Raw genomic sequence first — 45,130 nt, forward strand, 5'->3', positions numbered from 1 at the left:
CTCGACGATCAGCCCGAGCGCGGAGGCCATCGCGACCGCCTGCGTGAGGTCGATCTTCGCGCCTTCGAGCTTCGCCGTCGTCCACAGCGCCGGTCCGGTCTGTGCGCCGCGCAGGTCCGCACCGTCGAGTCGCACACCCGTCGTGCGCGCACCCGTCAGGTCGACGCCGCGCAGCGTGGCGGTGCGCAGGTCCGCTTCGACGAGATTGGTCTCCCGCAGCCGGCAGCCGGTGAAGTCGACGCCGCGCAGATCGGCCCGGCCGAGCGAGGCCAGGGTCAGGTCCACCTCGTCGAGGAGCACCGGGCGTATCCGGCACTGCTCGAAGGTCGAGCCCAGCAGGCTCGAGTATTGGAATTCACTGTGCCACAGGGTTGTTCGATCGAAGGTGCACGATCGGAAGGCGGTGGCGGCGTGCCGGGATCCGGACAGGTCCGCGCCGGTGAAGTCGCAGTCGGTGAACACCACGTGATCGGTGATCAGTCCACTGAGGTCGGCGTCGCGGAACGTGCAACCGGTGTAGGTGTGGTTCGTCCACTCCCGGCCGTCCAGCCGCGCATCCGAGAAGTCCTCGCCGACGATCTCCACCGTGCCTTCTGTGCCCATGCACCCGATCCTGCCCGACGGCCGGGGCGGCACGGGCCCCGGCTCGCCGCGCAGTCGATCCCGTCAGTTGGCGGGCGTGTGGTGCTCGTGGGTGAACGGTTTCGTTCCGTGCACCTCGGGCCCGCCCTGCGGGTTGTTGTCCACGCCGTGGTTCTCCCGGATGTCGGTTCCGAGCCACTGCTCGGTCGGCGCTTCGACGTACTTCCATTCCATGCCCTGCGGCCACGGACCCTGACCTTCGTTCCAGGGGCCTCGCACCGACTCCGCACCGTTGGACATGTTGAACGCGAGGTTCTGGAATCGGTCGTCACCTGCGAGCGCACCGGGCGGGAAGTTCACCGGCAGTTCGTTCAGGGCCGCGGTGAACTGCTGGTAGTGCGCGACCTCGCGTGTCATCAGGAAGGTGAGCGTCTCCTGCACGCCGGGGTCGTCGGTGAACTGCTTGAGGTACTCGTAGACGATCTTCGCCCGCGTTTCCGCGCCGAGATTGCTGCGCAGGTCGACGGTCGGATCGCCGTTGGCGTTGACGTATGCACCCGTCCAGGGGACTCCGGCCGAGTTGCTCACGTCGGGACCGCCGCCGGTCAGCGCCAGGTACAGCGGATTCACGGCAACCTGATGGATCGCCTGTTCCTTGCCGTCGGCGGTGGACACCAGCGGCATCCAGTCGCACCGTTCGTTCGCCATCTTCAGGTCGTCGTTGAGACCGTCCAACAGCATCGTGATCATCGATCCCACCATCTCGAGGTGACTCAGCTCCTCGGTGGCGATGTCCATGAACAAGTCGTACATCTTCGGGTTCTTGCGGCGCAGAATGAACGCCTGCGTGAAGTACTGCATCGCGGCTTTCAATTCGCCGTTGGCGCCACCGAACTGCTCCTGCAGAAGAGTGGCGAATCGCGGGTCGGGTCGGTCGACCCGCACCTCGAACTGTAGGTCCTTGTTGTGGATGAACATGTCACTCCCTCATCTGTGTGTGCACAGGGTCTGGAGGCGGGTACCCGGGACGCACGGAGGGAAACTGCCTCCGCCCGGACACCGTGCGTCGTTTACCGCAGGACCGCGCCGGGTATCACGTCGCGACCACCACCGAACCGGAGGCGATGACAATGGTGGATGCGTTCACTGTCCTGAGGAACGACCACGAGAGCGTGCTGGGCATGTTCGAGGTTCTCGACGGAGCCCCGCAGGGCAGCGGTGCCCAGCTCAGCGGATTGGGCACCATGGTGACCGATCTGGTCGTCGCGGAGTCGAGACACGAAGCGATCGAACAACAATACTTCTGGCCCCTGGTACGGGAACGACTCGAGGACGGCGACAAACTCGCCGACGACGCGATGTCACAGGAGAACTCGGGCAAGCATCTCCTTCAGAAGCTCGAGAACGGCAAACCCGGCGAAGACGAATACCACGGTGCACTGGCCGCTTTCATCACTGCGGGCCGCAAACACATCGCGTACGAGCAGAACGTGGTCTGGCCGCGTCTGGCCGCCGAACTGAGCGAAAGCGAACTTCAGGAACTGGGGGCAACTCTCCTCAACGCCAAGAAGAAGGCGCCCACGCGCCCGCATCCGGACACACCGTCCGGACCGGGCGCGCAGAAGATGATGGGCACGGCCGCCGCCACGCTCGACAAGATGCGCGATGCGGTCACCGGGCGCAGCCACCCACCGGACCCACCGACTCCGTAATCGATCCGGGCGAGGCGATCAGCGCGGAGCCAGCGCGCGGATCGCTTCCGCGGGATCGCCCGGGGTCGCCAGCGCGATCGCCGGCGTCGTCACGCCGGCCTCGGTGTAGCGCTCGATGTGTTCCCTGCAGGCGTCCGGATGGCCGTGGATCACGAGGTCGTCGACGACGCTGTCCGGGATCGCGTCGAGCGCGCCCTTGCGGTCGCCTTCCTCCCACAGCCGCCACATACCGGCGAACTCGTCCGATCGTCCGAGGAACTCGTGGAATGCGCGGTAGACGGGGACGTTCATGTAGGCGGCGATCATGCGCCGGCCGAGCGCGCGGGCGGTGTCGGTGTCGAAGCCCTGGAGCACGAAGATGCGCGCGACGATCTCCTTGCCGTCGCCGCCTTCGTGCACGTAGGGGGCCACGGTGCGCACGTCGTCCGCGGACAACCAGTTGACGATCGCCCCGTCCGCTTCCCGGCCGGCGAGCCGCAGCATGCCGGGTCGCAGGGCGGCGAGCAGCACCGGCGGTGCGGGATCGGCGACGAGTCCCGGACGGAACCCGTCGACCGTGAACGTGTCGTACTCCTGGCTCACCTTCTCCCCCGCGAGCGCGGACTTCAGGAAGCGCAGGGTGTCGCGGGCACGTTTGAACGGCTCCTCGAACGGTATGCCGTTCCACTTCTCGACGATCACGTTGGACGAGGTGCCCACGCCGAGCACGAACCGTCCCGGCGCCGCGCTCGCCAGGGTCGCCGCGGACATGGCGAGGGTTGCGGGGCCGCGCGTGTAGACGGGGACGATCGCGGTACCGAGACGGAGGGTCGGCGCCCACACGCTCGCGAGGGCGAGCGGCGTGAAGGCATCGGCGACGCCCGCCTCTGCCGACCACACGTCCGTGTAGCCGAGATCCGGGAGCTCTTCGATCAGTTTGCGCTGGTCCGGGAGCGGAATCCCGTCGAGGGGAACGGTCAGTCCCCAACGTCGTGTGGTGTGCGTCATGTTCGCCACCCTAACTGCACGGCGTCACCGGCAACATCGCCGACAGCACAGCGCCAGGCATGCTCGCCGCGCGCGACCCGTGACCAAACCGTTATAGTCGGCGTCATGACGTCAGTTCTCGGTATGTCGGTCGGTGCCAGCGCTGTGCGGTTCGCGCGCCGCGACACCGAGCGCCTCGACGGCCCCATCTTCCGATCGCACTCGGTGACCGCACTACTCGAACGGCCGGAGGAACCGGCCCCAGAATCCCTCGAGACGGTCCTCACCCGAACCGGCGAGATCGACCAGATACAGGCCATCGGCGTCGCGTACCGGAACGAGGCACAGGCCGATGCCGTTCAAACCGCGATGGCCCGACTGGACATCGACAACTTCCAACTGGTCCCCGAAGTGACCGCAGCGCTCGAAATGCTGGAAGCGTCAGGCGATCTCGGCGACCACGAGACGCTCGTGCTCTACGATCTCGGCAGCTCCGGCCTCACCATCACGGTCGTCGACCGCACCATGAGATTCGTGCTGAGCACCGTACGCTCGAACGAGATCAGCGGCGACCTCGTCGACCGGCTGATCTACGACCACCACCTCGAACAGCACCGCCTCACCCGCCCCATCGACACAGCAGCACACCTCGCCCTCACCGCCAGATGCCGCGATGCGAAGGAACAGCTGTCCACCAGCGACGCAGTGTGCATGCCGGGTGAAGGCGGTCTGCTGCTGCTCTCCCAGGACAGCTTCGGCTCGCTCATCGACGACCCCGTCAAGACGTCGGCCCGTCTCACCCGCGAAGTCATCCGCCGCTCGGGGCGCACCCCCGACGCCGCGGTACTCATCGGCGGCGGTGCCAACATCCCGCTGGTCACCTCCGTAATGGAGTCGTGGCTCAACATTCCGGTGATCGTGCCCGCACAGCCCGAACTCGTCGCGGCGGACGGTGCGGCCCTGCTCGCGCAGCCGGCGACCGACACCCTCACCAGCGCGGTGGTAGCCCCGACGGAAACACCCGCGCTCGGCCCGTCGAGCCACGACCTCGACACCGTCGAACTCCGGACCGTCGAAATCCGGCACACCACCGACGCGACCGACACCACCGACCCGACCGCACTGCCGTCGAAACGTCTGGGCTTCCTCATCGCCGGCGGTGTCGTCGCCGCCGTCGCTGTCGTCGGCCTCGCCATCGGCCTGCTTCCGGGTTCCGACGACGACGCGCAACCGGCCGCCACGCCACAGAACACCCAGGCACCCTCGGCTACGCAGGCAGTGGCGCCACAGCCCACCACGATCGCGGATGCGACGACGTCTCCGGAAGACGCTCCGCCGGTGATCGACAACCAGCCGGTGATCGAAGACCAGCCGAGGGTCCCCGCACAGACCCGGGCTCCGGCCACCTATCAGTCTCGGACGCAGTCTCCGACGCAGACCTTCACCACGCCGCATACGCAGGAAAGTGCGCCGGACGACGCGTCGGCTCCGCCGGCCCCACCGCAACCAGCGGGGCTCCTTCCCAACGTGCCGCAGTTCCAGATGCCCGCACTTCCCGCGCCCCCACAGATCCCCCTGCCCGAACTGCCCCGCAGACCAGGGTTCTGAATCCGGGTGCGACGACGAGATCGATGTTGTTTGCGGAATCTGCAGGGGAAGTCGCGAACAACACCGGTCTCGACCGACAAGTGATGCCCGGGACCTCGTGGGTCCCGGGCATCACTCTTGTGGTCCGACGTTCGCTCCAGAGGCGCTCCGGTTACTGCGCGGACCTGGTCTCGATGAAGACCGGGTTCAGTTGCCGGCGCCGCTGGCGGGCAGGATCCGGGTGCGGACCTCGCCGAAGCCGATCCGGGAGCCGTTCGGGCCGGGTGCGGTCGCCGAGATCGCGATCTCGTCGCCGTCCTCGATGAACGTGCGGGTCTCGTCGCCGACCTGAACGGGTTCGGCTCCACCCCACGTGAGTTCGATGAACGCGCCGCGCTGGTTCTTCTCCGGGCCGGAGATGGTGCCGGAGCCGAACAGGTCACCGGTGCGGGTGGCGGCGCCGTTGACGGACGTGTGCGCGAGCATCTGCGCCGGCGACCAGTACATCTGCGCGTAGGGCGGGCGGCTGACGACGACCCCGTTCCATTCGACCTCGAGGTCGATGTCCAGGCCCCACTTCTCGTTGCCCTGCAGGTACGGCAGCGGTTCCGGATCCTGCACCGGGGTGTCGATGCGGGCGGCTTCGAGTGCGGCGAGCGGCACGACCCACGGGGAGATCGACGTCGCGAACGACTTGCCGAGGTTCGGGCCGAGCGGCACGTACTCCCAGGCCTGGATGTCGCGGGCGGACCAGTCGTTGAGGATGACCGCGCCGAAGCAGTGCTCGGCGAACTCGTCCGGCTTGATCTGCGAGCCCATCGGGCTGCCGACACCGACGATGAACCCCATCTCGGCTTCGATGTCGAGGCGGATGGACGGACCGAAGACCGGCGCCGGATCGTTCGGGCCCTTGCGCTGGCCGCACGGGCGCACGATGTCGACACCCGAGGTGACCACCGTCGACGACCGGCCGTGGTAGCCGACGGGAAGGTGCTTCCAGTTCGGCATCAGCGGATCGGGGTTCTGCGGGCGGAACAACCGTCCGAGGTTCGACGCGTGGTTCTCCGACGCGTAGAAGTCGACGTAGTCCGCGACCTCGATCGGAAGGTGCAGCGTCACGTCCGCGATCGGGAACACCGCGTCGTCCGCGACCTCCCCGGACACGAGTTCCTTGATGGCGGAACGCACTTCGTCCCAGCGCCGGCGGCCCTGTGCCATGAAGGCATTGAGCGACGGCTCGGCGAAGACCACGTCGTCCTCGAAGACCCGGCTCAGGTCGAGCACCGTGTCGCCGACGCGGACGCCGACGCGCGGTTCGGAGTCCTCGGTGGAGAAGATGCCGTAGGGAAGGTTGTCGATGCCGAAGAGCGAACCCTCGGGAATGTCGATGACGGTCATGCGGGTGATCCTTCGGTAATCGGGAGAACGGTTGCGGGCACCAGGCCGAGGTCGATCAGATCGACGAGCGGTTCGACGATGCTGCAGGTACCGAGCGACCGGAACCGGCTGCGCACCTCGGTGATACGTGCCGGCGACAGCGCGGAGAGGCGGGTGGCGACGGCGGCACCGTCGCGGTCGGCGAGCACCGTCGCGAGGCCGGCCACGTCCGCGCCGTCCAGTGCGGCATCCACCGCGGCGAGCACGTTGAGGAAGCCGTGCTGCTCGAAGCCGGTGTGCGGGTCCGTGTTCCGGATCGCGTGGTGCAGACCCGCGGTCGCCTTGAACGGCACGCCGGCGTTGACTGCGGTCCGGATGGCTTCGGCCAGTTCGGTCTCGTCCGGGTAGGCCTCGGCGACGACACCGCCGGTGCGGAACTTGGCCGCGTGCGGCGTCCCGGCGAGCCCGGCCAGGAGGGCGGGCCGACGGTCGTCGCGGGGCACCTCGACGAACAGTGCGACGCCTGGGAGTTCGGCGGCGACAACGTCGAGCGCAGCGAGGAATTCGTCGGCGCTGCTGTCGGCGGGAACCGCGATCTCCGCTGCCTCGACGGTCACGCCGTCGAGTTCACGCAGCCGAGCCACCGCGGCGGACACGGTCGCGGGACCACCCGGAGCCGTGATGCTCAGAGCGAGTTCGCCGCCGAGCGGACGGGATTCGAGCGACTCGACCAGTTCTTCGATGCGCGGAACGGGAAAGACGAACAGCCCCACCAGATCCGAGTAGTCGGAGATACGGTGTCCGGCGTGCGCAGGCAGTGCCTGCTCCAGCGGGGCATTGCCCGGCGGGAACAGTGCGGCGTCGTCACACAGTCCAGTGAACAGAGTTCCGAGAGTTGTCACTTGCCTGCACCTCGATTGCGGTTCCAGCTTCCGGCGTAGGTGGTGTCCTCGCACGCGAACGCACCCTCGCCGAGTTCGAGCGGGCGGAACGTGTCGACCATCACGGCGAGTTCGTCGAAGAACTCGACGCCGATGCTGCGCTCGTATGCGCCGGGCTGCGGGCCGTGCGCGTGCCCACCCGGGTGGACCGAGATGGAGCCCTGCCCGATGCCGGATCCCTTGCGGGCCTCGTAGTCGCCGCCGCAGTAGAACATGATCTCGTCGGAGTCGACGTTGGAGTGGTAGTACGGCACCGGGACGGCGAGCGGGTGGTAGTCCACCTTGCGGGGCACGAAGTTGCAGATGACGAAGTTGTTGCCCTCGAACGCCTGGTGTGCCGGCGGCGGCTGGTGCACGCGACCGGTGATGGGCTCGTAGTCGTGGATGGAGAAGGTGTACGGGTAGAGGCAGCCGTCCCAGCCGACCACGTCGAACGGGTGCGTGGGCACGACGTAGCGGGTGCCGACGATGCCGTGCGACGTGCGGTGCTTGACGAGCACCTCGACCTCGCCCTCGAGGTTCTCGACCTCGACGAGGGCGGTCGGGCCGTGCAGGTCGCGCTCGCAGAACGGGGAGTTCTCGAGGAACTGGCCGAACCGCGACAGGTAACGCTTCGGCGGCACGATGTGGCTGTTGGCCTCGATGACGTAGGCGCGCAGCGGCTCGTCGCCGGTGGGGATCCAGCGGTGCGTCGTCGCCATCGGCAGCAGCACGTAGTCGCCGGACTTCGCCTCGAGCGTGCCGAAGACGGTTTCGACTGTGGCCGTGCCGGATTCGACGTAGACCATCTCGTCGCCGACGACGTTGCGGTACAGCGGCGATTCCTTCTTCGACACCACGTACGAGATGCGCACGTCGGCGTTGCCGAGGATCAGGCGGCGGCCGGTGACGACGTCGGTGTCCGCCCACAGGTTCTCGGGGAACAGGTCGTGGAGCTTGAGGTGCCGCGGCGTGAGCGGATGATTCGGCGTGGTGGTCTGGTCGGGCAGCTCCCACACGGTCGCATCGACGATCGCCGACGGGATGTGCCGGTGGTACAGCAGCGACGAGTCGGACGAGAAGCCCTCCTCGCCCATCAGCTCCTCGTAGTAGAGGTTGCCGTTCTCGTCGCGGTGCTGGGTGTGACGCTTCGGCGGGATGACGCCGAGCTGTCGGTAGAACGCCATGGGGTTCAGCTCCTCGCAGGTTCCTCAGGCCGATCGAGGCGGTTGCGCCCCGGTGTTAATAAACACATTAACTAGTTTTCCGGGACGAAAGCAACCACGGAACGGTCACGAGGTCGTGACGATCGGAGTATCCACACCCTTGACCGAGCACGGAGCTCCCGCGATCAGTTACGTCCGCGCACGTCGAACTGGCTGCGGTTCGTGATCAGCTTGTTCAGGAGCATGACGAGGATCTGCTGTTCGGCCTCGGTCAGCACCTCGACCCACGCCGCCTCGCGCTCGTTCTGCGCGCGGAACGCCTCGGAGATCTCGCGCTCCCCCGCCTCGGTGAGCGACAACTGCACCGATCGGCCGTCGTGACTCGCCGGCGTCCGCTCCAGGAGACCTGCCTCGACCAGCGGTTTTGCCAGATTCGACACGGCCGCGCGGCTCATGCCGGTCAGCCGTGCGGCGCCCTTCGGTTCGATCGGCCCGGCCAGCCACACGACGAACAGCAGGCGGTACGCGGACCACGACCGTCCGTTGGGCCGGTGCACGGTGGATTCGAGGTCGTAGGTGACGACGTCCGACGCCCGGTTCAGGGTGAGCAGCACCTCGGTGGCATTGCGGTGGTAGTCGCCGTATCTGCTGCCCAGCCGGCTTTTCGCGAGTTCGACGAACGACCAGTAGTCGAGCGAGTCCGGCGCTGCCGATCCCCCAACCTCGCTCTGCCCACCATCCATGGGGCCCACACTATCGCGGCTACTTGTGGAGATATTCGAGGCCGACGATTTCCGGGAATTCACCAAGATAGTATATCCATTAACTACCTCGCCCCGCCGATACGTCTGCCAGGAGACTGCACCCGCGCGCCGCGATGAGCATTGCACTGCGACAGTTACCGCTCCACTCGGAAAATTCTGTAGAAAGGACTCGGACAGACAGCCCCGGCCGGCCCGAGAAGGACCCACATGAGCACCTTGCAGACGCTCGATCGTGGGCTGCGCGCACTCGACATCGTGTCCCAGTCGCCATCCGGAATCTCTGTAGCGGACCTGTCCCGCGAACTCGATGTGCACCGAGCTATCTGCTATCGAATCGTCGCCACTCTCGAAGAGCATTCGCTGGTCGCCCGGGCCTCGGACGGCCGGATACGCCTGGGCGCCGCCGCGGTGGTGCTCGCGTCGAGATTCGAACCGCAGTTCGCGGTCGAGGTGAATCCGATACTGCACACGCTCGCCGACGAGACCCGCGCGACGGCATTCGTGTCCGTCGCCCAAGGGCAGAACTGCGTCGTAATCATGGTCGCCGAGCCGGAAGGCACGCTGCTGCGGGTGGGCTATCGCGTCGGTAGTAGCCATCCGATCGACCGCGGCGCCGCAGGCATCGCGATCCTCGCCCTGCGACCCGAATCGCCGGGTGACTCCGAGGCGGTACGCCGAGCTCGGGCCGACGGCTACAGCCTCACCCGCGGCCAGCTCGAGCACGGCGCAGTCGGTATCGCGTCCGGTATCGCACTCCCACAGGGAGTCGGGCCGGGCGCCGGCCTCGAACGGAGCGTCGGCGTCGTTGCAATAGACGGCCTTGACACCGAACGCGCGGCGCAGGCGGTCATGCGCACCGCCCGCGAAATCGAGCGCCTCATCAACGTCTGACGCTCCCCACAACAGCTTTCCCTCGCGAAGCTGCGCACTCACACCGCAGCAACGTCCACATCGTGGTACCCGTCTCCCCGCGACAGTCCCGTTCACCGTTCCCTGGGCCGCACTTGACCGCGAATGTGACCACGCTTACCCTGATCGAAGTTCGCTCACAGTTACATGTTGTGCGTTATTAGTAACTTCGCAGCTCAATGCGAGTCCAACACAGACGGAGATGCAAGCCATGAGCGCATGCCCGATCGATCACACGGCCCTTCAGACCGCGGGCTGCCCGATTTCCGCGAATGCCGCCGCCTTCGATCCCTTCACCGGCCCGTACCAGGTGGACCCTGCGGCGTCGCTGCGCTGGTCGCGCGATGAGGAGCCGGTGTTCTACAGCCCGGAACTCGGATACTGGGTCGTGACCAGGTATGAAGACGTCAAGGCCGTCTTTCGCGACAACATCCTGTTCTCGCCGTCGATCGCACTCGAGAAGATCACTCCGGTCTCGGACGAGGCGACCGCGACGCTCGCGAAGTACGACTACGCGATGGCGCGCACTCTCGTGAACGAGGACGAACCCGCGCACATGCCGCGACGACGGGCGCTGATGGACCCGTTCACCCCCAAGGAACTCGTCCACCACGAGCCGATGGTTCGCCGGCTCACCCGCGAGTACGTCGATCGCTTCATCGAGTCCGGAAAAGCCGACCTCGTCGACGAAATGCTGTGGGAGGTCCCGCTCACCGTGGCGCTGCACTTCCTCGGCGTGCCGGAAGAAGACATGGATACGATGCGCAAGTACTCGATCGCGCACACCGTGAACACCTGGGGCCGGCCGGCACCCGAGCAGCAGGTTGCGGTCGCCGAGGCCGTCGGCAAATTCTGGCAGTACGCAGGCCAGGTCCTCGAGAAGATGCGCAAGGACCCATCCGGCCACGGCTGGATGCCGTTCGGAATCCGGGTCCAGCAGGAGCAGCCCGACGTCGTCACCGACTCCTACCTGCATTCGATGATGATGGCGGGAATCGTTGCAGCACACGAGACTACAGCCAATGCATCCGCGAACGCCTTCCGCCTGCTGCTCGAGAACCGCAGCGTGTGGGAGGAGATCTGCGCCGACCCGAGCCTGATCCCCAATGCCGTCGAGGAGTGCCTGCGCCACTCGGGTTCGGTCGCCGCGTGGCGCCGCCTGGTCACCGCCGACACCACGATCGGTGGCATCGCGATTCCCGAAGGCTCGAAGTTGCTGATCGTGACGTCATCCGCGAACCACGACGAGCGTCATTTCGACAACGCCGACGACTTCGACATCCGCCGGGAGAACTCGAGCGATCACCTGACCTTCGGGTACGGCAGTCACCAGTGCATGGGTAAGAACCTGGCACGCATGGAGATGCAGATCTTCCTCGAGGAGTTCACCAAGCGCCTCCCCCACATGGAACTGGTCCCGGATCAGGAGTTCACCTACCTGCCTAACACGTCGTTCCGCGGCCCCGATCACGTGTGGGTGCAGTGGGACCCGGAGAAGAATCCCGAACGTGCCGATCCGTCGATCCTCGATGATCGCCGTCCAGTGAAGATCGGAGAACCGTCGAAGACCGGCATTTCACGCACCGTGTCGGTCGACTCCATCACCCCCGCCGCCGACGGCGTCGTGCGCGTGCGCCTGTCCGATCCGTCGGGCAGGCCGCTACCCAAGTGGACTCCGGGATCGCATATCGACGTCGAACTCGGCGACCTGTCTCGGCAGTACTCGCTGTGCAGCAATCCGAATGACCTGTCGCACTATGAAATCGCAGTGCTGGAGGAACCCGCAAGCCGCGGCGGCTCCCGCTACGTGCACCACACGCTGCGTGCCGGCGACACCCTGAAGATGCGCGGTCCGCGCAACCACTTCAAGCTCGACCCGGATGCCCGGCGCTACATCTTTGTGGCGGGCGGAATCGGCGTCACCCCGATCGTCGCGATGGCCGACCACGCCAAAGCATCCGGGAAGGATTACGAGATCCACTACTGCGGAAGAGATGTCGCAACAATGGCGCTGCTCGACCGACTCTCGGACGAGCACGGCGACAGGCTGGTGGTGCACTCGGGTGCGGCGGGCAACCGCCTCGACATCCGAGCCCTGCTCGCGACGCCGGTCGAGGACACTCAGATCTACTCGTGCGGCCCGAAGCGCTTGCTCACCGCCCTCGAGGACGCGACGTCGCACTGGCCCGACGACTCGCTGCACATCGAACACTTCACGTCGAACCTCGCCACGCTCGACCCGGCCGACGAGCACCCGTTCGAGGTCGAACTGCGCGACTCCGGTCTGACCATCCAGGTGGCGCCCGACCAGACGGTGCTCGACGCCCTGCGCGCGTCGAACATCGACATCCAGAGCGACTGCGAAGAAGGATTGTGTGGATCGTGCGAAGCCACCGTCCTCGACGGCGAAATCGATCATCGCGACTTGGTTCTCACCAAAACCGAACGAGCTCAGAACAAGTCGATGATGACGTGCTGCTCGCGCGCGTGCGGCAAGAAGATCACCCTCGCGCTCTGACCACCCTTCCCGAATCTCCAACCTCGAAAGGATCCGTCATGGGATCACCGACTGTCACCAGGACCGACGTACCGCCGGGCTCGATCGTCACCGACCAGCCACCCAGATCCAGCTTCAAGCGCGTCCTCACCGGCAGCATGGCCGGTGCCGTGCTCGAGTGGTACGACTTCGCGATCTACGGCATCCTCGCCGCGACCGTCCTCGGTCCGCTCTTCTTTCCCGGGGACAGCGGCGTCGCCAAGCTGCTGCTGGCGCTGGCCACGCAGGGTCTCGGCTTCGTCGCCCGCCCGTTGGGCGGCATCGTCTTCGGACACCTCGGTGACAAGTTCGGCCGCAAGCCGATGCTGGTTGCCACGTTCCTCATGCTGGGCACCGCGACCGCGGCGATCGGTCTGCTTCCCACCTACGACCGAATCGGCATCTGGGCAACGGTCCTGCTGGTCGTGCTGCGCATGATCCAGGGCTTCGCGCTCGGCGGCGAGTTCGGTGCCGCAGTGCTGCTGGTCAGCGAATACGGCGAGCCGAAGAAGCGCGGCTTCTGGGCCTCATGGCCACAGGCAGGTGCTCCGATGGGCACCGTCCTCGCGACCATCGTGGTATCGACGATCGGCTTCTTCCTCTCGGACCAAGCATTCGACCAGTGGGGCTGGCGCGTCGCCTTCCTCTTCGCGATCCCGCTGCTGATCATCGGCTTCTGGGTGCGCCGCGGCGTCGAAGAGTCGCCCGTATTCAAGGCCGCACAGGAACAGGCCGCGAAGGCCCCGGCTGCGCAGGAGCGGTCCTCGATCCTCGAGGCGTTGTCGCGTCCGCGTGCCGTCCTCACCGGTCTGGGCATGCGCCTCGGCGAGAACATCGCGTTCTATGTCTACACGGTCTTCGTCATCGCGTACGCCACCACGTACTTCGACTTCCACCGCGGCGACATCATCATGGCGGTGACGTGCGCCTCGCTGTTCCAGTTCGTCGGCATGATCGGCGGCGGTGCATGGTCCGATCGGGTGGGTCGCAAGACCGCGATGCTCGTGCCGGCGATCGTCCTCGTCGTATGGGCTCCGGTGTTCTTCTGGCTGGTCCAGCTCGAGAGTTTGCCGATGCTGTGGATCGGTGTGTGCGTGGGTGCGCTCTTCCACGGCATGCTCGCCGGACCGGAGGCCGCGTGGATCACCGAACTGTTCCCGACGCGCTACCGCTACGCCGGATCGTCACTGGTCTTCCAGGGCTCGTCGATCATCGCCGGTGCCCCGGCGCCGTTCATCGCGGTCTGGCTGATCGAGAACTTCGGTGTCGGCACGGTTGTCGGCTACCTGGTGATCACGATGGCGATCACGGTGATCGCCCTCACCCTGAGCCGAGAAACGAAGGGCGTGGATCTCGACGAAGTCGCGTGACCTTTCGAAATTCCTCCGGCGAACTGCTTCCCGAAGGCCGGGCCGAGAAATTCGGTTCCGGTCTCCGGGGAGCAGTTTCACATTCGCGGTCGGGTACTAACAGGCGTGAGTCCCCCTGTCCCGCAGCGCCTTCACCCACCCTTCGCCGATGTCCCACACCGCGACGAGAGCGACCACGACGATCACCGCCGTCGAAGCGGCGCTGGCCGAGTCCGTCGCTTCGCCGAACGCGGCGACGAGATAGTCGGGGTTGAACAGTTCGTCGCTCGCGGCGAGCCAAATGACCGGCAATGTGAACAGCAGGCTGAGGACCGTGTTGATCACCGCCATGGAAATCGTCCATCCGCCGATGGCGTAGAGGACGACTTCGAAGACGGCGCTGAGCACCAGCAGGACGAGCAACGCCGGGATCCAGAACGACCAGAGATCGGGGTCGAGAATCGCGATTGCCGATCCGTCGTCGGATCGGAATCCGGAATAGGTTCGCTGGAGGATCAGGAACACGAACAGGAACACGTAGATCGCAACCGTGAACACGGTGTCGGACAACGGCACTCGTCGAGATTCGTCCACCTGCGGAAGCCGATCGACGGTCCACGCGCCCGTCGGATTCGCGACCGAAGCGCCGGTGCGTTCGAGCACGGCGAAGACGACGGTCGTCCAGAAGGCGATGTGCAGCGCGACCGTCCCCGCCGTCCAGATTCCGGACCCGAGTGCCGAGATCGCCGAGGCTCCGTCGAGGACATCCAGCACCAGCACGACGACGCCGGGGATCGGCGCGATCCACAGGAGCACCGACAGCAGCCGTCGCCAGTCCAGATACAGTTCCGGCCCGATGAGGTAGAGCGGCCGCTCCGAGTATTCGGCGGCGAGACGGGCCGGGTCACCGAGTTCGGTGAGCACGCGTTCTTCGGCTTCGGCCGGGTCGGAACCGGACTCGACCCGCGCGTCGACGGCGTCGGTGATCGACGCACGCAGTTCGCGGTCGATGTCGTCGCGCTTGTCCACCGGGATACTGCGCAAGGTCGCGGCGACGTAGCGATCGGTGAGAGTCATGGTGCGCCTCCTTCGGTGGTGGGTGGGGCGGTCCCGCGATCGAGCGCTTCGAGACTGCGACCGAGTGCCGTCCATTCCCGCAGCAACTCCGTCGCGAGTTCCTCGCCCGCGGCGGACGTTCGATAGAACTTGCGCGGTCGCGATTCGTCGGTGTTCCACTCGCTGACGAGCAGCCCTTGCTTCTCGAGCCGCCGGAGCAGCGGATACAGCGTGTTCGCCTCGACGGCGAAACCCGCATCGGCCAGCGCTTCGAGCAGTCCGTAGCCGTACCCGGGCGTGCGCAACATCAACAAGCTGGCGACCACGACGGATCCGCGGCGCACTTCCTGTCCGTGTACGGCGACGACCTCGGGATCGAGCATGTCCAACACGATAGTGTGTGTCACACACTATTGCAACGGACGCAGGTGGCTCGGGTCCTGCAGGTGACTCAGCGTTCGTAGCCGCGCCGCATGTCGTCGACGATGCGCGGGCGGTCCAATGTCGAGGGTTCGAGGGAGCGCCGTTCGCGGTCCAGCGGGAACACCGCCGCCGCCGCGAGGGTCGCGGGATCGAGGAAGCGCCGCGGCGCGGCCGTCGGCGACAACGCGAGTTCCGGTGCGGTGCCCACCTGCGCCAGGGTGAATCCCCAGTCCCCGAAACTCGGCACGTACACGTGATAGGGCGTGACCCCCAGGCCCGCCGCTTCGACGCTGGCCACCGTCCGCCAGAACGCATCCGGCGTCGAATACGGACTGCCCGACTGCACGACGAGCAGGCCGTTCGGATTCAGGGCCGCAGCGGCCAGTCCGTAGAACTCCGTGGAGTAGAGCCGACCCAGCGCCGGGGTGTCCGGGTCGGGCAGGTCCACGATCACCGCGTCGAACCCGCCGCCGCTGCGTTCGCGCAGCCACCGGAACGCGTCGTCGATCACGAGGGTGAGCCGATCATCCTGCAGCGCAGCCGCATTGAGATCCCGCAGGCGGGTGTTCGCCAGATCAATGACCGCGGGGTCCAGTTCGATCTGCACGATCTCGCGAACGGTGTCGTGGCGCAACACCTCTCGTGCCGCGAGACCGTCACCACCGCCGAGGATCAGCACCCGCTCGGGGTTGCGCGCCAGCGCCGGGTACACCAGCGCCTCGGTGTAGCGGTGTTCGTCGCGGCTCGAGAACTGCAGGTCCCCGTCGAGGTACAACCGCACGTCGCCGGCACGATCGGTGACGACGATCTCCTGGTATTGCGAACGCTGCGCGAACACCACCGGATCGGGGTACAACCGCTGCCGCGACGTCGTCTCGATATCGGCGGCGCGCACCAGCAGCCACCCCAGCACGGCGGCCGCGAGCAGCAACGCGGCGACCGCCAGTATCCGTGCGGCCGGCCGCAACTGCCCGCGCAACAGGAACAGTGCCGCGACCGCCGCGGCACCCAGGTTCACCATCCCGGTCAGCGCCGCACCGCGGATCAGCCCGGCCATCGGCAGCAGAATCAGCGGCCACACCAGCCCACCCAGCAACGCGCCCGCATAGTCGGCGGCGTTGAGATTCGCCAGCACCTTCCCGGTTTCGCGGGCGTCGGAGTCCCGGCCGGTCTGCAGCAACGTCATCAGCAGCGGCACCTCGGCGCCGACGAGCATGCCGATCGCCGCGGTCGCGACGACGAGCACCCACGTCGACGAGCCGACGAACGTGAACGCGACGTACAGCGCCGCCGCGCTGAGTCCCCCGACGAGCCCGAGCACCACCTCGACACCGACGAAGGCCTGCGCCGCGTACGGCAGCAGCGGCTTGGCGAGCAGCGCTCCGGCACCGAGGGCCGCGACGAAACCGGCTACGATCAACGATGTTTCGGTGATGCCGCCGCCGGTCAGGCTCACCGACAGGGTGAGCAGCGCCAGTTCGTACACCAGACCGCACGCCGCGCACGCCGCCACCGCGGCGAGCAGCACCACCCGCGCCCGGCGACCGAGGGGCCGCGCCGCGGTGATCGGTTCCGGATCGAGAATCGTCACGACAATGCGGCGGCGTTGACCAGGCCGACGGAGACGAGCGTGACCGCGACGGCCCATGCCGCCCCACTCATGTGGGGTTCACCGACCAACGACACGAGACGCCCGGGCAGCGCCCGATTCATGATCACCAGCGCCACCGCCTGCAGCACGATTCCGACGAGTCCGTAGACGGCCGAATCCACCAGGCCCTGCGCGAATCCGTCGGAGCTGGTGAGGATCGCGGTGACCACGATGATGGCGAGCGCGAGATGGTTGGCACCGAGCAGCAACGCCGCGTTCGGGTTTCGGTCCACGTACACCTGGTGACGCAGATTACCGGGGGTCAGTGCGTCGAGCACGGCGAATCCTGCTGCCAGGACACCGATTCCGACGACGAAGTAGGCGAGTGTCGCGAGGACGCCGCCGACCAGCAGGACCGGGTCGACGGTGCCGATCTCGATGTCCGCAGCCAACCAGGTGACGGTCATGTTCTGTACTCCCGAATAGGTGTTCGCGGTCATTTTGCGTCTCCCGATCCGCCCGAGGTGTTCCCGGCTGCGGGTGATCCCGGCGTGAATCCCGGTCCGAGATAGGCGTATCCGCCACTGCTGTAGCGGCCGCCGAGGTCTTCGACGGTGATGGTGCTGCCGCCGCCGGGGGCCGCGCCGACGGTGACGATGTCGTCGTCGTACCGCAGGTACTCGCGACCACCGTCCGCGCTGCGTGCCGCCGGTTCCATCTCGTCGACGATGTTCGCCACCGTGATGCCCACAGGATCCGGGCTGTAGTAGGTGGCGACGTCTCCGTTCCTGTCGCGCAGTTCGTAGGTGTCCGCGAGCCAGTCCCGGACCGGCGCACCACAACCGGCGACTGCCAGTGCCATCGCGCCGAGCACGATCAGGGCGAACATGCGTTTCACGGCTGCCACACGCTCTCGGTCTCGACGATCACCGACTCGTCCCGGTAGGGATACAGATGCCAGGTGCGCCAATGCCAGTGGCCTCCGGTAGCGGCGGCGGTCAGGACGGTGAGTGCGTCGCGGTCGCCGGGGAACTCGGCGCACAGCCAGCCGGACCGTCCGGCGGCCCCGGTGCGCAGCATCTCGGCGCGGCGGCCGAGCGCCCGTCGGGAGACCGTCTCGATGTGGCTGGTGAACCGGTAGCCCTGCCGGTGTTCGACGTCGGGCAACGGCCGGCCACCCGCTGCGATCGCGTCGCACGACACCTGCTCGGTGAGGGTGCGGCCGCGCGCGGTCGCGGTGACGACGTGCGAGGCGCCGAGCACCCCGAGGGTCAGCTCCCCCGCTGCAGGATCGGTCAGATTCAACTCCACGAGCGGACGCGGCGCCGGGGCATCGACGACGAGACCCAGTTGCCCCGCCGAGACGTCCCGGGTCTCGACGTCGAGCAGATGCACACTCATTGCGCGGGACCGGCGTGGATGACGGTGAGCTCGCTGCGGGTGACGGCGCGCCCGGTGGACACCTCCCACGACGCGGTGCGCGCCCACCGTTCGAACGACAGCAGGCCGGCGCGGTCGGCCGTCGCGTAGTCGGCGTAGTCGACGGTGCCCGTCGGCGCGGTGCCGGTCGTTCCCTCCGCGGTGAACCGCGCGGTGCCGCGTTCGATCTGCCGGTACACGCGGTCGTCCAGGATCACGTCGCCGTTCGGTTCCAGACCGGTGCCCTCGCGACGCATCCACAGTGTCATCTCGAGTTCACCCTCGTCGTTCTCGACGGTCAGCCAGCGACGGCCGGTCGAGCCGTCGAGCAGGTGTTCGTGCCAGCGGTATCCCTCCTCGTCGAGGGTGATGGTGCCGCGCACGACGTGGTCGATGCCCGCGTAGGTGATGATGTCGCCCACCCCGATGGTGTACGGGTCCCACACCTCCGGATAGTCCGCGAGCGGATCGACCCGAGCGGCCGGTGTCGTCCTGCGTGTCCGGACCACGACGACGAGCGTCGCCACCACGACGACCGCGATCAGAACAGCGATCAATATCTCGGTCACAGCTGAAAATCCCCCTCGGATGTATGTCCGGGCCGACCCTACCGGGGTGGAGTGAGGCATCTCGCGTCATGGGTTACGCCGTGGTTCTCGACACCAGGGGTTCGCCGGAGGTCGGTTTCGAGGGGGTGGGTGTGCACAATCTATGGGCCGGACCATCGGCCCGGTACACGTGGACGAAGGACCTCGCCACACGCTGTTCGCCGCCATCCCCCGGAAGGCCGGAATGAGTTCCACCGAGAACATCGTCGATCCGCATCACGACACCCTGCGCGGTCCGCGCTTCTGGGTCGGACCGATTGTCGTGGTGGCCGCCTTGATGGCGGCGCTCGCCTATCTGTACCTCGGCAGCATGATCAGCCCCGCCGATCACCTGCGGAAATTCCCGATGGCGATCGTCAATCAGGACGTCGGCGACGTGATGCCAGGATCGGACGCCCGCCGGAACCTCGGTGACGAGATCACCGCCGGGATCCTCGACGGCATCGACCCCGAGCGCATCGACATGCAGCCGATGGGTATCTCGGCGATGAACTCCGGGCTCGACAACGGCACGCTGTACGGCGCGATCGTCATCCCCAGCGACTTCACCAAGCGCACCTCGATCCTCGCGCAGGCCAGCGTCGTGCCCGGCGACATCGAGAAACCGATCATCACGGTCTACACCAACCCGCGTACCGGCACGTTCGGCACGAACATCACGCAGACCATCGCCAACCAGGCCATGGCCATGGTGAACGCCACGATCGGCGAACAGCTCACCCGCACGGTCGAGGACACCCTCGCGACCTCGGCACCGGACCTGCAACTGTCCGGCGGCAGCCGGATCACGCTGGCCGACCCCATCAATGTGCTCACCGTCCCGCACAAGCCGCTGCCCGACAACACCGGCGCCGGCCTGTCCGCGTTCTACTACACGCTGCTGCTGATCCTCGCCGGTTTCACCGGCGGCATGATCGTCAACACGATGGTCGACCAGGCGCTCGGCTTCCAGCCCGCCGAGTACGGCCCGCGGTTCATCGCCCGCGAGACGACCCACCTGTCCCGGATGCGGGTGCTGCTCATCAAGTGGGGAATCATGTTCGTCGTCGCGATGATCGTCTCGGCCCTGTATCTGTGGATCGGCACCGCGCTCGGTATGCCGTTCCCGCGCGCACTACTGATGTGGGAGTACGGCACCCTCGCGATCACCGCCGTCGGGGTGACCGCACTGGCCGTGGTGTCGATCTTCGGTCAGGCCGGTCTGCTCGTGAACCTGCTGCTGTTCATCGTGCTCGGCCTGCCGTCGTCCGGCGGCACGGTGCCCCTCGAGGCGATGCCGCCGCTGTTCGATTGGCTCTCGACGTTCGAGCCGATGCACCAGATGTACATCGCGACCCGCGCGATCCTGTACTTCGACGGCCGCGGTGCCGCCGGGCTGGCGCACGGCGTGTGGATGACGCTGCTGGGCCTGGCGATCGGACTGGTGCTCGGCGCGGTGATCACGATGATCTACGACAAGCGCGGGTTCCACCGTCGCCACGATGTCCCGGAGGTGTCGGCCCCTATCGGCGGGTGACCGCTCCCCGCACGGTGCAGGAGCGGGTCATCGCTCCCGGCGGAACCGCTCCTGCATCTGCGGGTCGCTCTCCCACCAGAGTCCCTGCACAGCGGACGGTTCTCGATCGGCCCCGGCGACACCCGAGCGGTCCGGACCGGATCGCCGGGCCGCGTCGCGTTCCAAGGTGTCACGTTCCATGGCGTCGTGTTCCATCGCGTCGAGTTCGGCGTCCACGGCCGCCGCGTTGGCCCGTTCGTCGAGCGTGAGTGCCCGCATCAGCACCAGCAGGAACGGGATGCCGATGACGTCGCCGAGGATCGACAGCATGCCCGCACCGATGATCTGGTCGGTGCGCAGATCCGGCCCCCAGGTCCGGGCGATCTGCTCGTAGTGCTCGACGGCGACGAGCGGTCCGAACCAGAGGACCAGGCCGAGGAGACCGTCACCGATCACTTCGACCACTGCGATCGTCATGGAGATCATCTGGGAGAAACGACGCGGCACCGGGTCCACCTGGATCCGGGAGTAGAAGTACCCGAAGCCGACCAGGACCAGCACTAGCCGGGTGATCTGGTCGACCCAGGAATGGGTGAGGACCGCGGGATACCAGCCGGTGAGGTACAGCAGCCACGGGGTGGCGAGCATGGCGACCGAGGTCGTCGCGGGATGCGCGAGGATTCGCGCGCCGCGGCCGGACACGGCAGCGTCCACTCGCTGCCGACCGGTGGGTCCGAGTGCGCCGCGCAGCACCGTCACGGGTTTGCCCAGCGCCAGGCCGAACGGCACGACCAGCAGCAGGAGCACGACCTGCAGGGCGCGAACCCAGAACAGGGTGTCGGCGTACACACCGATGAAGCTCGTCGCGGCGACCGCCCACGTCGCGCAGCCGAGGAGCAGGAAGCAACAGGCCCGTCCCCGTCCCCGCCCCACGCCCGTGCCTGCACGCGTCTGCCGGAAATGCGCGCGCCCGTATCCCCATGCCAGAGCGGCGGTGACAGCCAGTGTGGGGATGTCCCACTGCCATGAACCGATAGCGGTGGACAGCGTCAGCGGAGTCTCGACGATCGACACCGCCACATTGTGCGCCCACGTGACAACGCCCGACCGCTCCGGGCTACGGACATTTACCGCCCTTGACCTTGCCTTTTGAACACGAATGGCCGCCGACGCCACCCTCTCACCCGTTCACGGAAGCAATGGTCGAGCGGTCCCGGCTCCGGCGTGTTGTACTGGGTGCCACGCGTCTACCGACCGGACGATTCAGGGGGCCCGATGGCCGAATCGGTATCGACGGAAACACGGAGCGACGACGGATCGATTCCGCCGCCACGGCGAAAGCTGCCGATCTTCACGATCGTCGCACTCGCGATCGTGGCGTTCCTCGTCGGCGGCATCGGCGGGTCGTTCCAGGCCAAACTCACCGAGGTCCAGAAGAACGACAACGCCTCGTTCCTGTCACGCACCGCGGAATCGACGCTCGTCGCCGACGAGACGGAACGATTCGTGCCCGTCCAGTCCCTGCCGGGTTCCGTGGTGTTCCACCGCGACAGCGGCCTGACCGACGCGGACCGTGCCGCCGTTGAATCCGCGCGCACCGCGATCGCCGGAGTGGAGGGTGTCGACGTCGAGGGCATGACCCCGACCGCATTCTCCGCCGACGGCACCACCGCCGCGGTGCCCGTGCCGCTTCTCGCCAGCCGTGACGGCACCGACGTCACCGGCGATCAGCTCGTCGCCACCGAGGAGGCGGTGCTCGACGCCGCGCGCACCGCCGTCGGCGACACCGGGCTCGCGGTGTATCCGGCCGGGGTCGGCGGGTTGCTCACCGCATTCATCGGCGCATTCGAGGGCATCGACAGCTCGCTGCTGCTGACGGCGCTCGCGGTGGTCGTGCTGATCCTGCTCGTCGTCTACCGCTCCCCCGTGCTGTGGGTGTTTCCGCTGTTGTCGGCGCTGCTCGCCCTCGGCATGGCGTCGATGATCGTGTACTTCCTCGCGAAGGCCGACATACTCACCCTCAACGGGCAGAGCCAGGGCATCCTGTTCGTCCTCGTGATCGGTGCCGGCACCGACTACGCCCTGTTGCTGGTGTCGCGCTACCGCGAGGAACTGCACACCTACCCGAACCGGTTCGACGCGATGATCCGCGCGTGGCGGGAGTCGGTGGGGGCTATCACTGCTTCTGCGGCGACCGTGACCGTGGCGCTGCTGTGCCTGATGTTCTCCGAGCTCAATTCCAACAAGGGTCTCGGGCCGGTCGCGGCGATCGGCATCGCTTGCACCTACCTGGTGATGATGACGTTTTTGCCGGTGTCGCTGGCGGTCGCGGGCCGGTGGGTGTTCTGGCCGCGGCGGCCGATGCCCGATCATGCCGTCGACCTCGCCACGCACGGGATGTGGGGGCGGATCGCGTCGTGGGTGGGCCGGCACGACCGGCCGGCGTGGATCGGCACCACCCTCGCGCTGCTCGTGCTGTTCGCCGCGGGCATCGGCAGCCTGCACACCGACGGGCTCACGACCACCGAGAGTTTCACGACGAAACCGGACGCGGTGACCGGCCAGGAGCTCTATGCCCAGAAGTTCTCCCCCGGCGCCGGCGCACCCGCGGTCGTCACCGCGAACGCCGACACCGCCGATGACGTGATCGCGGCGATCTCCGGGGTCGAGGGCATCGCGACCGGTCCGGGCGCGGTGTGCCCGCAGATCGACTATGCGAAGGCGCGGGCCCTGCTCGCCGCGAACCCGGGTCTTGCGTCCGCGCCGGTTCAGGGATGTCCGCCCGCGGCGCTGACCGTCGCCCCGATCGACGGTCGCACCATGATCAACGCCGAGCTCGCCAACTCCTACGATTCACCCGCGGCGCTCGCCACGATCGAACGGCTGCGCGACGCCGTGCACGCCGTACCCGGCGCCGACGCGCGGGTCGGCGGCACCACGGCCGCGACACTGGACGTGCAGCAGTCCTCGGTGCGCGACCGGAACCTCATCATCCCGATCGTTCTGGTCGTTATCTTCGTGGTTCTGTCCGTGCTGCTCCGGTCGCTGCTCGCGCCACTGCTGCTCATTGTGACGGTGGTGCTGTCGTTCGCGACGGCCCTCGGTGTCAGCGGCTTCTTCTTCACGCACGTCTTCGGATTCGCCGGCGCCGATCCAGCGTTCCCCCTGTTCGCCTTCGTGTTCCTCGTGGCGCTGGGCATCGACTACAACATCTTCCTGATGACGCGGGTTCGCGAGGAAACCGTCCAGCACGGCACCCGATCCGGAGTGCTGCGCGGGCTGGCCGTGACCGGCGGTGTCATCACCTCCGCGGGTGTGGTGCTGGCCGCGACATTTTCGGTGCTCGGAATCCTTCCGCTGGTGTTCCTCGCCGAGATCGGTTTCACGGTCGCGTTCGGGGTGCTGCTCGATACCATCGTGGTGCGCAGCATTCTCGTCCCGGCCCTGTCCCACGACCTCGGCCGGATCATCTGGTGGCCGTCGGCGATGGCTCGCGGACGCCCGTAGGGCTTTTCCGACGAATGCTTCGCCCAGACGACGGTGCTCACCACGGTTCCGCCCCTCGGGCGGTTCTCGTACTCTGTGAAATGGGGTTTTCCTCAACGAAGGAGGCTGCAATGAGTCAGCCGATCATGGACCCGACCTTCTATCGGACGGCAGCGGACGCGGCCGCCGCCCCGCCGGAGCGATTGGCCTACGTGGCCGCGTTCGATCGCGCGGCGGACAAGCCCGACGCGATGAGCGTGATCGACGTGGATCCCGACTCGGACACCTACGGCCGGGTGGTGGGCTGGACCGAGGTTCCCGGGCTGGGCAACGAGCTGCATCATTTCGGCTGGAACGCCTGCAGCAGCGCGTTGAAACACGAGGGCCACGATATGGCGGGGTTGGCGCGCCGATACCTGATCGTCCCGGGTCTGCGCTCGTCTTCCCTCTACGTGCTCGACACCCAGCCCGACCCGCGTCAACCCACCGTGACCAGGGTCGTGGACGCCGTCGACCTCGCCGCCAAGGCAGGCTACTCCCGGCCGCACACGTTGCATTGCGGGCCGGACGGCGTGTTCATGACCTGCCTGGGCGGTGCCGACGGATCGGACGGCCCGGGCGGGATCGCCCTGCTCGATCACGGCACGTTCGACGTGCTCCGTCAATGGGAAACCGACCGGGGGCCACAATATTTCGCGTACGACGCTTGGTGGCATCTCAACCAGAACACGCTGATCAGCAGCGAATGGGGCACACCGTCGATGATCGAGGACGGGTTGGTACCCGAGCTGCTGCTGGCGAACGAGTACGGCCATGCGATTCACTTCTGGGACCTGTCCACGGGCGCGCACCAGCAGCGAGTGGACCTCGGCGCGCAGCACCAGATGCCGCTCGAGCTGCGCCCCTCGCACGACCCGGAGGCCACGTGGGGTTTCGTCGGCGTAGTCGTCTCGACCGAGGACCTGTCCGCGTCGGTATGGCGTTGGCACCGTGACGATGGCGGCTGGGCAGTGGACAAGGTGATCACCATCGCCGCCGAGCCGGCCGAGCCGGACCTGCTGCCGCCGGCGCTGAAGCCGTTCGGAGCGGTGCCTCCGCTGATCACCGACATCGACCTGTCCGTCGACGACGCGTTCCTCTACGTCTCGTGCTGGGGCACCGGCGAACTCAAGCAGTTCGACGTGCGCGACCCCGCCCACCCGAGGCAGACCGGGTCCGTCCGGCTCGGCGGAATCGTCGGGCGCGGCGCACATCCGGCGGTACCGAGCGAGCCGCTGTCCGGCGGTCCACAGATGGTCGAGATCAGCCGGGACGGTAAGCGGGTCTACGTCACCAACTCCCTGTACGGCGCCTGGGACGACCAGTTCTACCCGGAGGGGGTCGGCGCCTGGATGGCACTGCTGCACACCGACCCTCGCGGCGGGATGGCCATCGACGAGCGCTTCTTCCCACACGGCGAGGACTTTCGGGGCCTGCGGGCGCACCAGGTTCGCCTCCAGGGTGGCGACGCTTCGTCCGATTCCTACTGCTACCGGTAGCGACCGCCGGCGGGAATGTCGGAGGGTGCGGGCACACTGGACCGATGCGAATGGTCGTGGTCCCCGACGCCGCTGCGGGCGGTGAGACGCCGGGCGCGAGCATCGTCGCCGTCGACGACGCCGGTGGTCCGCTGGGCGCGGTGACCCGGCATCGCGATCTCGCCGAGGCCGTGCGCGACATCGAGGCCGCGGATCGTCCCCGATGGGTCTGGTCGAACACCGCCGCCGTGTATCCGGCGCTGTTGCGCGCCGGCGTGCGGGTTCAGCGATGCCACGACCTCGCGACCACCCGCGCGATCCTGGGCATGCGCGCGGGTGTGCCGGTTCCCCTGGGCGACGAGCCGATCGACGACCGCCCCGGCCTGTTCGACGCGGCGCCCGCCGCCGACCCGAACGCGGTGATCACAGAATTCACCGAGCACCGGACGGCGCTGGCCGGCAACGCCCGGCTCGAACTGCTGGTGGCGGCGGAATCGGCGGGCACCCTCGCGGCCGCCGAGATGGGATTCGACGGACTGCCGTTCTCCGCCGACGCGCACCGGCGGCTACTCGAGGACGCGCTGGGGCCACGGCCGCTCGGATACGACCTGCCCGTGCGGATCGCGGAGTTGAACGAGCGGATCGGGGACGCCTTCGGCCGTCGGCTCAATCCCGCTTCCCCCGCCGAGGTGATCGACGCGTTCCGCCGCGCCGGAATCGAGCTGACGTCGACCCGCAAGTGGGTGCTGCGGGAAATCGACCATCCCGCCGTGCCGTTGCTGCTGCAACACCGCGACCTGTCGAAGCTGTTCAGCGCCAACGGGTGGCAGTGGCTCGACACCTGGGTACGCGGGTCGCGGTTCCGGCCCGTGTACGTGCCGGGCGCGGTGGTGTCGGGCCGGTGGGCCAGCCGCGGCGGCGGCGCACTGCAGATTCCGAAATCATTGCGGTCCAGTGTGATTGCCGACCCCGGGCACACATTCGTGATCGCCGACGCCGGGCAGCTCGAACCACGGATCCTCGCGGCGATCTCGGGCGATCCCCGCATGGTCGCCGCGGCCGGCGCCGACGATCTGTATGCACCGGTCGCGGCGGACGTGTTCGGCGGCGACCGTGGCAAGGCGAAGGTCGCGATTCTCGCCGTCCTGTACGGCGGGACATCCGGCGACGCGCGCCCGCTGTTGCCCTTGCTGCGCAGTCGTTTTCCGATCGCCGTCGATTATGTGGAGCGGGCTGCCCGCGCCGGTGAACGTGGCGAGGTGGTGCATTCGTGGCTGGGACGGGCGTGCCCACCGCCGGAGGACGGTTTCCACGAGCACGGTGATGCACGGGCGCGTGGTCGCTTCACTCGCAATTTCGTCGTGCAGGCCACCGCCGCCGAGTGGGCACTGTGCGTGCTCGCCGAACTGCGCCGACGACTCATGACGGACCCGGATCGTACCGTCGGCGAACTGGTGTTCTTCCAGCACGACGAGCTGGTGGTACACACCCGCAACCCGGATGCTGCGGCCGCGCACCTCCAGGCGTCGGTCGCGGTCGCGACGCGATTGTTGTTCGGCGACACTGCCGTCCGATTCCCGATGAAGATGTCGGTACGGACCTCCTACGCCGAGGGCGACGAACCGACACCGGACGATGCCGAGGACGCCGAATAGACGGCTTCGGTCCACAGGTGCGTCGCGGCGTAGGCACGCCACGGGCTCCACGATTCGGCGCGGGCTTCGGCTTCACGGGCCGTCGCGACTCCGAGCGCGCGCCGCAGCACCAGGTCGCCGGACGGGTAGGCGTCGCGGTCGCCGAGGGCACGCACCGACAGGTAGTCGACGGTCCACGGCCCGATTCCCGGCAGCGCCAGCAGCTCGGTCCGGAACTCCGGCAACGACGGGTGCAGGCCGTCGGCGACAGCACGGGCCAGGACCCGCACGGTCCGTGCACGCGACCGGGTCAGCCCCACAGCGGCGCGCAGTTCGTCGGGGTCGGCGTCGGCGAGCCGGTGTGGCAGCGGGAAGCACGTGTATCCCTGCGGCGCGGGGTCGCCGTAGGCCGCGACGAGCCGCGCGGTGAACGTGCACCCGGCCGCGACGCTGACCTGCTGGCCGATCACCGTCTGCACCGCCGTCTCGAACCAGTGGGTGGAGCCGAGCACCCGCAGCCCGGGACGCGCCGCCACCAGCGGCGCAAGCAGCGGGTCGACGCTCAGCGCGGTGTCGACGGCGACCGGGTCGGCGTCGAGATCGAGCCAGCGGCGCACAGCCTGCTCGAGTGCCGGGACGTCGCCGCGGTGGGTTGTATCGATCTCCGCCCGCACGATAGCGGTGTCGCCCAGCGTGACGGTGACGACGGCCGGGCCGAGTTCGCCGCGCACCGCCCGCGTGTGGGTGCCGAGGGCCGCGTCGTGTCGTCCGAGACCGGGCACGGTGTGACCGCGCAACGCCGCGAGCAGCGGCGCCGTCGCGAACGGCCCGGTCACCGGAAGGTCGACGACGGCGCTCACGCCGACGACTCCAGCTGCAACAGTGCGCGTTTGGCGTCGACACCGCCGACGTACTGCCCGATCCCGCCGTCGCTGCGCACCACCCGGTGACACGGAACGATCACCGGCAGAGGATTTTTCGCGCATGCGGTGCCCACGGCCCGGACCGCGCGGGGACTACCCGAGGCCGCGGCGACCTCCGCATAGCTCGCCGTGTGCCCGTAGGCGATGGTCGGTAGATGCACGATGACATCGCGTCGGAATCCGGTGGCGAGCCGCAGATCCAGCGGAAGGTCGAAGGTGTGGCGACGGCCGTGGAAGTACTCGTCGAGCTGTCGTGCCGCGGAGTCGAGCCGCGCGGGTGCTTCGAGGATGCGCGGACTGATCCGGGCGGCGAGGTCGTCGAGGATGTCGTCGTATCCATCGGATGCGAACGCGACCCGCACGATTCCGGCGCCGGTCGCGGCGACGAGCAGCGGTCCGACGGGCGAATCGACGACACGATAGGCGAGGTCGAGCAGACCGGCGGCTTCGGCGTCGACGACGAGGCGGGTGTGCAGCCACGCGAGATCCGTCGTGGACACCTCGGGGCGGGGAAGGTTCATCGCCGGGCTCCTGTCTCGAGCTGGTAGTGACGGCGCAGCGCGGCCCGTCCGTCGGCTGCGGCACGGCGGGCCGCGTCGGTGCTGTTCCCGAGGATCTCGGCGATCTCCGCGTACGGCAGACCCGCGACGTGGTGGTAGACGACGGCGGCGCGCTGTGTGAACGGCAGCGCCGCGACCGCCTGCCACAGTTCGTCGTCGCCGGAGCCTGGGATACCGGTGGAAGCCGGCCGCTCCGGCAGGGTCTCGGTGGGCACCGGGATGCGGGCGCGGACGCGGTGCACGTCGATCGCCTTGCGATGCGCGATGGTCACGAGCCACGCCTCGACATTGCGGCCGGGCTCGAGGTCCGGGTAGGCCCGCAATGCCGCGAGGAACGTTTCGGACCAGGCGTCGTCCGCGTCGACCGGCCCGAGCAGTGCCCGGCACACCCGCAGCACGGTCGCGCCGTGCGTCGCGACCACCCGTTCGAACGGCGGTAGCCGGTCAGGCCGGGGCATGAACGGTCCGGAACTCGCGGTCGAGGAGGAACCGTTTGCGATCGAGCCCACCCGCGTAACCGGTGAGGGTGCCGTCGCTGCCGATGACACGGTGGCACGGCACCACGATGCTCACCGGGTTCCGGCCGTTGGCCGCGGCGACCGCGCGGATCGCCGTGGGGCGACCGATCGCCGCTGCCAATTCCGCATACGTGCACGTGGAGCCGTACTCGATCGCGCGCAGCGCGGCCCAGACGCTGCGCTGGAACTCCGTTCCCACGAGCGTGAGCGGCATCGTGAACTCGGTGCGGTCCCCGGCGAAATACTCGTCGAGTTGCTCGCGGACCTGCTCGAAGCCGCGTTCGGTCTGCGAACCGAAGGTCGCCGGATCGGGACGATGCCGATGCTCGGCGAGGTACAGGCCGCTGAGTGCTCCGTCCGTCTGCACCAATGTCAGCGGTCCGATCGGTGAGTCGATGAACGTGTGGGTTCGCGTCGCGTTCACGGGTTCGATCCTTCCATCCGTCGTATACCGGGTAGACGCATCGACGGATGCAAACGTGAGATTACCGGCTCGATTTCCCGCTCGCCCCGAGCCGTCCTTCGGCCGCAGGCCCGTTGCGCGCAGCCTGAACAGAACCGGTGACAGGCGAAAGTTCCCGTGATCGAGTATCGAGCGTGCCCGAGGTGACCACAGCTTCTTCGACCACGATCGACACGACGGTGGACGAGGACGTCCACCCACTCGACGATCCCATCCGGCAGTCGCTGCGCGGAGTTCACGCGCATTTCGCGCGGTGGTCGGGTCGGATCGGCGGTTACCAACCGGACGTCGCGGGACACATCGGGCACCCGGCGGTGATGCGGGACGAGGATTGGGCGGATCTCGCCGCGCTCGTCGGACCGAGCACCGAGGTGGCGGTTCGCGGACCGGGACACGAGCCGCCGCAGGGCTGGGAGACGCTCGGCTCGTTCGGTCTCGTCCAGATGGACGGCACGGATCTGGTCGTCGAACCGGACCCCGACCTCGCGGTCCTCGGCACCGCCGACGTCCCGGAGATCCTCGATCTCGTGGCCCGCACCCGGCCGGGACCGTACCTTCCGCGGACCGTCGAGATGGGCACCTACCTGGGCATCAGGGTGGACGGGCGCCTGGTCGCGATGGCCGGGGAGCGTCTGCATCCGCCGGGATGGACCGAGATCAGCGCCGTGTGCACGGATGCCGAGTTCCGTGGGCGCGGGTTCGGCGCGCGCCTCGTGAGGGCCGTCGGTGCCGGGATCCGCGCACGCGGCGAGATCCCGTTCCTCCACGCGTCGGCGGCGAACACGACCGCGATCCGGCTCTACGAGAACCTGGGGTTCACCCTGCGCAAGCGATCCGTGTTGACGCGGGTGCGCACACCAGCCGAGCGGCCGATGGTCTGCCGGTAGAGGACATGCGTGGTTTCATTCTTCCGTCGGGTTCGATCTGTTCGACGGAGAAGACATGGAATCACCGGTAGCGACGTATGTGTCTGCGGTACGCAGTATCTCGGAGTTGGTCCGCACCGTTCCGGAGAACCGCTGGAGCGGACCGGGGCTCGGCGAGTGGGACCTTCGCTCCCTGATCGGTCACGCCTCGCGCTCACTGACGACGGTCATGACGTACATCGACAACTCTGCCGACGCCGAGGACATCGCGAGCCCGGAGCAGTACTACGAACGCGTGAAGGAGCTGTCCTCGGTTCTCGGCGCGGACGAGATACTCGAACGCGGCCGGCAGGCAGGTGCCGACCTCGGTGACGACCCGGTGGCGTCCGTCGATGCTCTTGCGAAGGCGGTGCTCGAGCGGCTCGGTGCCGGTGAGGATCGGCGGATCCGGGTGATCGGAGGGTTGGGGATCCGGCTGCATTCCTATCTCCCCACGCGAACCTTCGAGCTCGCCGTCCACGGCCTCGATATCGCCGCCGCCGCGGGTGTCCCCTACACGCCTCCCGACGATGTCCTGGTCGAGTCCACGCTGCTGGCGGCGAGAATCGCCGTAGCGCTCGGTGACGGGGCGACCGTACTGAGGGCGCTGACCGGTCGGATCTCCCTGCCCGGAGGCTATTCCGTCGTATAGCTGCGCAACCGGGTGCGCACGCCGGTCGGGCAACGGCCGGTCGGGCAACGGCCGGTCGGGCACCCAGAGCGGAATCCGACCACGGTGAGGCGAACCCTGTCGCCCGTGAAGGGAAGCTGACACGCTCCTCGTCGACGGAAACAGCACACCGACCGCTGTGGTCGATCCGAAGGGTGGACGACGATGACAATCCTCGAGGGGCAGGTGGAGGATCCTTCCACGCTCGGTGTCTTCGATTCGATCGCCGATGCCGTCGGCAACACGCCCCTCGTTCGGCTGAATGCGGTCACCGAGGGCATCGAGGCCGCCGTGTTCGCGAAACTGGAGTTCCTCAATCCCGGTGGGAACGTGAAGGATCGGGCAGCGCTGGCGATGATCCGAGCCGCGGAGGAATCGGGTGAACTCGGACCGGGCGGCACGATAGTGGAGGGGACATCCGGCAACACCGGTGTCGGACTGAGCCTGATCGCTGCCGCGCGGGGCTACCGCTCGGTCGTCGTGGTACCGGACAAGACCAGCGCGGAGAAGATCGCCCTCCTCCGTGCGCACGGTGCAACTGTGCACGTGACACCCGGTGGCCGACCCAGTCACCATCCGGACTTCGTGCGCAATGTGGCGGCCCGGTTGGCCTCCGAAATCCCCGGAGCCTGGCTCGCCGGGCAGTACGCCAATCCCGCCAACCCGGGCGCGCATCGCGCGACGACCGGCCCGGAGATCTGGCGCCAGACCCGTGGCCGCATCACCCATTTCGTCGCCGGTATCGGAACGGGCGGAACCATCACGGGCGCAGGTGAATATCTGTCTGCGGTATCCGAGGGCGCGGTCACGGTTGTCGGCGCCGACCCCGAGACCTCCGTTTACGGCGGCGGCGACGGACGCGCCTGGTACGTCGAAGCGGTCGGTCACTTCCTGCATCCGCAGACGGTGGTAGACGAGTGGCCGGACTCGTACCGGCCGGACGTCGTCGATCGGATCGAGCGGATCCCGGACGCCGAGGCGTTGTCGGTGGTGCACCGGCTGGCCCGGGAGGAAGGCTTGCTCGTCGGGGGCTCCGCCGGCACCGCGGTCGCAGCGGCCCTCCGTGTCGCGAGGACGCTCGGACCCGACGACGTGGTGGTCGTGATCGTGCCCGATTCCGGGCGGTCGTACCTGTCCAAGTACTTCGACGACGAATGGCTCGGCCGACTCGGATTCACCCTGTTCCACGGCGTGTCGGAACCCACCGTGAAAGAAATCCTCGGACGGTTCGGCACCCCTGTTCGTACCGTGCCGTCCGACGCGACGGTTGCGCAGGCGCGGGACGTGCTTGCCGATGCCCCGGCACTGCCGGTCGTGCTGGCTCGCCCGGCCGCAGGCGGCACGGTCGTCGCGGAGGTCTTCGGTTCCGTCTCCGCGGCAACGCTGGCCGCTGCTCCTGTGGACGATCCGATCGGCGACCACCTCGAACCGCCGCTTCCCGTGGTGGGTGTCACCGAGTCCGCGATCGCCGCGTTGCACAGGATCGGTGACCACGACGGCGCGGTCGTCGTCGCCCGTGACGGACGCGCAACCCGGCTCGTGGACGCGAGCATCCTCCGCGATCCGGTGCCGGGACACTGAGAGGCCCGGCCCGCACCGGTTGCTCGGCGTCCTTCCCGACTCCTCCGCAAGGGGCGTGACAGCCGTCCGGCAGGATGAGCGCATGTTGTCGCTTTTCGCCGTTCCCCTCGGTGCCGCCCGCGGCGTTCTGGACAGGACCGTGGAGGTCGCCGAGTTCGCGGTGTCCGTCCCGGGCCGCGTCGTGAATCTGCTCGAAACGACCGAGGCCCTGGTGGCACGTATCGACAACGTGGTCACCGATGCGCGCGAGATCGTCGCGCGGATCGACGATGTGGTCACCGACGCCCGCGCGACCGTCGGTCGGGTCGACGCGGTCGTCGACCGCAGCTCCGCGGTGGTCGTGGAGGTGACCGCCGTCGCGGACAGTGCGCAGGAGGTGGTGGCCTCCGTTGCCCGTACGTCCGAAACGGCGAGCGAGCTGCTCGACACCTACGCGCCGGTGGCCCGGCAGGCGGCTCCGCTCGCCACCCAGTTCATCGAGGAGCTCAGCGCCGAGGAAGTGCACGCGGCGGTCGTGCTGCTCGATCAGCTGCCCGAGCTCGCGGATCGGATGACGGCACTGATGCCGATCCTCGGCACCCTCGAGACCGTCGCCCCGGAGATCCACGAACTGCTCGGGGTCGCGAAGGACGTGCGGCAGGCGATCGTCGGCGTGCCGGGATTCAGCTTCCTGCGCCGACGCGGCGAGGAGAAGGAGAACGGCGACGACGCCTGACCGTGTGCGCGGTCAGGCGTCGTTGAAGTTCACCGTCGGTTCGGGGATCTATGCCCGGTAGCCGTCCGTCCCGGCCCGGCTGAGCACGAGCCGCGACAGGACCGCTCGCGAGGACAGCTTGAGCAACGCGTCGACGATTTCGACGACGTCGTTCACCTCGAGCATCTCGTTCGCGGGGATCTTCTCCTTGATCCAATCCGACATGTCGGTGTCGACGTAGGCCGGGGCGATCGCCGACGCGCTGATCCCGTTGGCCGATTCCTCGGCGTTGAGAGTTTCGACGAGGGAGATGAGCGCGGCCTTCGTCGCACCGTAGACGGACAGCCCCGGTTCCGAATACACGCCGGTGATCGACGACAGCGCAATCACTTTCGCACCACGATCCGGCTGGGCAGCGGCGGCGGAACGCAGCAGCGGCAGCGATGCCTGCAGCAGCGCGAACGGTGCGGCCAGATTCACCGCGAGGGTCTTGTCGAAGCGGCGCATCGGGAACTCGGCGATGTTGCCGGCGGTGCCCACACCCGCGTTGAGCACGAGAGCCCGCATGGTCCCGAAGGTTTCCTCGTGGGCACCGACGACCTGCACGGCGGCGGCCGGGTCGGTGAGATCGACGGCGACGGACCGCACCTCAGGTGCACCCGCTTCGAGCAGTTGCGCGGCGACCTTGTCGAGGCGCTCCGGGTCACGGGCGCTGATGGTCAGCCCGTAGCCCTGCTCGGCGAGGCGGATGGCGACCCCGAGTCCGATTCCGCGGGAAGCGCCGGTGATCAGCGCGCTGCGGTTCAGCTTGCTATCGGAGCTCACGACGTCTGTCCTTTCAGCGCAGCGAGGCCGGCGGCCACGAACGCGGGGACGGAGTCCCCGGCCTTGTCGAATCCGTCACCGATGGTCGCGCCGGCGCGCCAACGGTGGTCGATGCCCTGGGCGATCACTGCGAGCTTGAAGTTTGCAAGGGCGAGATAGAAATTCCAGTGCGGGATGTCGCGTCCGGTCGCGACCGCGTACTTCTGGGCGAGGTCGTCGGTGGACGGCAGCCGCGGACTGGTCCACGCGGCGGGCATGCCGAGCACCAGGTCGAGCGCGGGATTGCGGTACACGCACATCAGCGCGAGGTCGGTGAACGGGTCTCCGAGCGTCGCCAGCTCCCAGTCGACCACGGCCACAACCTTTCCCACGTCGTCGCCGGCGAGGATGGTGTTGTCGATGCGGTAGTCGCCGTGGACGATGGACGGCGCGGGCGATTCGGGGATCGAGTCGGCCAACGCCGCGTGCAGCCGGTCGATGTCGGGCAGGTCGCGGGACTTGACCCGCTCCCACTGCCCGGCCCACAGCTTCACCTGCCGGGTCACGTAGCCGTCCGGGCGACCGAACTCACCCAGCCCGGCGGCGCGGTAGTCGACATTGTGCAGTGCGACGAGTACGCGCACGAGTTCGTCGGTGCACGACTCGATTTCGGCATCGCTGAGGGCGTCGAGATCGTCCTTGCTGCGAATCACCTGGCCGTCGACACGCTCGACGACGGTGAACGGAGCACCCATCACCGCGTCGTCCTCGCACAGCGCGACCGTGCGCGCGACCGGGACGGCGGAGTTCTGCAGCGCATCCGCGACGCGGTATTCACGGGCGACGTCGTGCGCCGACGGGGTGAGCCCCGCGGTGGGGGGACGACGCAGCACCCAGTCGGACACGCCGTCCGAGATGCCGTAGGTGAGGTTCGATTTGCCGCCGGAGATCAGTTCGGCGCGCAATTCGCCGCCGACGGGAACTCCGGAGGATTCGAGGAAGCGTTGCAGGGCAGGAAGATCCAGTCCCTCGTGCTTCACGGCCGTCACGACTGCGCCGCCTTCGCGGCAGCGGCCTTGCGGGCGGCGCCGACGGTGCGCTTGGCGATGGCCCAGCGGTGCACCTCGGACGGCCCGTCGTACACGCGGAACGGGCGGACCTCGCGGGACAGGCGCGCGAGCGGCAGGTCCTCGGACACGCCCAGCCCGCCGCACATCTGCACCGAACGGTCCACGATGCGGAAGATGGCCTCGGCCGCGAAGGTCTTGGCGATGGAGGTCTCGTTCCCCGCGTGCGATCCGCCGTCGAGCGCCCAGCACGCCTGCACGAGCAGAGCGCGAGTGGCGGCGATGTCGATCTCGTTGTCGGCGATCATCTTCTGGATCATGCCGAGGTCGCCGAGACGAGAACCGAAACCCTCGCGTTCGGCGACGTAGCCGACGGCGACGTCGTGGCCGCGGCGGGCGGCGCCGAGCCAGCGCATCACGTGCGTCATGCGGGCGGGTCCGAGGCGGACCTGTGCGTAGGCGAAGCCCTGGTCGACCTCACCGAGCACCGCGGAATCCGGAACGAAGACGTCCTCGAAGAAGACCTCGCAGTGGCCGCCGATCATCGACTTGTCGAGGGTGTTGATGTGGCGGCCGACCTTCAGTCCGGGGGTGTCGGCGGGGGCGAGGAACATCGTCGCGCCGCCGCGCTGGCCGGGCTCGCCGGACGTGCGGGCCATGATGATGAAGAATCCGGCTCCGTCGGCTCCGGTGATGAAGTGCTTGTGGCCGTTGATCTTCCATCCACCAGCGACCTTCTCGGCCCGGGTGCGCAGCGCATTGGGATCGGCACCCGCGCCGGGAGCGGGTTCGGTCATGGCGAACGCGGAGCGGGTGTCACCAGCCGCGAGCGGTGCCAGGAACTGCTGCTTCTGCTCGTCGGTGGCGATGTGCGCGAGCATGTGCATGTTGCCCTCGTCGGGCGCGGCGATGTTCAGCGCGATCGGCCCGAACAGGGAGTAGCCCGCCGCCTCGAACACCGGGGCACGATCGACCATGCCGAGTCCGTGACCGCCGTACTCGACCGCCACGTGCGGGGCGAAGACACCGGCTTCCTTGGCCGCCTTCTGCAGCTCGATGCGGGCAGCCTCGCCGCCGGCCGCGGCGATGTCACCGCCGTGGGCATCCTCGACGGGCAATACCACGTCGCGGATGAAGTCCTCGGTCTTCGCGACCAGGTCGACCACCTGATCGGGATACGACAAATCGACAGCCATCGCGCACTCCTTCCGTCACCGACCGATCGATCGCTCGGTCGTATCCACGGTGACACATCGACACCGGAAGGGTCAACCCTGGGGCGAAGTCAGCGAGCGCCGACGGCGCTGCGTGCGATGGCCAGATACCGCTCGACGATCTCGTCCGGCGGCAACGGACCGTCGGCCCGATACCAACTGGCCACCGCCACGCACATCGTCGTCACGGCCCGGCTCGCGTCCTCCGGATAGGGCGTCGTGAACTCTCCCGCAGCGACGCCGTCACGCACGATCTCGTCGACCATGCGCTGCTGGGTGTCCCTCAGTGCGACGAATGCCTCCCGGCTCTCGGGTTCCATGCTGCGCATCTCGGTGGATGCGATGAATGCCTCGTTGCGCCGGAACATGTGGAATCGCAGCAGCGACTCGACGACCGCATCGAACCGCTCCGACGGTGTCGGGCCCGCCTCGGCGAGAGCCCGGCGACTGCGGTCGAGCAGGTCGTTCATCACCGTCGTGGTCAGCGACATCAGCAGCGCTTGCTTCGACGGATAGTGGTGATAGAGCCCGGGAACCGAGAGTCCTGCACGCGAGGCGATCTCACGGATCGAGGTGCCGTCGTAGCCACGTTCGGCGAACGCCTCGAGCGCAGCTACCAGCGGTTTCGGCAGCACCGCCGGTTCGTACGTCCGCCACGAGCCGGGACTGCCGGCGTCGGTTTCCTCTCGGGTGTCCATGGAGACACCGTAGGCGACGCCGGCAGCCCCGTTCGACCGTCCGCGCAGGAATCAGTAGTCGTTGTCGCCGTACAGGACGACCCCGCGCAGGTTCTTCCCGTCGTGCATGTCCGCGTAGCCCTGGTTGATGTCCTCGAGCTTGTACGTCGTGGTGACCAGGCCGTCGAGTTCGAGTTGCCCGCTGCGGTACAGGTCGAGCAGCTTCGGGATCTGCGATCGTGGTCCGACGCCACCGAAGATGGCACCCTGCAGGCGCTTCTGCAGGAGGGTGAGCTCGAACAGGCTCAACGTGACCTGGGTGTCGGTCGCCGCACCCATACCGGTCACGACGACCTGGCCGCCCTTGGCGGTCAGCCCCAGAGCCGGCGCGATCATGTCACCGTGGATCTCGCCGACGGTGATGATCGTGACCTCTGCCATTGCGCCCCAGGTGATCTCGCTGATGACCGGGGCTGCCTCCTCGATCGACGCGAACGTGTGGGTGGCGCCGAATTCGACGGCCTTGTCGCGCTTGAACTGCACCGGGTCGATCGCCACGACGTGCCGCGCGCCCGCGTGGGCCGCGCCCTGTACCGAGTTGATACCGACACCGCCGACGCCGATCACGACGACGGTGTCGCCGACCTGGGTGCCACCGATCGCAGTGGCCGATCCCCACCCGGTGGCGACACCGCAGCCGAGCAGCGCCGCCTTCTCGAGCGGGATATCTTTCTCGATCTTGATGACGGAGGCTTCGTTGACGGTGACGTACGGCGCGAACGTGCCCAGCAGGCACATCTGGATGACCGGTTCGCCGCGCAGGCTCACCCGATATGAGCCGTCCGAGATGGCCTGACCGGTGAGCAGACCCGCACCCAGGTCGCAGATGTTCTGCAGGCCCTTCGCACACGACCGGCAACGGCCGCACGCGGGAATGAACGCGAGGACAACGTGGTCGCCCTCCTCGAGGTTCGTCACGCCGGGCCCGACCTTGGTGACGACGCCGGCGCCCTCGTGGCCACCGAGGATCGGGTAGAAGGGCAGCGGCGTCGCTCCGCTGCGGAGGTGTTCGTCGGAATGGCACAGACCGGACGCGGCCAGGCGGACCTGCACCTCACCGGCGACCGGGTCACCCAGGTCGATCTCGTCGATTTCCCAGGGCTGACCGATTCCCTTCAACACTGCGGCCTTGATCTTCACGAACCCCTCCATCGGTTGCTTGTGTGACACGCGTCACCGCGAGTGAAACAGGCGGACAGAGGTTCGGCAGCAAAATCGCCGAACCGTTTTCCTCCGTCCAACTTCCCGCTACAGTCGGTAACAGTAATTTGCGTCACGAAGGGTTCGACGATGTTCCACGTCCGGCACAGCGCCGTCGCCGCAGTTCCTCTGGATATCGCGTTCGCATACGTGGACGATCACCGCACGGTCCCCGAGTGGATGTTCGGGGTCAGCCGGTTCGAGCCGGTCGGGGCCCAGGTCAGCGGGCTCGGCGCGGTCTTCGACGCCGCGATGCAGATCGGCCCGAAGAGCCTCGACACCCGCCTCGAGGTCGTCGAATGGGAACGCGACCGCATCATCGTGCTCAACTCGGTCGCGGGTTTCCGCACGTCGTCGAGTTGGACCTTCACCGACCTCGGCGACTCCTCCCGGCTCGACGTCGACTTCGGGTACGAGCTGCCCGGCGGCCTCGCCGGGCGCGCGCTGGGGATGCTCATCGAACCGGTCGTCGGCACCGCGGTCCGCCAGACCGAGCAGGCGCTGCGCACGCGCCTCGGCCAGTTGGTCTGATCAGAAGTTGCCGCGGGCGGCTGCTTTCGCCTATCGCCGCCCCGATGAATTCCGCTCCGCCCGGCGGTCTGATCCCTGTGGAACCCCCGAAGGGAGAAGCGGATGAAACTCACGGTGACCACGTTCGTCTCGATCGACGGAGTCGCACAGGGTCCGGGCGGACCCGAGGAGGATCTCAGCGGTGGCTTCGAGCGCGGTGGTTGGGTGGTGCCGCTGTTCGACGACGACACCGGCGCCTTCATCGAGGAAGTGTTCGGCCGGGTCGATGCGTTCCTGCTCGGCAGGAAGACCTACGACATCTTCGCCGCGTCGTGGCCGAACGCCACCGACCCCGACGACATCGTCGCCAACCGGCTCAACACCCTGCCCAAGTTCGTCGCCTCCACCACGCTGACCGACCCGAAGTGGGGACCGACCACCGTACTCGACGACGACATCGTGTCTGCCGTGGCCGAGCTGAAGACCCGTCCCGGTCGTGAACTACAGGTTCACGGCAGTCTCGAGCTCGTGCGCACGCTCCACGAACACGATCTCGTGGACGAGTACAACCTGCTGACGTTCCCGGTCGTCGTCGGTCAGGGTCGCCGGCTGTTCGCCGAACGCGGTCTCGATACCCGGATGTCGCTCGTCGAGTCGCGCAGCACGAGCACGGGCGTGATCATCGCGGTGTACCGGCGGGAAGGGCGTGCCGAATTCGGAACGATGGAAGTCGAGTGAGTTCGATCCGGTCGGGAACTCGGTGAGCCCAGTGACACCCGGTTCGTGCTCACCCCTCCTCGAGCACGAATCATGCTGGGCTACAGAAACTCTGATGTTCCCGACCGGATCAGCCGACCGGCCGAACCCTCCCCCGGTTTCGACCGGCCGGACGCTATCGATACGGATGTTTCGACGTCGACGCCGACCCACCGACGGTCAGCGGTAGGAGTAGTCCGAGTACGACGGGAGATCGTTCATCGCCGACATGGCAGCGGCGAAGATGACCACGTAGAACACGATCAGCGCGACGACGAAGATCGCCCACACGAGCAACGCGATCCTGCCGAGTCGCTTCGCGCTCGCCGACGCCGCCTGCGCACCCGCGTAATCGCCCATCGCCCACAGCGGGTACACCTTCGCGGCATGCGAGAACGCCGAGAACGCGAGCGGCCAGAAGAAGATCAGTGCCGCGACCGCCCAGCCCGTGTTCTGCGGCGGCAGCGCCGGGCGGATCTGCTCGACGGGAGCGTTGTACTGGAATCCGCCGGGCCGAATGTTCTGAGTCTGTTGAGCCATGTCGCCTCCGTGTGCATCCGTGTTGCCGTTCGTCCGAAGATGAGATGCAGCGGCGATGAGAAATGTTCCCGCGACTTTGTGGGCCTTCGGCCCCGGTGTGCCTTTCTGGCGGTCAGGGCCGCCAGAAAGGCACACCGTCGTCACAACGCCGCGCGCGCTCCGGCGATGTACGCCTCGGCGTCGAAGTCCTCGATCAACGCTTTCTGGACGATGAATCCCTGGGCGATACCCAGAACGATCGGCGCGAATTCGGTTGCCCAGGTATGCGAGTCGGTTTCGATCGCGGACGGATGCTCCTCGGCCCACGCGGCGAGCAGGTCCGTCACGAGGGCGCGCAGTCGGCCGAAGACCGTGCGGACGAGTGCACCGATTTCAGGATCGATCGTGCCGGCCGCCCACAGCTGGAGGACAGCACTGACGGCTTTGCCTTCGTCGAGTCGGTGCAGGAGTGCGGCGACGATATCGCCGGGACCTTCGATCTCGAAGCCGCTGTCGTCGATGAGGGCGCGACCTCGGTCGCCGAGTACGTGGTCGGCGACCGCGACGAACAGTTCCTGCTTGCCGCCACCGAAGTAGCCGTAGATCGCGCCGGCCGACAGGCCGGATTCGGTGATGATGTCGGCCATCGTCGTGCGCTGATATCCCGAGCGGGTGAAGCAGCGCAGAGCGGCGTCGATGATTTCCGCGCGCCGCGCGACACGATGCGCCTCGCTGACCCTGGGCACGACCGAGCCCCTCCGTTTCATGTGCGGTGTTGACAGCCCACCCTATCCGAACGAACTATAGAGAACGAATATTCGTTTTGGATAGGAGCGAGCACATGGGCAACACCTCTTCCCCTCCCGCTTCCAACGCGTTCGCGCGTGCCGTCGCGCTGGCTGTGGGGGCCGCTGTGGTGGTGGGCGTGATCCTCCTGGCGTTCGCTTGGCCGGCCGTCACGTCGGAACCCCGCGACCTCCCCGTCGCGATCGCGGGACCGGAAGCCGCGATCGCACAGGTCACCGGTGTCGTCGCGGCACAGGCCGGCGAGACGCTCGCCCCCACGCCCGTGAGCGATCGCGCGGCCGCGATCGGCGCCATCGAAAGGCGTGAGGTCTACGGTGCGATCGTCCTCGGCTCCGCACCCGGCGCAGCCCCCGAGATCCTCGTCGCCACGGCCGCGAATGCCCAGGTGGCCCAGATGCTTCAGACGATGGGCGCGCAGATGGGTCAGCAGACCGGTGCGACCGTCAGGGTGACCGATGTCGTTCCGTTCGCCGAGTCCGATCCGCGCGGCGCGAAAATGTCGGCGGCCGCGTTCCCGCTGGTGCTCGGTGGAATGGCCGGTGCGGTGCTCATCTCGATCGCGATCGCTACCGCCTTGCCGCGCGTCGTAGCCCTCGTGGCGTATGCGGTCGCGGCCGGATTGCTGCTCGCCGGCATCCTCCATGGCTGGTTCGGTGGGCTCCAAGGCAACTACTGGGTCAATGCCGCTGCGATCGGGTTGACGGTGGTCGCGATCTCCGCGCCGATCGTTGGGCTGCGGAGCCTTATCGGTATGCCCGGTATCGGTGTCGGGGCGTTGCTGATGATGCTGATCGCGAACCCGATCTCCGCCACCGCGATGCCGGTCGAGTTCATCCTCGCCCCGTGGGGTGCGATCGGGCAGTGGTTCCCGCCAGGCGCGGGCGCGACCCTGCTGCGGGAACTGTCGTACTTCCCCGACGCGAACACCGCGTTCCCGTGGACGGTCCTGGTCGTGTGGGCGGCAGCCGGTGTGCTGTTGACGTGCATCGCCGCCGCGCGGGAATCGAAGGTCGTCGTCGACGAGACCGAGGAACTCGCAACCGTCGGCTGATCGGAATTGAGTTTCACGTTGGTTGAGACTCGATGATGGCGTGGTGCAACCTTCTGATCTCATGTCGATCGGGGTCTTCGCCGGGCGTTCCGGCCTGACCCCGAGCGCGCTGCGGTTCTACGCCGACTCCGAGCTGTTGGTGCCGGCCGAGGTCGATCCCATATCGGGTTACCGCTTCTACCGTCCCGAGCAGCTGCCCCGCGCGGACATGCTCCGGCAGCTCCGTGAGATCGGCATGCCGCTGGCGTCGGTCAGAGCAGCCTTGGACGCGGGACCGGCCGAGGCGGCCCGGATAATCGACCAACACGTCGCGAAGGTGCTCGAGGATGCCGCTGCAGCGCGACGGCAAGCCGCTCGACTCACCGCCGCGCTGATCGATGCACCCGGCATTCCGATCGCCACGCTGAAGGGACCGGTGCTGGCCGCCGCGGTCGAACAGGTCTCGAGCGCGACAGCGCGGGAGCCATCGATGCCGGTGCTCGACGGCATCCACATCGAGGCCGGTCCGCACGCGATCACCCTGACCGCAACCGATCGGTACCGGCTCTCGACGCGCACCCTGGTGCCCGACGAACCGACGGCTGCCACCTGGTCTGCGACGGTCGATGCAGGAGACCTGCGTGCCGCGGCGAACGAGATGCGCCGCTGCGCAACAGTCCACGTGGAGGCGTCGGCGCGCGGAATCCGGTTGAGGGTCGCGGAGCGCGACGATCTGCACTGCAGGCTCGTCGCCGAGCCCTTCCCCGACTATCGGGCGATGCTCGCGAACCTACCGGAACCCACCACTCGGGTGACCGTCGCCAAGTACGCGCTCCTGCGCGCGCTGGAGGACAGCACCGGCGAGCACATCACGCTGAGCGTGACCGACGGCGCTCCCGAATTCCTCACCGGCGACGAACAATCCCTCGGATCCCTGGACGCCAGGGCGACGGGAGCGAACATCCGAATCTCGTTCCGGCTCACGACGTTCTACCCGGCGATCAGTACCGCGATCGGTCCGGACGTGATGCTGGATCTTCGGGGGTGGGACCTGCCCGTCACGGTGCGGTCCGCCGACCGCGGCGACCTCACGACCCTCGCCATGCCCATCGACCCCGAGGAGCATCCCGATGACCGTCTCCGCTGATCCCGACCCGACCATGGACGCCATCGCGCACGCCGTCACCGAAGGACGATCCGGAGACCCCGCAGCCGCCCGAGAACAGTTGCTGGCCTTGTGGTCCGAGATCAGTGTCCTCGGCGACCCACTGCACCGCTGCACACTCGCGCACTATCTGGCCGACCTCTACGCCGATCCCGCACAAGCCCTGGCCTGGGACATACGCGCCCTCGACGCAGCCGATGCCGTGACCGAGCAACGAGTGCAAGAACACCACGCCGATCTGCACATCGCCGGCTTCTATCCGTCACTGCACCTGAACCTGGCCGACAACTTCCGTCGACTCGGCTCTTTCGATGCTGCCGCCGATCACCTCGCCGCAGCCCGCAAGCACGCGCCGAACCTGCCGGACGGGCCGTACGGCGACACCATTCGGGCCGCCATCGACGAGGTCGGCGACGCCATCGTCAGGAAGGACCGTATGCAACGCGCCTCCGCGCCCGGCACTTCCGTATAACGACGCGGAGGTTCAGCGACGCACCACACCGAGCACCCGACGCGCCATGTGCGCCATGCCTGCGGCGTTCGGGTGCAACGCGCTCGACGACGGGCCCGCCTGGTGCCCCTCGAACCATCGTTGCCCGGGAGCGGCGCACGCGTCGTGCCCTTCCGCCCCTGCGGTGACGTCGACGAACTCAGCACCGGCGGTCGCGGCCGCCGTGGCCAGGACGCCGTTCATCATTGCGAAGAAGCCCTTCGCCCAGACTGCGTCGGCGTCGCTGATCGGGAGGTTCGGCCAGCATCCGCGATCACCGAAAATTCCACCGTGCCCGACCAGCACGATGCGCGCAGCCGGCGCCTTCAACCTGATCGCGGCGATGGTCGACCACACCTTCGGACCGAGTCCGGCGAGTGCGGTCAGCGCCCGGCCGCTCACTGCCGGATCGTTTCGGCATCCGGCGTCACCGCCGGGCGTAGCGGCGTAGCACTGGGAAACCAATGTGGGCCAGCTGATGTCGTTGCCACCGATGCTGAGCGTCACGAGTGTGGTGTCCGACGGCATCTGCTCGATCTGCGGCGGCACCGGCCCCTTCGACGTGTGCTGCGGCGTGTTCGTCACGTGCACGGTGTGCGCTCCGGTGCACGACAGGTTATGGAACGACGCCGCGCCCACCCCCTGCGCGACGAGCATCGGATAGCCGAGGTCGGAGCGTTGGCACGCGTTGGTCTGCGCAACCTGGTCGAGGGATGGCCCGGCGGCCCTGGAGTCTCCGAGCGCGACGTACCGCACACCACCGTTCGCAGGGACGGCAGATGCCGTGGCCGGAAGCGCGAACGAGACAGCGGCGGTGGTCGCGACGACGGCGGCGGTGACGGCGGCGCGGATTCCAACGGGCTTCATGATCAGCAGTATCTGTGACGAGCACCGTGACGACGGGGAGATTGGGCGTCGCGTTTCTGTGTCCGGGAACAACGAGCGCAGGTGCCGCACCCGTTTTTCCGCAGGTGCCGCACCCGTTTTCCGAGCGAGCGGCACATTCAGTCGATCTGAGGAGACAAGCGGTACATTCGCTCGGACGCGGCTCTCACGACAGCGACACGCCGACACGCATAGAACAGCCGTTCGAGTTGACCGACCCCGCCTCGCGTGGCACCATCCCAAGATCACCTGAAAACAGGTCGACCCCGGCCGGTGCGCCAACACCGATCCGGGGTCTGGGCACACGACAGAAGAGAGCTGTCATGCACCGTAGGCTGGATTCTATCCACGCGCCCGATCGAGGCGCGCATCGGCGAGCGACTCCGCTCGATCCCCTGTCGACGACCTGACACGTCCGCCCTTCGACCCCGCCGGTCGAAGGGCCACAGGCGTTTCACTTACACGGTTGTGCACGAGGGCCGTTCCGGTAACCGAGGCATGACCGTGCCCGTCGCTACCCTCCCGTAGTCCGACG

45 protein-coding genes (1 of these 45 only partly in view) are annotated in these 45,130 nt (G+C 67.7%); 18 read left to right on the plus strand and 27 right to left on the minus strand.

All coding sequences use genetic code 11. The features are described 5' to 3' along the window. Both ACWDTS_RS19040 and ACWDTS_RS19045 read right to left on the minus strand, forming a co-directional pair. Positions 1 to 603, minus strand: partial view of a pentapeptide repeat-containing protein gene (locus tag ACWDTS_RS19040; protein WP_450118805.1) — the 5' portion only. Its footprint begins 6 nt before the window's first position; the window shows 603 of its 609 coding nt (coding positions 1–603); it begins with the start codon at positions 601 to 603; its stop codon lies beyond the left edge, outside the window. 63 nt (positions 604 to 666) lie between these two features. Continuing rightward, positions 667 to 1,560, minus strand: a complete 894-nt coding sequence (locus ACWDTS_RS19045) for a manganese catalase family protein (RefSeq protein WP_450118806.1) — start codon at positions 1,558 to 1,560, stop codon at positions 667 to 669. A 155-nt stretch (positions 1,561 to 1,715) separates the two neighbouring features. On the opposite strand from ACWDTS_RS19045, the gene ACWDTS_RS19050 reads away from it, so the two are divergent. Continuing rightward, positions 1,716 to 2,294: a hemerythrin domain-containing protein gene (locus ACWDTS_RS19050; protein WP_197252826.1), complete on the plus strand. Its 579-nt coding sequence runs from the start codon at positions 1,716 to 1,718 to the stop codon at positions 2,292 to 2,294. Positions 2,295 to 2,312: 18 nt separating this feature from the next. On the opposite strand, the gene ACWDTS_RS19055 is transcribed toward ACWDTS_RS19050, so the two are convergent. Next, positions 2,313 to 3,281 (minus strand): LLM class F420-dependent oxidoreductase, encoded by a 969-nt coding sequence (locus ACWDTS_RS19055; RefSeq protein ID WP_197252817.1) that lies wholly within the window; start codon positions 3,279 to 3,281, stop codon positions 2,313 to 2,315. 105 nt (positions 3,282 to 3,386) lie between these two features. On the opposite strand from ACWDTS_RS19055, the gene ACWDTS_RS19060 reads away from it, so the two are divergent. Further along, the gene (locus tag ACWDTS_RS19060) at positions 3,387 to 4,868 is read left to right on the plus strand and encodes an Hsp70 family protein (protein WP_450118807.1); all 1,482 of its coding nucleotides are present in this window, start codon (positions 3,387 to 3,389) and stop codon (positions 4,866 to 4,868) included. A 186-nt stretch (positions 4,869 to 5,054) separates the two neighbouring features. Here the strand turns inward: ACWDTS_RS19060 and fahA are convergent, their stop codons facing one another. The 4 genes from fahA to ACWDTS_RS19080 form a co-directional block, all read right to left on the minus strand. After that, entirely contained in the window at positions 5,055 to 6,245 is a 1,191-nt protein-coding gene (fahA, locus tag ACWDTS_RS19065) for a fumarylacetoacetase (protein ID WP_197252982.1), read from the minus strand. Beyond that, positions 6,242 to 7,126: a hypothetical protein gene (locus ACWDTS_RS19070; RefSeq protein ID WP_450118808.1), complete on the minus strand. Its 885-nt coding sequence runs from the start codon at positions 7,124 to 7,126 to the stop codon at positions 6,242 to 6,244. The genes fahA and ACWDTS_RS19070 overlap by 4 nt, the downstream gene beginning before the upstream one ends. After that, positions 7,123 to 8,331, minus strand: a complete 1,209-nt coding sequence (locus ACWDTS_RS19075) for a homogentisate 1,2-dioxygenase (RefSeq protein ID WP_450118809.1) — start codon at positions 8,329 to 8,331, stop codon at positions 7,123 to 7,125. The genes ACWDTS_RS19070 and ACWDTS_RS19075 overlap by 4 nt, the downstream gene beginning before the upstream one ends. Before the next feature lie 164 nt (positions 8,332 to 8,495). After that, entirely contained in the window at positions 8,496 to 9,053 is a 558-nt protein-coding gene (locus tag ACWDTS_RS19080) for a MarR family winged helix-turn-helix transcriptional regulator (RefSeq protein WP_197252979.1), read from the minus strand. 228 nt (positions 9,054 to 9,281) lie between these two features. Between ACWDTS_RS19080 and ACWDTS_RS19085 the strand changes: the two genes are divergently transcribed. From ACWDTS_RS19085 to ACWDTS_RS19095, 3 genes are all read left to right on the plus strand, one after another. Next, positions 9,282 to 9,965, plus strand: coding sequence for an IclR family transcriptional regulator (locus ACWDTS_RS19085; protein WP_248673477.1), 684 nt, complete (start codon positions 9,282 to 9,284; stop codon positions 9,963 to 9,965). 229 nt (positions 9,966 to 10,194) lie between these two features. Next, entirely contained in the window at positions 10,195 to 12,501 is a 2,307-nt protein-coding gene (locus ACWDTS_RS19090; protein WP_450118810.1) for a cytochrome P450, read from the plus strand. 38 nt (positions 12,502 to 12,539) lie between these two features. Then, positions 12,540 to 13,889 carry an MFS transporter gene (locus ACWDTS_RS19095; protein WP_450118811.1) on the plus strand — a complete coding sequence of 450 codons (1,350 nt, stop codon included), beginning with the start codon at positions 12,540 to 12,542 and terminating at the stop codon, positions 13,887 to 13,889. 96 nt (positions 13,890 to 13,985) lie between these two features. Here the strand turns inward: ACWDTS_RS19095 and ACWDTS_RS19100 are convergent, their stop codons facing one another. From ACWDTS_RS19100 to ACWDTS_RS19130, 7 genes are all read right to left on the minus strand, one after another. Further along, complete coding sequence (locus ACWDTS_RS19100) at positions 13,986 to 14,945, minus strand: permease prefix domain 1-containing protein (RefSeq protein ID WP_450118812.1); 960 nt, start codon at positions 14,943 to 14,945, stop codon at positions 13,986 to 13,988. Continuing rightward, a complete protein-coding gene (locus tag ACWDTS_RS19105; RefSeq protein WP_450109921.1) occupies positions 14,942 to 15,307 on the minus strand; it encodes a PadR family transcriptional regulator in 366 nt (121 codons plus the stop codon). Before ACWDTS_RS19105 ends, ACWDTS_RS19100 begins: the two co-directional genes overlap by 4 nt. Before the next feature lie 68 nt (positions 15,308 to 15,375). Continuing rightward, positions 15,376 to 16,944, minus strand: a complete 1,569-nt coding sequence (locus ACWDTS_RS19110; protein WP_450118827.1) for a polyamine aminopropyltransferase — start codon at positions 16,942 to 16,944, stop codon at positions 15,376 to 15,378. After that, positions 16,935 to 17,405, minus strand: coding sequence for a DUF350 domain-containing protein (locus tag ACWDTS_RS19115; protein WP_197251565.1), 471 nt, complete (start codon positions 17,403 to 17,405; stop codon positions 16,935 to 16,937). The genes ACWDTS_RS19110 and ACWDTS_RS19115 overlap by 10 nt, the downstream gene beginning before the upstream one ends. Positions 17,406 to 17,434: 29 nt before the next feature. Next, positions 17,435 to 17,845 carry a DUF4247 domain-containing protein gene (locus ACWDTS_RS19120; protein ID WP_374068655.1) on the minus strand — a complete coding sequence of 137 codons (411 nt, stop codon included), beginning with the start codon at positions 17,843 to 17,845 and terminating at the stop codon, positions 17,435 to 17,437. Next, positions 17,833 to 18,339: a DUF2617 family protein gene (locus ACWDTS_RS19125; protein WP_248676632.1), complete on the minus strand. Its 507-nt coding sequence runs from the start codon at positions 18,337 to 18,339 to the stop codon at positions 17,833 to 17,835. The genes ACWDTS_RS19120 and ACWDTS_RS19125 overlap by 13 nt, the downstream gene beginning before the upstream one ends. Continuing rightward, positions 18,336 to 18,926, minus strand: coding sequence for a DUF4178 domain-containing protein (locus ACWDTS_RS19130; RefSeq protein WP_248676633.1), 591 nt, complete (start codon positions 18,924 to 18,926; stop codon positions 18,336 to 18,338). The genes ACWDTS_RS19125 and ACWDTS_RS19130 overlap by 4 nt, the downstream gene beginning before the upstream one ends. A gap of 223 nt (positions 18,927 to 19,149) precedes the next feature. Between ACWDTS_RS19130 and ACWDTS_RS19135 the strand changes: the two genes are divergently transcribed. After that, on the plus strand, positions 19,150 to 20,481 hold the full coding sequence (locus tag ACWDTS_RS19135) for a YhgE/Pip domain-containing protein (RefSeq protein WP_450118813.1): 1,332 nt from the start codon (positions 19,150 to 19,152) through the stop codon (positions 20,479 to 20,481). 27 nt (positions 20,482 to 20,508) lie between these two features. Here ACWDTS_RS19135 and ACWDTS_RS19140 read toward each other — a convergent pair whose 3' ends face one another. Beyond that, on the minus strand, positions 20,509 to 21,540 hold the full coding sequence (locus ACWDTS_RS19140; protein ID WP_450118814.1) for a cytochrome c oxidase assembly protein: 1,032 nt from the start codon (positions 21,538 to 21,540) through the stop codon (positions 20,509 to 20,511). A gap of 195 nt (positions 21,541 to 21,735) precedes the next feature. Here ACWDTS_RS19140 and ACWDTS_RS19145 point away from each other — a divergent pair, with 195 nt between their 5' ends. The 3 genes from ACWDTS_RS19145 to ACWDTS_RS19155 all read left to right on the plus strand — a co-directional run bounded on the left by ACWDTS_RS19145 (position 21,736) and on the right by ACWDTS_RS19155 (position 27,118). Next, entirely contained in the window at positions 21,736 to 23,967 is a 2,232-nt protein-coding gene (locus ACWDTS_RS19145; RefSeq protein ID WP_450118815.1) for an MMPL family transporter, read from the plus strand. Positions 23,968 to 24,077: 110 nt separating this feature from the next. Continuing rightward, on the plus strand, positions 24,078 to 25,484 hold the full coding sequence (locus ACWDTS_RS19150) for a selenium-binding protein SBP56-related protein (RefSeq protein WP_450118816.1): 1,407 nt from the start codon (positions 24,078 to 24,080) through the stop codon (positions 25,482 to 25,484). 44 nt (positions 25,485 to 25,528) lie between these two features. After that, entirely contained in the window at positions 25,529 to 27,118 is a 1,590-nt protein-coding gene (locus ACWDTS_RS19155; RefSeq protein WP_450109928.1) for a bifunctional 3'-5' exonuclease/DNA polymerase, read from the plus strand. Here ACWDTS_RS19155 and ACWDTS_RS19160 read toward each other — a convergent pair. From ACWDTS_RS19160 to ACWDTS_RS19175, 4 genes are read right to left on the minus strand one after another with little or no spacing between them, the layout of a single operon-like run. After that, positions 27,067 to 27,957: a DNA-3-methyladenine glycosylase family protein gene (locus ACWDTS_RS19160; protein ID WP_450109929.1), complete on the minus strand. Its 891-nt coding sequence runs from the start codon at positions 27,955 to 27,957 to the stop codon at positions 27,067 to 27,069. The genes ACWDTS_RS19155 and ACWDTS_RS19160 overlap by 52 nt on opposite strands. Next, a complete protein-coding gene (locus ACWDTS_RS19165; RefSeq protein WP_450109930.1) occupies positions 27,954 to 28,541 on the minus strand; it encodes a methylated-DNA--[protein]-cysteine S-methyltransferase in 588 nt (195 codons plus the stop codon). The genes ACWDTS_RS19160 and ACWDTS_RS19165 overlap by 4 nt, the downstream gene beginning before the upstream one ends. Next, positions 28,538 to 29,038, minus strand: a complete 501-nt coding sequence (locus ACWDTS_RS19170; RefSeq protein ID WP_248674173.1) for an RNA polymerase sigma factor — start codon at positions 29,036 to 29,038, stop codon at positions 28,538 to 28,540. Before ACWDTS_RS19170 ends, ACWDTS_RS19165 begins: the two co-directional genes overlap by 4 nt. Then, positions 29,025 to 29,522 (minus strand): methylated-DNA--[protein]-cysteine S-methyltransferase, encoded by a 498-nt coding sequence (locus ACWDTS_RS19175; RefSeq protein ID WP_248674174.1) that lies wholly within the window; start codon positions 29,520 to 29,522, stop codon positions 29,025 to 29,027. Before ACWDTS_RS19175 ends, ACWDTS_RS19170 begins: the two co-directional genes overlap by 14 nt. Before the next feature lie 182 nt (positions 29,523 to 29,704). On the opposite strand from ACWDTS_RS19175, the gene ACWDTS_RS19180 reads away from it, so the two are divergent. The 4 genes from ACWDTS_RS19180 to ACWDTS_RS19195 all read left to right on the plus strand — a co-directional run bounded on the left by ACWDTS_RS19180 (position 29,705) and on the right by ACWDTS_RS19195 (position 33,432). Beyond that, complete coding sequence (locus ACWDTS_RS19180) at positions 29,705 to 30,448, plus strand: GNAT family N-acetyltransferase (RefSeq protein WP_248674175.1); 744 nt, start codon at positions 29,705 to 29,707, stop codon at positions 30,446 to 30,448. A gap of 55 nt (positions 30,449 to 30,503) precedes the next feature. After that, positions 30,504 to 31,118 carry a maleylpyruvate isomerase N-terminal domain-containing protein gene (locus ACWDTS_RS19185; protein ID WP_450118817.1) on the plus strand — a complete coding sequence of 205 codons (615 nt, stop codon included), beginning with the start codon at positions 30,504 to 30,506 and terminating at the stop codon, positions 31,116 to 31,118. A gap of 183 nt (positions 31,119 to 31,301) precedes the next feature. After that, positions 31,302 to 32,717, plus strand: a complete 1,416-nt coding sequence (locus ACWDTS_RS19190; protein ID WP_450118818.1) for a pyridoxal-phosphate dependent enzyme — start codon at positions 31,302 to 31,304, stop codon at positions 32,715 to 32,717. Positions 32,718 to 32,799: 82 nt separating this feature from the next. Beyond that, positions 32,800 to 33,432 (plus strand): ribulose 1,5-bisphosphate carboxylase large subunit, encoded by a 633-nt coding sequence (locus ACWDTS_RS19195; RefSeq protein WP_197251542.1) that lies wholly within the window; start codon positions 32,800 to 32,802, stop codon positions 33,430 to 33,432. 48 nt (positions 33,433 to 33,480) lie between these two features. On the opposite strand, the gene ACWDTS_RS19200 is transcribed toward ACWDTS_RS19195, so the two are convergent. The 5 genes from ACWDTS_RS19200 to ACWDTS_RS19220 form a co-directional block, all read right to left on the minus strand. Continuing rightward, positions 33,481 to 34,218, minus strand: a complete 738-nt coding sequence (locus ACWDTS_RS19200; protein ID WP_248674235.1) for an SDR family NAD(P)-dependent oxidoreductase — start codon at positions 34,216 to 34,218, stop codon at positions 33,481 to 33,483. A gap of 14 nt (positions 34,219 to 34,232) precedes the next feature. Beyond that, positions 34,233 to 35,264, minus strand: coding sequence for a phosphotransferase family protein (locus ACWDTS_RS19205; protein WP_197251541.1), 1,032 nt, complete (start codon positions 35,262 to 35,264; stop codon positions 34,233 to 34,235). Then, entirely contained in the window at positions 35,261 to 36,478 is a 1,218-nt protein-coding gene (locus ACWDTS_RS19210) for an acyl-CoA dehydrogenase family protein (RefSeq protein ID WP_197251540.1), read from the minus strand. Before ACWDTS_RS19210 ends, ACWDTS_RS19205 begins: the two co-directional genes overlap by 4 nt. 89 nt (positions 36,479 to 36,567) lie before the next feature. After that, on the minus strand, positions 36,568 to 37,194 hold the full coding sequence (locus ACWDTS_RS19215) for a TetR/AcrR family transcriptional regulator (RefSeq protein ID WP_197251539.1): 627 nt from the start codon (positions 37,192 to 37,194) through the stop codon (positions 36,568 to 36,570). Between the two features lie 51 nt (positions 37,195 to 37,245). Then, complete coding sequence (locus tag ACWDTS_RS19220; RefSeq protein ID WP_248674177.1) at positions 37,246 to 38,373, minus strand: NDMA-dependent alcohol dehydrogenase; 1,128 nt, start codon at positions 38,371 to 38,373, stop codon at positions 37,246 to 37,248. 150 nt (positions 38,374 to 38,523) lie between these two features. Here ACWDTS_RS19220 and ACWDTS_RS19225 point away from each other — a divergent pair, with 150 nt between their 5' ends. Continuing rightward, on the plus strand, positions 38,524 to 38,964 hold the full coding sequence (locus ACWDTS_RS19225; protein WP_197251538.1) for an SRPBCC family protein: 441 nt from the start codon (positions 38,524 to 38,526) through the stop codon (positions 38,962 to 38,964). 102 nt (positions 38,965 to 39,066) lie between these two features. Continuing rightward, positions 39,067 to 39,681: a dihydrofolate reductase family protein gene (locus tag ACWDTS_RS19230; RefSeq protein WP_248674178.1), complete on the plus strand. Its 615-nt coding sequence runs from the start codon at positions 39,067 to 39,069 to the stop codon at positions 39,679 to 39,681. A gap of 198 nt (positions 39,682 to 39,879) precedes the next feature. On the opposite strand, the gene ACWDTS_RS19235 is transcribed toward ACWDTS_RS19230, so the two are convergent. Together ACWDTS_RS19235 and ACWDTS_RS19240 are read right to left on the minus strand one after the other, a co-directional pair. Next, positions 39,880 to 40,239 (minus strand): CD225/dispanin family protein, encoded by a 360-nt coding sequence (locus ACWDTS_RS19235; RefSeq protein WP_450118819.1) that lies wholly within the window; start codon positions 40,237 to 40,239, stop codon positions 39,880 to 39,882. 140 nt (positions 40,240 to 40,379) lie between these two features. Beyond that, complete coding sequence (locus tag ACWDTS_RS19240) at positions 40,380 to 40,964, minus strand: TetR/AcrR family transcriptional regulator (RefSeq protein ID WP_450118820.1); 585 nt, start codon at positions 40,962 to 40,964, stop codon at positions 40,380 to 40,382. 95 nt (positions 40,965 to 41,059) lie between these two features. Between ACWDTS_RS19240 and ACWDTS_RS19245 the strand changes: the two genes are divergently transcribed. From ACWDTS_RS19245 to ACWDTS_RS19255, 3 genes are read left to right on the plus strand one after another with little or no spacing between them, the layout of a single operon-like run. Further along, positions 41,060 to 42,076 carry a hypothetical protein gene (locus tag ACWDTS_RS19245; RefSeq protein WP_450118821.1) on the plus strand — a complete coding sequence of 339 codons (1,017 nt, stop codon included), beginning with the start codon at positions 41,060 to 41,062 and terminating at the stop codon, positions 42,074 to 42,076. Positions 42,077 to 42,119: 43 nt separating this feature from the next. Then, positions 42,120 to 43,202: a DNA polymerase III subunit beta family protein gene (locus ACWDTS_RS19250; protein WP_450118822.1), complete on the plus strand. Its 1,083-nt coding sequence runs from the start codon at positions 42,120 to 42,122 to the stop codon at positions 43,200 to 43,202. Further along, positions 43,186 to 43,692, plus strand: a complete 507-nt coding sequence (locus ACWDTS_RS19255; protein ID WP_450118823.1) for a hypothetical protein — start codon at positions 43,186 to 43,188, stop codon at positions 43,690 to 43,692. The genes ACWDTS_RS19250 and ACWDTS_RS19255 overlap by 17 nt, the downstream gene beginning before the upstream one ends. Positions 43,693 to 43,704: 12 nt before the next feature. On the opposite strand, the gene ACWDTS_RS19260 is transcribed toward ACWDTS_RS19255, so the two are convergent. Next, the gene (locus tag ACWDTS_RS19260; protein WP_450118824.1) at positions 43,705 to 44,577 is read right to left on the minus strand and encodes an SGNH/GDSL hydrolase family protein; all 873 of its coding nucleotides are present in this window, start codon (positions 44,575 to 44,577) and stop codon (positions 43,705 to 43,707) included. Between the last annotated feature and the right edge of the window lie 553 nt (positions 44,578 to 45,130).

This window comes from Rhodococcus sp. NPDC003383 (assembly GCF_053589115.1).

Excerpts from the sequence above, each read along its gene's own strand:
- ACWDTS_RS19260 (WP_450118824.1), bottom strand. The coding sequence starts at position 44,577 with ATGAAGCCCGTTGGAATCCGCGCCGCCGTCACCGCCGCCGTCGTCGCG.
- ACWDTS_RS19230 (WP_248674178.1), top strand. The coding sequence starts at position 39,067 with ATGAAACTCACGGTGACCACGTTCGTCTCGATCGACGGAGTCGCACAG.
- ACWDTS_RS19095 (WP_450118811.1), top strand. The coding sequence starts at position 12,540 with ATGGGATCACCGACTGTCACCAGGACCGACGTACCGCCGGGCTCGATC.
- ACWDTS_RS19155 (WP_450109928.1), top strand. The coding sequence starts at position 25,529 with ATGCGAATGGTCGTGGTCCCCGACGCCGCTGCGGGCGGTGAGACGCCG.
- ACWDTS_RS19165 (WP_450109930.1), bottom strand. The coding sequence starts at position 28,541 with ATGAACCTTCCCCGCCCCGAGGTGTCCACGACGGATCTCGCGTGGCTG.
- ACWDTS_RS19170 (WP_248674173.1), bottom strand. The coding sequence starts at position 29,038 with ATGCCCCGGCCTGACCGGCTACCGCCGTTCGAACGGGTGGTCGCGACG.
- ACWDTS_RS19185 (WP_450118817.1), top strand. The coding sequence starts at position 30,504 with ATGGAATCACCGGTAGCGACGTATGTGTCTGCGGTACGCAGTATCTCG.
- ACWDTS_RS19085 (WP_248673477.1), top strand. The coding sequence starts at position 9,282 with ATGAGCACCTTGCAGACGCTCGATCGTGGGCTGCGCGCACTCGACATC.
- ACWDTS_RS19060 (WP_450118807.1), top strand. The coding sequence starts at position 3,387 with ATGACGTCAGTTCTCGGTATGTCGGTCGGTGCCAGCGCTGTGCGGTTC.
- ACWDTS_RS19150 (WP_450118816.1), top strand. The coding sequence starts at position 24,078 with ATGAGTCAGCCGATCATGGACCCGACCTTCTATCGGACGGCAGCGGAC.
- ACWDTS_RS19080 (WP_197252979.1), bottom strand. The coding sequence starts at position 9,053 with ATGGATGGTGGGCAGAGCGAGGTTGGGGGATCGGCAGCGCCGGACTCG.
- ACWDTS_RS19195 (WP_197251542.1), top strand. The coding sequence starts at position 32,800 with ATGTTGTCGCTTTTCGCCGTTCCCCTCGGTGCCGCCCGCGGCGTTCTG.
- ACWDTS_RS19075 (WP_450118809.1), bottom strand. The coding sequence starts at position 8,331 with ATGGCGTTCTACCGACAGCTCGGCGTCATCCCGCCGAAGCGTCACACC.
- ACWDTS_RS19055 (WP_197252817.1), bottom strand. The coding sequence starts at position 3,281 with ATGACGCACACCACACGACGTTGGGGACTGACCGTTCCCCTCGACGGG.
- ACWDTS_RS19235 (WP_450118819.1), bottom strand. The coding sequence starts at position 40,239 with ATGGCTCAACAGACTCAGAACATTCGGCCCGGCGGATTCCAGTACAAC.
- ACWDTS_RS19115 (WP_197251565.1), bottom strand. The coding sequence starts at position 17,405 with ATGACCGTCACCTGGTTGGCTGCGGACATCGAGATCGGCACCGTCGAC.
- ACWDTS_RS19125 (WP_248676632.1), bottom strand. The coding sequence starts at position 18,339 with ATGAGTGTGCATCTGCTCGACGTCGAGACCCGGGACGTCTCGGCGGGG.
- ACWDTS_RS19210 (WP_197251540.1), bottom strand. The coding sequence starts at position 36,478 with ATGGCTGTCGATTTGTCGTATCCCGATCAGGTGGTCGACCTGGTCGCG.
- ACWDTS_RS19145 (WP_450118815.1), top strand. The coding sequence starts at position 21,736 with ATGGCCGAATCGGTATCGACGGAAACACGGAGCGACGACGGATCGATT.
- ACWDTS_RS19225 (WP_197251538.1), top strand. The coding sequence starts at position 38,524 with ATGTTCCACGTCCGGCACAGCGCCGTCGCCGCAGTTCCTCTGGATATC.
- ACWDTS_RS19135 (WP_450118813.1), top strand. The coding sequence starts at position 19,150 with ATGAGTTCCACCGAGAACATCGTCGATCCGCATCACGACACCCTGCGC.
- ACWDTS_RS19100 (WP_450118812.1), bottom strand. The coding sequence starts at position 14,945 with ATGACTCTCACCGATCGCTACGTCGCCGCGACCTTGCGCAGTATCCCG.
- ACWDTS_RS19105 (WP_450109921.1), bottom strand. The coding sequence starts at position 15,307 with ATGCTCGATCCCGAGGTCGTCGCCGTACACGGACAGGAAGTGCGCCGC.
- ACWDTS_RS19245 (WP_450118821.1), top strand. The coding sequence starts at position 41,060 with ATGGGCAACACCTCTTCCCCTCCCGCTTCCAACGCGTTCGCGCGTGCC.
- ACWDTS_RS19190 (WP_450118818.1), top strand. The coding sequence starts at position 31,302 with ATGACAATCCTCGAGGGGCAGGTGGAGGATCCTTCCACGCTCGGTGTC.
- ACWDTS_RS19255 (WP_450118823.1), top strand. The coding sequence starts at position 43,186 with ATGACCGTCTCCGCTGATCCCGACCCGACCATGGACGCCATCGCGCAC.
- ACWDTS_RS19045 (WP_450118806.1), bottom strand. The coding sequence starts at position 1,560 with ATGTTCATCCACAACAAGGACCTACAGTTCGAGGTGCGGGTCGACCGA.
- ACWDTS_RS19090 (WP_450118810.1), top strand. The coding sequence starts at position 10,195 with ATGAGCGCATGCCCGATCGATCACACGGCCCTTCAGACCGCGGGCTGC.
- fahA (WP_197252982.1), bottom strand. The coding sequence starts at position 6,245 with ATGACCGTCATCGACATTCCCGAGGGTTCGCTCTTCGGCATCGACAAC.
- ACWDTS_RS19215 (WP_197251539.1), bottom strand. The coding sequence starts at position 37,194 with ATGGACACCCGAGAGGAAACCGACGCCGGCAGTCCCGGCTCGTGGCGG.